This is a genomic window from Microbacterium sp. GW821-FHT01D02, from assembly GCF_059422585.1.
In genome coordinates this window covers 166783-224041 of the sequence record NZ_JBWKXB010000002.1, presented here as the reverse complement: position 1 = coordinate 224041, position 57259 = coordinate 166783, and the positions used below count along the sequence as shown (strand labels likewise).

At 70.5% G+C, this 57259-nt stretch carries 49 protein-coding genes and 1 riboswitch (2 of these 50 running past the window's edge); of the genes, 27 read left to right on the top strand and 22 right to left on the bottom strand.

Annotation, left to right across the window (positions count from 1 at the left end; translation table 11 throughout):
• Positions 1–828, bottom strand: the 5' portion of a protein-coding gene (locus AC07VM_RS09830) for an acyl-CoA dehydrogenase family protein (RefSeq protein ID WP_494910959.1). It extends 408 nt beyond the left edge of the window; 828 of the gene's 1236 nt are visible here — the first part of the coding sequence; the start codon lies at positions 826–828; the stop codon falls past the left edge of the window.
• A 63-nt stretch (positions 829–891) separates the two neighbouring features.
• Positions 892–1551 (bottom strand): TetR/AcrR family transcriptional regulator, encoded by a 660-nt coding sequence (locus AC07VM_RS09825; protein ID WP_494910957.1) that lies wholly within the window; start codon positions 1549–1551, stop codon positions 892–894.
• Between the two features lie 59 nt (positions 1552–1610).
• On the opposite strand from AC07VM_RS09825, the gene AC07VM_RS09820 reads away from it, so the two are divergent.
• From AC07VM_RS09820 to sucD, 3 genes are all read left to right on the top strand, one after another.
• Positions 1611–1964, top strand: a complete 354-nt coding sequence (locus AC07VM_RS09820; protein WP_494910955.1) for a DUF2510 domain-containing protein — start codon at positions 1611–1613, stop codon at positions 1962–1964.
• A 114-nt stretch (positions 1965–2078) separates the two neighbouring features.
• On the top strand, positions 2079–3245 hold the full coding sequence (gene sucC, locus AC07VM_RS09815; RefSeq protein WP_267417620.1) for an ADP-forming succinate--CoA ligase subunit beta: 1167 nt from the start codon (positions 2079–2081) through the stop codon (positions 3243–3245).
• An 18-nt stretch (positions 3246–3263) separates the two neighbouring features.
• The gene (gene sucD / locus AC07VM_RS09810) at positions 3264–4166 is read left to right on the top strand and encodes a succinate--CoA ligase subunit alpha (RefSeq protein WP_021198863.1); all 903 of its coding nucleotides are present in this window, start codon (positions 3264–3266) and stop codon (positions 4164–4166) included.
• 74 nt (positions 4167–4240) lie between these two features.
• Here sucD and AC07VM_RS09805 read toward each other — a convergent pair whose 3' ends face one another.
• Entirely contained in the window at positions 4241–4819 is a 579-nt protein-coding gene (locus AC07VM_RS09805; RefSeq protein ID WP_494910953.1) for a TetR family transcriptional regulator, read from the bottom strand.
• A gap of 74 nt (positions 4820–4893) precedes the next feature.
• Between AC07VM_RS09805 and AC07VM_RS09800 the strand changes: the two genes are divergently transcribed.
• Positions 4894–5295, top strand: coding sequence for a VOC family protein (locus tag AC07VM_RS09800; RefSeq protein WP_494910951.1), 402 nt, complete (start codon positions 4894–4896; stop codon positions 5293–5295).
• Between the two features lie 57 nt (positions 5296–5352).
• Here the strand turns inward: AC07VM_RS09800 and AC07VM_RS09795 are convergent, their stop codons facing one another.
• Positions 5353–6828 (bottom strand): NCS2 family permease, encoded by a 1476-nt coding sequence (locus tag AC07VM_RS09795; protein ID WP_267417624.1) that lies wholly within the window; start codon positions 6826–6828, stop codon positions 5353–5355.
• Between the two features lie 90 nt (positions 6829–6918).
• Between AC07VM_RS09795 and AC07VM_RS09790 the strand changes: the two genes are divergently transcribed.
• From AC07VM_RS09790 to AC07VM_RS09755, 8 genes are all read left to right on the top strand, one after another.
• Positions 6919–8304, top strand: coding sequence for a cell division protein PerM (locus tag AC07VM_RS09790; protein ID WP_494910949.1), 1386 nt, complete (start codon positions 6919–6921; stop codon positions 8302–8304).
• A 64-nt stretch (positions 8305–8368) separates the two neighbouring features.
• Entirely contained in the window at positions 8369–8956 is a 588-nt protein-coding gene (gene purN, locus AC07VM_RS09785) for a phosphoribosylglycinamide formyltransferase (protein ID WP_267417626.1), read from the top strand.
• Positions 8957–8993: 37 nt separating this feature from the next.
• The gene (gene purH / locus AC07VM_RS09780; RefSeq protein ID WP_267417627.1) at positions 8994–10601 is read left to right on the top strand and encodes a bifunctional phosphoribosylaminoimidazolecarboxamide formyltransferase/IMP cyclohydrolase; all 1608 of its coding nucleotides are present in this window, start codon (positions 8994–8996) and stop codon (positions 10599–10601) included.
• Between the two features lie 158 nt (positions 10602–10759).
• On the top strand, positions 10760–12280 hold the full coding sequence (locus tag AC07VM_RS09775) for a DNA-3-methyladenine glycosylase 2 family protein (protein WP_494910946.1): 1521 nt from the start codon (positions 10760–10762) through the stop codon (positions 12278–12280).
• A complete protein-coding gene (locus tag AC07VM_RS09770) occupies positions 12277–12774 on the top strand; it encodes a methylated-DNA--[protein]-cysteine S-methyltransferase (protein WP_494910944.1) in 498 nt (165 codons plus the stop codon). The genes AC07VM_RS09775 and AC07VM_RS09770 overlap by 4 nt, the downstream gene beginning before the upstream one ends.
• Positions 12775–13141: 367 nt before the next feature.
• Positions 13142–15073 (top strand): ABC transporter ATP-binding protein, encoded by a 1932-nt coding sequence (locus AC07VM_RS09765; protein WP_494910943.1) that lies wholly within the window; start codon positions 13142–13144, stop codon positions 15071–15073.
• Positions 15070–16884, top strand: coding sequence for an ABC transporter ATP-binding protein (locus AC07VM_RS09760; protein ID WP_494910941.1), 1815 nt, complete (start codon positions 15070–15072; stop codon positions 16882–16884). Before AC07VM_RS09765 ends, AC07VM_RS09760 begins: the two co-directional genes overlap by 4 nt.
• 130 nt (positions 16885–17014) lie before the next feature.
• Entirely contained in the window at positions 17015–17833 is an 819-nt protein-coding gene (locus AC07VM_RS09755; protein WP_494910939.1) for a hypothetical protein, read from the top strand.
• Between the two features lie 3 nt (positions 17834–17836).
• Here the strand turns inward: AC07VM_RS09755 and AC07VM_RS09750 are convergent, their stop codons facing one another.
• The 7 genes from AC07VM_RS09750 to AC07VM_RS09720 form a co-directional block, all read right to left on the bottom strand.
• Positions 17837–19327, bottom strand: a complete 1491-nt coding sequence (locus tag AC07VM_RS09750) for a GH1 family beta-glucosidase (protein ID WP_494910938.1) — start codon at positions 19325–19327, stop codon at positions 17837–17839.
• Complete coding sequence (gene yicI / locus AC07VM_RS09745; RefSeq protein WP_494910936.1) at positions 19324–21558, bottom strand: alpha-xylosidase; 2235 nt, start codon at positions 21556–21558, stop codon at positions 19324–19326. The genes AC07VM_RS09750 and yicI overlap by 4 nt, the downstream gene beginning before the upstream one ends.
• On the bottom strand, positions 21558–22445 hold the full coding sequence (locus AC07VM_RS09740) for a carbohydrate ABC transporter permease (RefSeq protein ID WP_267417635.1): 888 nt from the start codon (positions 22443–22445) through the stop codon (positions 21558–21560). Before AC07VM_RS09740 ends, yicI begins: the two co-directional genes overlap by 1 nt.
• Positions 22445–23410 carry a carbohydrate ABC transporter permease gene (locus AC07VM_RS09735; RefSeq protein WP_494911699.1) on the bottom strand — a complete coding sequence of 322 codons (966 nt, stop codon included), beginning with the start codon at positions 23408–23410 and terminating at the stop codon, positions 22445–22447. Before AC07VM_RS09735 ends, AC07VM_RS09740 begins: the two co-directional genes overlap by 1 nt.
• A 56-nt stretch (positions 23411–23466) precedes the next feature.
• On the bottom strand, positions 23467–24774 hold the full coding sequence (locus AC07VM_RS09730) for an ABC transporter substrate-binding protein (protein WP_494910935.1): 1308 nt from the start codon (positions 24772–24774) through the stop codon (positions 23467–23469).
• A 124-nt stretch (positions 24775–24898) separates the two neighbouring features.
• On the bottom strand, positions 24899–25909 hold the full coding sequence (locus tag AC07VM_RS09725; protein ID WP_494910934.1) for a LacI family DNA-binding transcriptional regulator: 1011 nt from the start codon (positions 25907–25909) through the stop codon (positions 24899–24901).
• 202 nt (positions 25910–26111) lie between these two features.
• Positions 26112–26570, bottom strand: coding sequence for a GNAT family N-acetyltransferase (locus AC07VM_RS09720; protein WP_267417638.1), 459 nt, complete (start codon positions 26568–26570; stop codon positions 26112–26114).
• 174 nt (positions 26571–26744) lie between these two features.
• Between AC07VM_RS09720 and AC07VM_RS09715 the strand changes: the two genes are divergently transcribed.
• Entirely contained in the window at positions 26745–28964 is a 2220-nt protein-coding gene (locus AC07VM_RS09715; RefSeq protein ID WP_494910933.1) for an NADP-dependent isocitrate dehydrogenase, read from the top strand.
• A gap of 206 nt (positions 28965–29170) precedes the next feature.
• Here the strand turns inward: AC07VM_RS09715 and AC07VM_RS09710 are convergent, their stop codons facing one another.
• Together AC07VM_RS09710 and AC07VM_RS09705 are read right to left on the bottom strand one after the other, a co-directional pair.
• Positions 29171–30661, bottom strand: a complete 1491-nt coding sequence (locus AC07VM_RS09710; RefSeq protein ID WP_494910931.1) for a L,D-transpeptidase family protein — start codon at positions 30659–30661, stop codon at positions 29171–29173.
• A 106-nt stretch (positions 30662–30767) separates the two neighbouring features.
• A complete protein-coding gene (locus tag AC07VM_RS09705; RefSeq protein WP_494910930.1) occupies positions 30768–31172 on the bottom strand; it encodes a RidA family protein in 405 nt (134 codons plus the stop codon).
• A gap of 25 nt (positions 31173–31197) precedes the next feature.
• Here AC07VM_RS09705 and AC07VM_RS09700 point away from each other — a divergent pair, with 25 nt between their 5' ends.
• The 5 genes from AC07VM_RS09700 (at position 31198) to nagB (ending at position 38795) form a co-directional block, all read left to right on the top strand.
• Entirely contained in the window at positions 31198–32427 is a 1230-nt protein-coding gene (locus AC07VM_RS09700) for an alanine racemase (RefSeq protein WP_494910929.1), read from the top strand.
• Positions 32418–35744 carry a family 20 glycosylhydrolase gene (locus AC07VM_RS09695; protein ID WP_494910928.1) on the top strand — a complete coding sequence of 1109 codons (3327 nt, stop codon included), beginning with the start codon at positions 32418–32420 and terminating at the stop codon, positions 35742–35744. Before AC07VM_RS09700 ends, AC07VM_RS09695 begins: the two co-directional genes overlap by 10 nt.
• Positions 35745–35823: 79 nt before the next feature.
• Positions 35824–37011, top strand: coding sequence for an ROK family transcriptional regulator (locus tag AC07VM_RS09690; RefSeq protein WP_494910926.1), 1188 nt, complete (start codon positions 35824–35826; stop codon positions 37009–37011).
• Positions 37012–37057: 46 nt separating this feature from the next.
• The gene (locus AC07VM_RS09685) at positions 37058–38023 is read left to right on the top strand and encodes an ROK family protein (protein ID WP_267417645.1); all 966 of its coding nucleotides are present in this window, start codon (positions 37058–37060) and stop codon (positions 38021–38023) included.
• Positions 38016–38795: a glucosamine-6-phosphate deaminase gene (gene nagB / locus AC07VM_RS09680; RefSeq protein WP_494910925.1), complete on the top strand. Its 780-nt coding sequence runs from the start codon at positions 38016–38018 to the stop codon at positions 38793–38795. Before AC07VM_RS09685 ends, nagB begins: the two co-directional genes overlap by 8 nt.
• Positions 38796–38811: 16 nt before the next feature.
• Here the strand turns inward: nagB and AC07VM_RS09675 are convergent, their stop codons facing one another.
• The 6 genes from AC07VM_RS09675 to AC07VM_RS09650 form a co-directional block, all read right to left on the bottom strand.
• Positions 38812–39219, bottom strand: a complete 408-nt coding sequence (locus tag AC07VM_RS09675) for an NUDIX hydrolase (RefSeq protein ID WP_494910924.1) — start codon at positions 39217–39219, stop codon at positions 38812–38814.
• Entirely contained in the window at positions 39212–40576 is a 1365-nt protein-coding gene (locus tag AC07VM_RS09670) for an FAD-binding oxidoreductase (protein WP_494910922.1), read from the bottom strand. Before AC07VM_RS09670 ends, AC07VM_RS09675 begins: the two co-directional genes overlap by 8 nt.
• 38 nt (positions 40577–40614) lie before the next feature.
• Complete coding sequence (locus AC07VM_RS09665; protein WP_494910921.1) at positions 40615–40986, bottom strand: YrdB family protein; 372 nt, start codon at positions 40984–40986, stop codon at positions 40615–40617.
• Between the two features lie 9 nt (positions 40987–40995).
• Entirely contained in the window at positions 40996–43047 is a 2052-nt protein-coding gene (locus AC07VM_RS09660; RefSeq protein WP_494910919.1) for a sigma-70 family RNA polymerase sigma factor, read from the bottom strand.
• A gap of 703 nt (positions 43048–43750) precedes the next feature.
• Positions 43751–44923 carry an N-acetylglucosamine-6-phosphate deacetylase gene (locus tag AC07VM_RS09655; RefSeq protein WP_494910918.1) on the bottom strand — a complete coding sequence of 391 codons (1173 nt, stop codon included), beginning with the start codon at positions 44921–44923 and terminating at the stop codon, positions 43751–43753.
• Positions 44920–46431, bottom strand: a complete 1512-nt coding sequence (locus AC07VM_RS09650; RefSeq protein ID WP_494910917.1) for a beta-N-acetylhexosaminidase — start codon at positions 46429–46431, stop codon at positions 44920–44922. The genes AC07VM_RS09655 and AC07VM_RS09650 overlap by 4 nt, the downstream gene beginning before the upstream one ends.
• 169 nt (positions 46432–46600) lie before the next feature.
• Between AC07VM_RS09650 and AC07VM_RS09645 the strand changes: the two genes are divergently transcribed.
• The 3 genes from AC07VM_RS09645 to AC07VM_RS09635 all read left to right on the top strand — a co-directional run bounded on the left by AC07VM_RS09645 (position 46601) and on the right by AC07VM_RS09635 (position 49762).
• Complete coding sequence (locus tag AC07VM_RS09645; protein WP_494910915.1) at positions 46601–47245, top strand: hypothetical protein; 645 nt, start codon at positions 46601–46603, stop codon at positions 47243–47245.
• Positions 47246–47281: 36 nt separating this feature from the next.
• A riboswitch (ZMP/ZTP riboswitch) is annotated at positions 47282–47366 on the top strand.
• Positions 47367–47405: 39 nt separating this feature from the next.
• The gene (glyA, locus tag AC07VM_RS09640) at positions 47406–48680 is read left to right on the top strand and encodes a serine hydroxymethyltransferase (RefSeq protein ID WP_494910914.1); all 1275 of its coding nucleotides are present in this window, start codon (positions 47406–47408) and stop codon (positions 48678–48680) included.
• Between the two features lie 203 nt (positions 48681–48883).
• A complete protein-coding gene (locus tag AC07VM_RS09635; protein WP_494910913.1) occupies positions 48884–49762 on the top strand; it encodes a bifunctional methylenetetrahydrofolate dehydrogenase/methenyltetrahydrofolate cyclohydrolase in 879 nt (292 codons plus the stop codon).
• Between the two features lie 137 nt (positions 49763–49899).
• Here AC07VM_RS09635 and AC07VM_RS09630 read toward each other — a convergent pair whose 3' ends face one another.
• Positions 49900–50457 (bottom strand): hypothetical protein, encoded by a 558-nt coding sequence (locus tag AC07VM_RS09630; RefSeq protein ID WP_267417656.1) that lies wholly within the window; start codon positions 50455–50457, stop codon positions 49900–49902.
• Between the two features lie 130 nt (positions 50458–50587).
• On the opposite strand from AC07VM_RS09630, the gene AC07VM_RS09625 reads away from it, so the two are divergent.
• The 6 genes from AC07VM_RS09625 to AC07VM_RS09600 all read left to right on the top strand — a co-directional run bounded on the left by AC07VM_RS09625 (position 50588) and on the right by AC07VM_RS09600 (position 56091).
• A complete protein-coding gene (locus AC07VM_RS09625; protein WP_494910911.1) occupies positions 50588–51352 on the top strand; it encodes a helix-turn-helix domain-containing protein in 765 nt (254 codons plus the stop codon).
• Positions 51353–51436: 84 nt separating this feature from the next.
• Positions 51437–52426 (top strand): ABC transporter substrate-binding protein, encoded by a 990-nt coding sequence (locus AC07VM_RS09620; RefSeq protein ID WP_494910909.1) that lies wholly within the window; start codon positions 51437–51439, stop codon positions 52424–52426.
• Positions 52423–53463, top strand: a complete 1041-nt coding sequence (locus tag AC07VM_RS09615) for a FecCD family ABC transporter permease (protein WP_494910907.1) — start codon at positions 52423–52425, stop codon at positions 53461–53463. Before AC07VM_RS09620 ends, AC07VM_RS09615 begins: the two co-directional genes overlap by 4 nt.
• Positions 53460–54485, top strand: coding sequence for a FecCD family ABC transporter permease (locus AC07VM_RS09610; protein WP_494910906.1), 1026 nt, complete (start codon positions 53460–53462; stop codon positions 54483–54485). Before AC07VM_RS09615 ends, AC07VM_RS09610 begins: the two co-directional genes overlap by 4 nt.
• Positions 54485–55306, top strand: a complete 822-nt coding sequence (locus AC07VM_RS09605) for a siderophore-interacting protein (protein WP_494910905.1) — start codon at positions 54485–54487, stop codon at positions 55304–55306. The genes AC07VM_RS09610 and AC07VM_RS09605 overlap by 1 nt, the downstream gene beginning before the upstream one ends.
• On the top strand, positions 55303–56091 hold the full coding sequence (locus AC07VM_RS09600; RefSeq protein ID WP_494910903.1) for an ABC transporter ATP-binding protein: 789 nt from the start codon (positions 55303–55305) through the stop codon (positions 56089–56091). The genes AC07VM_RS09605 and AC07VM_RS09600 overlap by 4 nt, the downstream gene beginning before the upstream one ends.
• Positions 56092–56108: 17 nt before the next feature.
• On the opposite strand, the gene AC07VM_RS09595 is transcribed toward AC07VM_RS09600, so the two are convergent.
• Both AC07VM_RS09595 and AC07VM_RS09590 read right to left on the bottom strand, forming a co-directional pair.
• Positions 56109–57197 (bottom strand): N-formylglutamate amidohydrolase, encoded by a 1089-nt coding sequence (locus AC07VM_RS09595; RefSeq protein WP_494910902.1) that lies wholly within the window; start codon positions 57195–57197, stop codon positions 56109–56111.
• Positions 57198–57229: 32 nt separating this feature from the next.
• On the bottom strand, positions 57230–57259 hold the end of the coding sequence (locus AC07VM_RS09590; RefSeq protein ID WP_267417665.1) for a DUF6882 domain-containing protein. 693 nt of this gene lie beyond the right edge of the window; 30 of the gene's 723 nt are visible here — the last part of the coding sequence; its start codon lies beyond the right edge, outside the window; it ends in the stop codon at positions 57230–57232.

The following is a 57259-nucleotide window of genomic DNA, read 5'->3' as shown; positions in this document are numbered from 1 at the left end:
CGACCATGCGACTCCCGAGCGGGTCGCGTAGAGCACCGTCGAGGCGTCCTTGAAGCTCTTGGCACCCGGAAGCACCGCGTCGAGGGGCACGCGCACGTCGTCGAGGACGATGTGCGCCTGGTGGATCGCCCGCAGCGACGCCTTGCCGCGGATCACGCTGCCGGTGTAACCGGGGGTGTCCTGCTCGACGAGGAAGCACCGCACGGCGCCGTGCTCGTCCGCCCCCTCGTCGTCGACGCGCGCCCAGACGAACGTGATGCCGCCGGACGCGCCGTTGCCGATCCACTTCTTCGCTCCACGGAGCACCCACTCGTCACCGTCGCGGCGGGCCACGGTCTCCAGCGACACCGAATCGGAGCCGTGGTCAGGCTCGGTCAGCGCGAACGACCCGAGCACGGACGCGTCGGCGAGCGCCGTGAGCCACCGCTCCTGCTGGGCGGGCGAGCCGAACAGGGCGAGGGTGCGCAGCGCGAGTCCGCCCTGGACCGCGAGGATGGTGCCCAGCGAGCCGTCGCCGCGCGAGATCTCCATGTTGACCAGGCCGGCGGCCAGGGGGGACATGCTCGTGAGAGACGGATGCGGGATGCCGTCGACGACGAGGTCCATCTCGCCCATCCGGCGTGCGGCCTCGAGCGGGTACTCCGCCCGGTCCCAGGCCTCCGCCATCTGCGGCGCGACCTCGTCGACGTAGGACTTCGCGCGATCCCATGCCGCGCGGTCGGCCGTGGGGATGTCGGAGAAGACGGCGTAGTAGTCGCTGTCCTGACGTCCGGTGATGTCGTACGACGAGACACGCTCGCCGGGGAACGGGGTGGCTGCAGTGCTCATGGGGCTCCTTCGTGGACCTGAGTATCGTACTCCTCGATACTCGGTTCCACGACCCCGAGACGGCTAGTCGAGCTCGGACTGCAGACGGCGCGTGACCTCGGCGATCGGCATGGACCGCGGGAAGACCGCGACGACCATGTCGTCGGGGGCCTCGGCGGCCGCATCCGTGACTCCGTACCGGCGACGGACGTCGGCGAGGGCGGTCTGCAGCGTCGACAGCGGGACCTTCTTGCGGCCGCGCAGCAGCTGGCGCAGCACGTGGTTGTGCACGGCGGTCACGAGTGCGGCGAATCCGACGGCGTCCAGCGGGTCGACGCCGGGGAGGGCTCCGCGCAGGTACTCGTCGAACAGCCGCTCGTAGCGGAACACCGTGATGATCTCGCGCTCGCGCAGCACCGGCACCTGACGGACGATCTGGTAGCGGCGACGGGCGAGCTCGGGGTCGTGCGCGAAGTGGGCGAACACCGACTCGGATGCCGCGCACACCGCGCCCCACGGGTCGTCGTGTCCCTCGTCGAGGAACTCCCGGAGCTGCTCCAGGAGCACCTCGTGATCCGCGAACACGACGTCCTCCTTGCCGCCGAACTGACGGAAGAAGGTCGATCGGGAGACGCCGGCGGCCTTGGCGATCTGCTCCACCGACGTCTGATCGAACCCCTGGTCGCTGAAGAGCTCGAGCGCGGCGGCCACGACGCCGGTGCGCAGTTCTGCGGATTCGTGCATGGCGAAAGCCTAGACCTCGGCAGGCGGAGACGCCGAGGCGAGACCGTCATACTGAGAGCGTGAGTGAGCGCGGGATTGCGGCCGGATGGTACGAGACACGCCGCCGAGGCACCCTGCGGTGGTGGGACGGTGCGCGGTGGACCGAGCGCATCGCGGTGCGCGGTCGCGAGACGACGCTGGCGGACGACAGCGCCTCCACGCGCCGGCAGCTCCTCGTGTGCGAGGTCGTACTCGCCGTCGTCCTGGTCGCCTCGATCCTCTTCGCGCTGTGGGGCTCGCTGCCGGTGGTCGTGATCCGGCCCGTGATCGTCGCGACCGGTGCCGCCCTCGTCTTCACCCCGTTCGTGATCTCTCGACAGCTCCGTCTCGTCGCGCTGCCGGCGAGGCGCTGGGGCGTGCCGACGCTGCGCTGATCCGGACGGCGCTGCGGCCGCAGGAGCGCCCAGGCCGAGGTAGTAGGCTGGGGGACTGGTCGATGTCTCGACATCGAGAGAATTACCAGACAGCAGCCCAGTGAAGGAACCACAGTGGATCTGTACGAGTACCAGGCACGAGACGTTTTCGAGAAGTACGGAGTGCCGGTCCTCGCCGGCATCGTCGCGGACACTCCTGAAGAGGTGAGGGCGGCTGCCGAGAAGATCGGCGGAGTGGTCGTCGTCAAGGCTCAGGTGAAGACCGGCGGCCGTGGAAAGGCGGGCGGCGTCAAGGTCGCCAAGACCCCCGACGAGGCGTACGAGGCGGCGAAGGCCATCCTCGGCCTCGACATCAAGGGCCACGTCGTCAAGCGCGTCATGGTCGCGCAGGGTGCGCGCATCGCCGAGGAGTTCTACTTCTCCGTGCTGCTCGACCGTGCCAACCGCTCCTACCTGAGCCTCTGCTCGGTCGAGGGCGGCATGGAGATCGAGGAGCTCGCGGTCGAGCGTCCCGAGGCGCTCGCGCGCGTCGAGGTCAACCCGCTCACGGGCATCGACAAGGCGAAGGCCGTCGAGATCGCCCGCGCGGCGAACTTCCCCGAAGACCTCGTCGAGAAGGTCTCCGACGTGTTCGTGAAGCTCTTCGACGTCTACAAGGGCGAGGACGCGACGCTCGTCGAGGTCAACCCGCTGGTCCGCACCGAAGAGGGCGACATCATCGCGCTCGACGGCAAGGTCACGCTCGATGACAACGCCTCCGAGATCCGTCACCCCGAGCACGAGGCGCTCGAGGACAAGGACGCCGCAGACCCGCTCGAGGCCAAGGCCAAGGAGTCGGGCCTCAACTACGTGAAGCTCGACGGCGAGGTCGGCATCATCGGCAACGGCGCAGGACTCGTCATGTCGACGCTCGACGTCGTCGCCTATGCGGGCGAGAACCACAACGGCGTCAAGCCGGCCAACTTCCTCGACATCGGTGGCGGAGCCTCGGCTGAGGTCATGGCCGCCGGCCTCGACGTCATCCTCGGCGACCCGCAGGTGAAGAGCGTCTTCGTCAACGTGTTCGGTGGCATCACGGCGTGCGACGCCGTCGCCAACGGCATCAAGGGCGCGCTCGAGACGCTGGGCGCCGCGGCCTCCAAGCCGCTCGTCGTGCGCCTGGACGGCAACCGCGTCGACGAGGGTCGCGCGATCCTCGCCGAGTACGCGCACCCGCTTGTGACCCTGGCCGCCACCATGGACGAGGGCGCCGACAAGGCCGCCGAGCTCGCCAACGCCTGAGACTGAAGGACGAGAAGAATGTCGATCTACCTCAACAAGGACTCCAAGGTCATCGTCCAGGGCATCACCGGCGGTGAGGGCACCAAGCACACCGCACTGATGCTCAAGGCCGGCACCCAGGTCGTCGGTGGCGTCAACGCCCGCAAGGCCGGCACCACGGTCTCGCACACGGACAAGGACGGCAACGCCGTCGAGCTGCCCGTCTTCGCCTCGGTCGCCGAGGCCATGAAGGAGACCGGCGCCGACGTGTCGATCGCCTTCGTCCCCGGCGCCTTCACGAAGGACGCGATGATCGAGGCCATCGACGCCGAGATCCCGCTGCTCGTCGTCATCACCGAGGGTGTCCCCGTGGGCGACTCGGCCGAGGCCTGGGCCTACGCGCAGAGCAAGGGCAACAAGACCCGCATCATCGGGCCGAACTGCCCCGGCATCATCACGCCGGGCGAGGCGCTCGTGGGCATCACGCCCGCGAACATCACGGGCAAGGGACCGATCGGCCTCGTGTCGAAGTCGGGCACCCTGACCTACCAGATGATGTTCGAGCTGCGCGACCTGGGCTTCTCCACCGCCATCGGCATCGGCGGCGACCCGGTCATCGGCACCACGCACATCGACGCGCTCGCCGCGTTCGAGGCCGACCCCGAGACCAAGGCGATCGTCATGATCGGCGAGATCGGCGGCGACGCCGAGGAGCGTGCGGCCGACTACATCAAGGCGAACGTCACGAAGCCGGTCGTCGGCTACGTCGCGGGCTTCACCGCTCCCGAGGGCAAGACGATGGGCCACGCCGGCGCCATCGTCTCGGGTTCGGCCGGTACCGCTCAGGCGAAGAAGGAGGCCCTCGAGGCCGCCGGCGTCAAGGTCGGCAAGACGCCGTCCGAGACGGCTGACCTGATGCGCGCGATCATCGAAGCGCTCTGATCTGAGCTACGCTTGATCTGAAGGCCCCGGACTCCACTCCGGGGCCTTCTTTCATGCCCGGGTGCCGCGTCGCTTCAGCGGCGGCCCGCCACCGCGTCCAGCACGCCGTCCAGCGCGGCGTGGGCCCGCATCCGCGCCTCGGTGTCGTCCGGGTGCGCGGCGAGCCACAGGGCGAGTTCGTTCATGGCTCCGGAGAGCGCGGCCGTGAGCGGCGCGAGGAGTGCGGGGGAGACCCCTGCTTCGCTCAGACCCGTGCGCAGCTCCTGCTCCGGGCCCTCGGCGTCGAGGCGACGCCACTCCTCCCCGCCGAGCACGGCCGGGCCGTCGACGAGCAGCACGCGCGAGGCCGCTCCGCGCGTGATCGCGTCCAGGAACGCATGACTGCCGTCGCGGAGAGCGGCATCCGGAGCACTGTCTTCCGTGGCGTCGCGGATCGCGTCGGCCACGGACTGCTGCTGGGCAGCCGCGATGTCGCGGAACAGCAGCGGCTTCGACGTGTAGTGGTGGTAGACCGCTCCTCGTGTGACTCCGGCGAGGCGGGCGATCTCGTCGACGGATGCGGTGGCGTACCCGTGCGCGGCGAACTGCGCCGTGGCGACATCGAGGATGCGGCGTGCGGTCTCGGCGGCGTCGGCCGCGGAAGCTCGGGGCATGGGGTTCCCTTACGTGCGGTGTGTATGTATTGTAGCGAGCAGGATACAAACGCACTGTATGTAAAGGGAGAGGCATGGAGATCACGAGCTTCTACCCGGTGCTGATGGTGAACGACGTCGCTGCCACCGCACGCTTCTATCGCGAGGAGCTCGGCTTCGATGTGTCGTTCGAGGCCGACTGGTACGTGAGCCTGCGCTTCGAGGGTGGCGAGCTCGCGATCCTGGACCGCACGCACGAGACCATCCCCGAGGGCTTCCGCGAGCCCGTGCGGGGGCTGCTACTGAACCTGGAGGTGCCGGATGCCGCCGCCGCGCACGCGCGCCTGGTGGGGGAGCGGGGGCTGCCCGAGCGCCTGTCCCTCCGGGAGGAGGACTTCGGTCAGCGCCACTTCATCGTCGAGGCGCCCGGGGGTGTGCTCATCGACGTGATCGAGCCGATCGAGCCGTCGGCGGAGTTCGCGGCCGCCTACGCCTGATATGCGGAAGAGGGGCGGTTGCCGCAGCATCCGCCCCTCTTCCGTGTGATCTCGGTGTCAGATCCCGACGCCGAAGAGAGCCTCGATGGGCCCTCGGGCGAAGAAGATCAGGAACCCGGCGCCGACGACCCACAGCAGCGGGCTGATCGTCTTGGCCTTGCCGGAGAACGCGTGGATGAGCACCCAGCTCACGAAGCCCGCGCCGATGCCGTTCGCGATCGAGTACGTCAGCGGCATGACCGAGACGGTGAGGAACACCGGCAGCAGCACCCGGAAGTCCGTGAAGTCGATGTAGCGGATCTGCGCCATCATCATGGCACCGACGATGATCAGCGCCGCGGCGGCGATCTCGGTGGGGACGATCGACGTCAGCGGCGTCAGGAACATCGCGATCAGGAACACGACGCCGGTGACGACGTTCGCGAGTCCGGTGCGCGCACCCTCGCCGATGCCGGCCCCCGACTCGATGAAGACCGTGCTCGACGAGGAGGAGGTCGCACCACCGGCGATCGCGCCGACGCCCTCGACGACCAGCGCCGACTTGATGCGCGGGAAGTCGCCGTTGTCGTCGGCGAGGTTCGCCTCCTTGGCGAGGCCGGTCATGGTGCCCATGGCGTCGAAGAAGTTCGTGAAGAGCAGCGTGAAGACGATCATCACAATGGCGACGAGGCTGACCTTGCTCAGGTCGAAGCTGAAGTCGACGGCGCCGATCAGGCTCAGGTCGGGCACGCCGACGGGCGAGCCGTTCAGAGCGGGGACCGTCAGGCCCCAGCCGCCCGGGTTGACCACGTTGCCCTCGTCGTCGAAGCCGCGCGGGCCGATGTGCCAGATCGCCTCGACGATGACCGCGAGCACGGTGCCGCCGATGAGGCCGATCAGCATGCCGCCCTTGATCTTGAGCGCGACGAGGATGCCGGTGAGGAGGAGCGTGATCACGAAGAGCAGGCTCGGCACGGTCGCGACCGAGCCGTTGACGCCGAGGCCGACGGGCGGCGAGGACGCGCCGGTGGCGGTGACGAAGCCCGAGTTCACGAAGCCGATGAAGGCGATGAACAGGCCGATGCCGACCGTGATGGCGATCTTGAGCTGGAACGGCACGGCGTCGAAGATCGCCTTCCGCAGCCCGGTGGCGGCGAGCAGCACGATCACGACGCCGTTGATCATCACGAGGGCCATCGCCTCGGGCCAGGTCACCTGACCGACGACCGAGAAGGCGACGAACGCGTTGATGCCGAGGCCGGCGGCGAAGCCGAACGGCAGACGCGTGACGAGTCCGAACAGGATCGTCATCACGCCGGCGGTCAGCGCGGTCGCGGCGCCGACGGCGTTGAAGTCGAGCATGTTCCCGGCGACGTCGGGCTTGCCGGAGAGGATGATCGGGTTGAGGATCACGATGTAGGCCATCGTGACGAACGTCACCAGACCCCCTCGGATCTCGGTGCCGATCGTGGATCCGCGCTTGCTGATCTCGAAGAAGCGGTCCAGGGAATTCTTGGGCTCGGTGGATGCCGGGGCGGGCGGGGCAGTTGTCATCGGGAAACCTCCGGAGAAACGCTATCGTGTCGCCGCCCCCACGCGCGCCCCCAGGGCTTCGTCGGCAACTCGTCGTAGTCTCGAATCGCTATGCAACGCCTCCTCGTCGCGCTCCTCGCCGCCTTCGACGCCGCCATCGCCGCAGCGGTCGGCCTCGTCGTGCTGCTCGCGCCGCTGACGCTGCTGTGGACCGTCGCCTTCGGCATCACCGCCGACTGGGGAGCGCTCTGGCCCCTCACCGGGACCCTCTGGCAGTTCGGGCACGGCGTCCCGCTCGACGTCACGATCCCGAGCGAGCTCCTGGTCGCCCTCGCGATCCCGCCCCAGGCCGCGAACTTCGCGGTGTCGATCACACCGCTGGCGTTCCTGATCTTCACGCTGCTGTTCGCGGCGCGGTCCGGCAAGCGGGCGGCCGATGCCGGAGCGTGGCTGCTGGGCGTGGTGTCGGGGGCCGGTGTGTTCGCGCTCATCGCCGTCGGGGTCTCGCTGTCGACCCGGCTGGAGGCGGTGCAGACGCCCGCTCCGCTGACGATCATCCTCCCCGCAGCGGTCTACCTCGCCGGCGCGCTCTGCGGCGCGGTCCGCGTGGCCTGGGAAGAGGGGGACGGCGGCCTCCTCGATCGTCTCCACGACCGGATCGACGCCCGGGAGGACTGGGCTCCGGTCCCGGCCGCGATCGTCCGCGGCACGGCTTTCACGCTCGTCGCCGTGGTCGGGGCGTCCGCCCTCGCCCTCGCCGTCACGACCCTGTTCCGCGGCGGCGAGGTGGTCGCGCTGTTCCAGACCGCCCGCGTCGACGCCCTCGGCGCGACCGTCATGACGCTCGCGCAGCTCGCCTACCTCCCGACGATGATCGTGTGGGCGGCCTCGTGGCTCGCCGGCCCCGGCTTCGCGGTCGGAGCGGGCACCGCGGTGTCGCCCGCGGGCACCCAGCTGGGCGTCGTTCCCGGCATCCCCCTGTTCGGGCTGCTGCCCGAGAACAGCTCGTTCTGGATGCTCATCGTCGTGCTCGTCCCGGTCGCGGCCGGAGCGTTCGCCGGCTGGGCCGTGCGTTCCCGCCTGGTCTGGGAGGGAACCCCGCTCGGCATGCTGCAGCGCACCGTGATCGCCGTGGGCATCGCCGCCATCAGCGCGGGGATCGCCGGACTCGCCGCCGCTCTCGCGAACGGGTCCATGGGCCCGGGCCGGTTGGCGGTGGTCGGGCCCGCGGTGGTGCCGTTCGCGCTCGCGCTCGGCGCCGAGGTGCTCATCGGCGCGGCGATCCTGCTGCTCGCGCCGCGGAACCGCGATGAGCTGGCCGAGGAGCGCACGGACCGCTGGATCGCCGAGATGACCGAATTCGACCCGGCCGCGGGGTCGGCGGGCGCGGCGGGAGTCCCCGCGGTCGTGCCCTCCGCGTTCGACGACACCGCGCCGCTCGACGATGACCTCCGCCGGTTCGAGCCGCCGGGGAGCGAGCCCGATCGGCGCGACTGACCGCCGCCTCGGCTCCCGTCGTCACCGGGCGGGGGCGGTCCGCGGGCCCCGGTAGACTGAGCGCGTGCTCACGGTCGCCGTTCTCATCTCGGGCGCCGGCTCGAACCTTCGTGCCCTCCTCGAGGCTGCTCGTCATCCCGATTTCCCCGCCAGGGTGATCGTCGTCGGCGCGGATCGCGATGCCGACGGCCTCGCCCACGCCGAGGAGTTCGGCATCCCCAGCTTCACCGTGCCCTGGCACGAGCATGAGAGCCGCGAGGCCTGGGGGGAGGAGCTCGCCCGACAGCTCGCGGTCTGGAAGCCCGACCTGGTGGTCCTCAGCGGGCTCATGCGCCTGCTGCCGCCCTCGGTCGTCGCCGCGTACTCGCCGCGTCTCATCAACACGCACCCGGCCTTCCTGCCGGAGTTCCCCGGTGCGCACGGCGTGCGCGACGCGCTCGCCGCCGGCGTCGACCAGACCGGCGCCAGCGTGATCGTCGTCGACGACGGTGTCGACAGCGGACCGATCCTCGCCCAGGAGCGCGTGCCCGTGCTCCCGGACGACACCGAGCACAGCCTGCACGAGCGCATCAAGCCCGTCGAGCGTCGACTGCTCATCGACGTCGTCCGCGGGATCGCCACCGGCGACCTCGCCCTCACTCCTGCACCCTGACCCCCACCCCGACGCACCCCGCACGAAGGAGCCCATCATGGCCGGCCCCCGCCACGACCCCACGCTCTACCGCGATCGCGACACCGTGCCGATCCGGCGCGCGCTCGTCTCGGTGAGCGACAAGACCGACCTGCTCGTGCTGGCCGCGGCACTCGCGGAAGCCGGCGTGGAGATCGTCTCGACCGGGTCGACCGCTGCGACCATCCGCGAGGCGGGCTTCGCCGTGACCGACGTCGCCGCCGTCACGGGCGTCGCCGAGATGCTCGACGGCCGCGTGAAGACGCTGCACCCCAAGGTCCACGGCGGTCTGCTGGCCGACCTGCGCCTCGAGGAGCACGAGCGGCAGCTCGAGGAGCTCGACATCGCGCCGTTCGAGCTCGTCGTCGTGAACCTGTACCCGTTCGTCGAGACCGTCGCGTCGGGTGCCGTCGGCGATGACGTCGTCGAGCAGATCGACATCGGCGGTCCCGCGATGGTGCGCGCCGCGGCGAAGAACCACGCCAACGTCGCGATCGTCGTGTCGCCGCAGTCCTACCCCGCGATCGTCTCCGCGATCGCCGCCGGGGGCACCTCGGTCGCCCAGCGCCGCGAGCTCGCCGCACGGGCCTTCGCGCACACCGCCGCATACGACACCGCCGTCGCGCAGTGGTTCGCCGAGGGCACGCTCACCGAGCCGGGCGACCTGCCCGCGCACCTGACGATCCAGGCCGAGCGCCTCGCGACCCTCCGCTACGGCGAGAACTCGCACCAGCGCGGAGCGATCTACACCCGCGCCGGCGGCCACGGCATCGCCCAGGCGACCCAGCTGCAGGGCAAGGAGATGTCGTACAACAACTACGTCGACGCGGATGCCGCCCTGCGCGCCGCCTACGACATGGTCAAGCCGGCCGTCGCGATCATCAAGCACGCCAACCCGTGCGGCATCGCGACCACGGCGCCCAACGCCCTGGACCCGATCGCCAGCGCCCACCTGCGCGCCCACGAGTGCGACCCGGTCTCCGCCTACGGCGGGGTCATCGCTGCGAACGGCACCGTCACCCTCAAGATGGCCGAGAACCTCAAGGACATCTTCACCGAGGTGATCGTCGCGCCGTCGTTCGAGCCGGCCGCCCTCGAGGTGTTCAAGGCGAAGAAGAACCTGCGTCTGCTGCAGCTGCCGAAGGACTGGCAGCAGGAGCGCATGGACGTGCGCCTCGTCTCCGGCGGTCTGCTGCTGCAGGACGCCGACCGCTTCCCGGACGACATCGTCTCCGTCGCGAAGAACTGGGAGCTCGTCTCCGGTGAGCGCCCGAGCGACGAGGAGATGGAGAACCTCATCTTCGCGTGGAAGGCCTGCCGCGCCGTGAAGTCGAACGCCATCGTGCTGGCGAAGGACAACGCCACGGTCGGCGTCGGCATGGGCCAGGTCAACCGCGTCGACTCGTGCCGCCTCGCGGTCGAGCGCGCCGGCGACCGCGCTGCCGGATCGGTCGCGTCCTCCGACGCGTTCTTCCCCTTCGCGGACGGCGCCCAGGTGCTGATCGACGCCGGCGTCACCGCCATCGTGCAGCCCGGCGGCTCGGTCCGCGACGGTGAGGTCGTCGACGCCGCGCGCAAGGCCGGCGTGACGATGTTCTTCACCGGGGAGCGTCACTTCTTCCACTGAGCGCTCGCGGATCGCGAGACCCCGCTCCACGCCGAGACCCCGGCCTGCCGATGTTCGCAGGCCGGGGTCTCGGCGCGTGCGGAGGGACTCGGCGACGGCGCCACCGCCGTGTCCGATTTCCGCCAGTCGATGTCCCCGGGGCGTGACAGCATGGAGGCATGAGCTTCCCCGTGATCGATTTCGACGAGCGCTACCGGGCGATCAGCGCGCGCGACACCCGCTTCGACGGGCAGTTCGTCACGGCCGTCCGCTCGACCGGGATCTACTGCCGTCCGAGTTGCCCCGCGCGCACGCCGAAGCCGCAGAACGTGACGTTCTATCCCACGAGCGCTGCGGCGCACGAGGCCGGCTACCGCGCGTGCAAGCGGTGCCTGCCCGAGGCCGCGCCCGGCTCCCCGGCCTGGGACATCCGCGGCGACACCGCGGCGCGGGCCATGCGCCTGATCTCCGACGGCGTCGTGGAGCGCGAGGGCGTGCCGGGCCTGGCCGCCCGTCTCGGCTACTCCAGCCGTCACCTCACGCGCCTGCTGACCACCGAGCTCGGCGCCGGCCCCCTCGCCCTGGCGCGTGCACACCGCGCACACACCGCGCGCATGCTGCTGGTCGGGACAGACATGCCCATCTCCGACGTGGCGTTCTCCGCCGGCTTCGCGAGCATCCGCCAGTGCAACGACACGATCCGCGAGGTGTTCGGCCTCACGCCCGGTGAGCTCCGGGCCCGGCGACGGATGCCCGCCTCGGCGGTCCCCGGGGCGATCGATCTCGTGCTGCCGTATCGCGGCCCGCTCGACGCGAGCGGCATCTTCTCCTGGATGGCGGCGCGCGCGGTCCCCGGGGTCGAGGAGACCACGGCCTCCTCGTTCTCGCGGCACCTGCGGATGCCCGGCGGTCCCGCCTGGTTCGAGGTGCGTCAGGACGAGGCGGAGCGCCTCCACCTGCGAGCCCGGGTCGCGCGGTTGGGCGACCTGGCGCCGCTGGTCTCGACCGTCCGCCGCATCTTCGATCTCGACGCCGACCCGCTGGCCATCGACGAGGCGCTCTCCGCCCACCCCGAACTGGCGCCCCTCGTGGCCCGCACTCCCGGCATCCGCGTGCCCGGGTCGGCCGATCCGCACGAGATGCTCATCCGGGCCATGGTCGGGCAGCAGATCACCGTGGTCGCCGCCCGCACCGCGCTCACCGCCCTCACGGAGGCGCTGGGGGAGCGCACCGAGAGCGGCCTGCTCTTTCCCACGATGGCCGCCATCGCCGAGCACGGCGCCGAGGTCCTCCGCGGACCCGCCGCCCGCATCCGCGCGATCACCGGTGCCGCCGCCGCGCTCGCGGACGGGTCGCTCGCGCTCACGGTGGGCGACGACGGTGGGGAGCAGCGCGAGCGGCTCCTGGCGATGCCCGGCATCGGACCCTGGACCGCCGACTATGTGCGCATGCGCGTGCTCGGCGACCCCGACATCCTGCTGCCGGGCGACGTGGCGCTGCGCGCCGGTGCCGCGGCCTCCGGACTTCCCGGCGAGGCACGACCCCTCACCCTCTGGGCGGAGCGCACCGCCCCCTGGCGCAGCTACCTCAGCGCCCACCTCTGGCGCGCCGCCCCGGTGCGTCCGGCGGGCTCTCGGCGCAGCACCTCCCTGCCACGCGCCGCCCGCACCGAAGACACGACCTCGAAGGAGACCTCATGACCGCCCTGATCCAGACCATCGACACCCCCGACGGCGCGTTCACGATCCTCGCCGACGACCGCCAGCGCGTGCTGTCCTCCGGCTGGACGTCCGACGTCGAGGCGATCCTCGGACGCCTCCCCGCCGCGATCCGTCCCGAGGCCCTCCGCGAGAGTGAGACGGATGCCGCCGCCGCAGCCCTGGCGTACTACGCGGGCGACGTCACGGCCATCGACGCCGTCGCCGTGAAGCAGTCCGGCACCGCGCTGCAGCTCGCCGGCTGGTCGGCCCTGCGCGGCATCGAGCCCGGCGACCCGCTCACCTACACGCGCTTCGCCGCGCGACTGGGCAATCCGAACGCGGTGCGCGCGGCGGCCTCCATCTGCGCCCGCAACGCGCCCGCGCTGTTCGTGCCGTGCCACCGCGTGCTGCGCACCGACGGCAGTCTCGGCGGCTTCGCCTGGGGGCTCGGCGTCAAGGAGAGCCTCCTCGCTCGGGAGGCCGTGACCGGTTGAGGCGGGGTCGTGACCAGGTGACGGGGTCGTGACCAGCTGACGGGGTCGTGACCAGCTGACGGGGATCACGACGAGGGCGCGGGAAGGCGGCTCTCGACGGATCGGGAATGATTCTTGCGTTCAGCTGGTTCACAGCAATAGGCTGGTGGGCTGTCGCGCCAACCGGACGACATCGCCGAGCCCCTGAGGAGGACACCATGACCACGATCGCCACCGCGCGGATCGCAGCTCTCGGCTCGACCCCGGCGCGTCCGCTCTCCTAGAGCCACCCCGCCCCTTCTTCGTCGGATGCCGGACTCTGTGAGTCCGCTCTCGCATCCGTCCCCGCTTCCGCAACCGCTGTCCATACGAAACTCGTCTGAGAGACATGTCCTCCTCGCCTTCCGCGCAGAATCCCTCGCCTTCCTCCACCCTCTCCACTCCGGCCGCACTGTGGCGCCTGAAGCCCTTCGTGAAGCCGGTCATCTGGCGACTCGCCGGCGGTGCCGCCAGCGCGCTCATCGCCGCCATCATCGCCCTGATGATCCCGATCGTGCTCGAGCAGATCATCAGCGGACCGGTCCGCTCCGGTGAGATCAGCGCGATCGTCTGGGGCGCCCTGGCCGTCTTCGCCCTCGCCCTCGGCGAGGCTCTGATGGTCTGGCTGCGCCGCCAGTTCGTGCTCAACCCCTCCACCGAGGTGGAGTACAAGATGCGCACCGAGCTGTACTCGCGTCTGCAGACCCTCCCGGTGTCGTTCCACGACCGGTGGGGCTCCGGCCAGCTGCTCAGCCGCATGATGCAGGACATCGGTCTCATCCGCCGCTGGCTCGCGTTCGGCCTGGTGCTGCTCGTCGTCAACATCCTCACGATCATCATCGGATCCGTGCTGCTGTTCCGCTGGCACTGGCTGCTGGGCACGATCTTCCTCGTGACGGCCATCCCGCTGTGGATCCGCGGCTACCTGTTCGAGAAGCGCTACGGCGCGCTCACCCGCCGCAGCCAGGACCAGGCCGGCGACCTCGCCACCAGCGTCGAGGAGAGCGTGCACGGCATCCGCGTGCTGAAGGCGTTCGGTCGCGGCAAGCACGCGCTCAGCCGCTTCAGCCGCCAGGCGGAGACGCTGCGCGAGACCGAGATGAGCAAGGCCGGCGCGATCGCGTCGATCTGGTTCTGGCTCGACCTCATGCCGCAGATCGCCTTCGGCCTGAGCCTCATCTCCGGCATCTGGCTGATCTCGGTCGGACAGATCGACGAGGCGCAGCTGTTCGCGTTCTTCGCGATGGCCGTCGTGCTCCGCTGGCCCATCGAGTCGATCGGGTTCCTGTTCTCGTTCATGCTCGACGCCCGCACGGCGACCGACCGCGTGTTCGACATCTTCTCCGAGATCAACACGATCACGGACCCGGAGAACCCGGTGCACATCGAGAACCCGCGCGGAGAGCTCGCGTTCGAGAACGCGCACTTCCGCTACCAGGACGCGGGTACGCACGAGCGCGACCTGCTCGACGGCATCGACCTGGTGCTGCGTCCCGGCGAGACCATGGCGCTGGTGGGGCTCACCGGCAGCGGCAAGACCACGCTCACCACGCTCCCGACGCGTCTGTACGACGTGACGGGCGGCAAGGTGACCCTCGACGGCGTCGACGTGCGCGATCTCCCGCTCTCCGAGCTCCGACAGCACATCGCCATGGCGTTCGAGGACGCGACGCTGTTCTCGGCGACCGTGCGCGAGAACGTGCTGCTCGGCCGTGCCGATCTCGACGTGCACAGCGACGAGGGGGAGCGCGTGCTCCGCGAGGCTCTCGACGTCGCCCAGGCGTCGTTCGTGGACTCGCTGCCCGACGGCGTGGAGACGGTCATCGGCGAAGAGGGGCTCAGCCTCTCCGGTGGTCAGCGTCAGCGACTCGCCCTCGCCCGCGCGGTGGCGGCGAAGCCGAAGGTGCTCGTGCTCGACGACCCGCTGTCCGCGCTCGACGTCGACACCGAGGCCCTCGTGGAGGAAGCCCTCCGCCACGTGCTGGCCGACACCACGGCCATGATCGTGGCGCACCGTCCGTCGACGGTCGCGCTCGCCGACCGCGTCGCCCTGCTCGAGGCCGGTCGGGTGACGGCCGTCGGCACCCACTCCGACCTGCTGAAGACGAGCCGGCACTACCGTCACGTCATCTCCAGCCTGGAAGCAGAGGAGGCGGCGCGCACCGGCGCGATCCCCGTGATCCGCGATGAACAGGCCCGGATCGACGAAGAGGTCCGCGAGGGCCTCGGGATGCAGGCCGCCGACGAAGACCCGATCACCGAGAAGGAGGTGCAGCGATGAGCTCCGCCATCACCGGAACCCAGGACGAAGACCGTTCCGAGTACACCCGCGAGGAGAGCAAGGCGATCCGTCGTCGGTCCCTCCGACTGCTCGGATCCCTGGTCAGCCCGCTGAAGCCGCAGATCGTGCTGGCCGCCGTGGTGCTGGTCATCTCGACGGCGCTCCAGGTCGCGGGACCGATCCTCATCAGCATCGGTCTCGACCGGGCGCTGCCCGCCGTCCTGAAGGATGCGGACTGGATGCCGACCTTCGTGGTCGGCGGCATCTACCTGGTCGCCGGCGCCCTCGCCGCCGTCCTGATCGCCTGGTACGTCATCATCGCCGCCAAGCTCACGCAGGCGGTGCTGCTCGATCTGCGCAAGCGGATCTTCCTGCACACCCAGCGCCTGAGCCTGGAGTTCCACGAGTCGTACACGTCCGGCCGCATCATCTCGCGCCAGACCAGTGACCTCGACTCGATCAAGGAGCTTCTCGACGGCGGTCTGAACGAGCTCGTCTCCGGCGTGCTGTTCGGACTCTTCACCTTCATCGCGCTGTGCATCTGGGACTGGCAGTCCGGTCTCATCCTCGCGCTCGGCGGCGTGCCGCTGTTCTTCCTGATGAAGTGGTTCTACTCCCGGTCGCAGCTCGTGTACCGCGAGTCCCGCGTGATCAGCGCGAAGGTGATCGTGCAGTTCGTCGAGACGATGACCGGCATCCGCGCGGTGAAGGCGTTCCGCAAGGAGCCGCGCAACGACAAGGCGTTCCAGGAGATCGCGGGCGAGTACCGCGACGTCAACCGCCGGTCGATGCTGCTGTTCGGGACGTTCGAGCCGGGCCTCATGGGCGTCGCGGCACTGGTGCTCGGCATCGTCGTGCTCTGGGGCGGCATCCGCGTGTCCGAGGGCGTGCTCACCGTCGGTGTGCTGCTGTCGGCCGTGCTGTACGTGCGCAACTTCTTCGCGCCGATGCAGGAGATCGCGATGTTCCTGAACTCCTACCAGTCGGCCACGGCCGCGCTGGAGAAGGTGTCGGGCGTGCTCGAGGAGGTGCCGACGGTTCCGGACCCCGAGAAGCCGGTCGACCTCTGGGAGTCCCGCGGTCACATCGAGTTCGACGAGGTGACGTTCGGATACAACGGCGAGAAGACGATCCTCCCGAACTTCTCGCTCGACATCCCCGCCGGTCAGACCATCGCGCTGGTGGGCACGACCGGTGCGGGCAAGTCCACGCTGGCGAAGCTCATCTCGCGCTTCTACGACCCCTCCCGGGGCCGCGTCACCCTCGACGGGGTCGACCTGCGTTCGCTGCACCCGAAGGACCTCCGCCGGGCGATCGTCATGGTCACCCAGGAGGCCTACCTGTTCAGCGGGACCGTCGCCGACAACATCGCGCTGGGCAAGCCCGACGCGACGCTCGACGAGATCAGGGCGGCGGCACGGGCGGTCGGTGCGGACGAGTTCATCTCTTCGCTGCCCGACGGGTACGGCACCGACGTGAACAAGCGCGGTGGACGGGTCTCGGCCGGTCAGCGCCAGCTCATCTCGTTCGCCCGGGCCTTCCTCGCCGACCCGGCGGTGCTGATCCTCGACGAGGCGACGGCATCGCTGGACATCCCGTCCGAGCGCCTGATCCAGGACGCACTGCAGACCCTGCTCAAGGACCGCACCGCGATCATCATCGCGCACCGTCTCTCGACGGTCGCGATCGCCGACCGGGTGCTGGTGATGGAGCACGGGCGGATCATCGAGGATGACAGCCCGGATGCCCTCATCGGCGGAACGGGCAAGTTCGCGCAGCTGCACGCGGCCTGGCAGGAGACGCTGGTCTGAGCATGCCTGTGACGGCGGCGGCCACGCACGACCTCACCGACTCGGTGGGGCGGGCGTGGCCGCGGTCGTCCCGGCGGGTCTCGGTCGTTGCGGGAGAGCGCGGAGACCGACGCGTGGGTAGCATCGAGGTATGGACCCGTTGCTGCTCGCTGCCGAGTGGTGGTGGATCGCGCCGACCGCGGTCGCCGCGGGAACGGTCGGGGTGATGGGTCTTCGTCGACGCAGCAGCACCGTGAGCGGACGTCGTCTCGCCGTCGACGCCGCGCGCCACGACCTCAGGGAAGCGCAGCTGGTCGCGGGCGAGCGGCGCACCGCGCTGAAGATCGCCCGAGCCGATCTCGCTCGCGTCTCCGCCGAGCGGGCGGCGCAGCGAGCGACCGCCGAGCAGGTCGCCGGAGCCCGCCGGATGCTCCGCGAGAGGGAGCGCGACGCGAAGGCCGCCTCCGCCGATGTGCGCGCGCGTCAGGTCCGGCTCAACGCCGCGAGGGCCGCCGTGCCCTCGGCGTCGGAGCCGCGCCCCCTGGAGCGACTGCACGCCGCGCATGACGCGGTGACGACGCGGTGGATGCGCTACGAGACCGACCCCGCCCTGCAGATCGCCTATCCGGCCATGACCGACGTCAAGAATCCCGCCACGGCCGCGTACTTCCGTGCCGCCGGACACGCCGTCGACAGGCGACGCGAGGCGGCGGGCAAGGTCACCCCCGCGGAGTTCGCTGCGTACCGTGACGCGGTCGCCGAGCTGGAGCGGGCGTTCGAGGCGGCCGAGCACGCTGCGAAGGTGCAGGCGGGCGAGGCACCGTCGAACGCGGCCTGGCAGGATGCCGCGCAGGACATGCTCAGTCGCTCGGCCGAGGCCATCGACCGCGCCGCCGGTGCCGCTGCCGCCGCACTCTCGTCCTGGACGAGCCGCGGGCGCAAGGGCCCGCCGCCCGACCAGCAGCGCTGACCGTCACCCGACCGGCCTCCGGCCGCCTCCCTCGGTCGTCTCGGCGAGAGCCGAGGACGCCCCCACGGTCCTCGTCCGCACGAGCTCGCGGTACCAGTGCCCCGAGTCCTTGACCGTGCGCTCCAGGGAGTCGAAGTCGACCCGCACGATGCCGAAGCGCTTGGCGTAGCCGTAGCCCCACTCGAAGTTGTCGAGCAGCGACCAGACGAAGTAGCCGCGCAGGTCCACGCCGCGCTCGAGCGCCCGGTGCGCCGCGGTGAAATGACGGCGGAGGTAGTCGATGCGCTCGGGGTCGGGCACGGAGCCGTCCTCCGCGACCTCGTCGTCGAACGCCGCACCGTTCTCGGTCACCATCAGGGCCTGCTCCGGGAACTGCTGCGAGAGCGACACCAGCAGCTCCTCCAGGCCCTCCGGGGCGATGTTCCACCCCATCGCGGTGTACGGCCCCGGCTGCTCGGCGAACTCGACCAGCTCGTCGCTCCCCGGCCACGCCGTGCCGCCCTCCGCGCCCTTGTGGCCGTCGTTCTGCTGCTTGGGAGAGAGCCCGTCCCAGAGGCGGACCGTCGCGGTGGAGTAGTAGTTCACCCCGAGCACGTCGATCGGCTGGTGGATGGTGTCGAGGTCGCCCTCGCGCACGAAGTCCCAGTCGGTGACCGACGCGGTGTCCTCGAGCAGATCGGCCGGGTACTCGCCGCGCAGCATCGGACCGGTGAACGCCCGGTTCGCGAGCGCGTCGATCCGGCGCATCGCCTCGGACGCTCCGTCGCCCTGCCCCCGCAGGACGTGGAAGTTCAGCGTGACCGAGTAGTCGGGGTCGCCGGTCGAGGTGGCCCGCAGCGCCTGCACGGCCCGCCCGTGCGCGAGGTTGAGATGGTGCACGGCCGACAGCGCGGAGGCCGGCTCGTGCCGACCCGGTGCGTGCCCGCCCTGCCCGTAGCCGAGGTACGCGGAGCACCACGGCTCGTTGAGCGTCGTCCAGGTGTGCACGCGATCCCCCAGAGCCGTGCCCATGATCTCGGCGTAGCGCTCGAAGGCATCGGTCGTCGTGCGGGAGGTCCAGCCGCCCGCATCCTCCAGGTACTGCGGAAGGTCCCAGTGGTACAGCGTGGCCACCGGACGGATGCCGCGTTCGAGCAGGCCGTCCACGAGGCGCGAGTAGAAGTCCACGCCCGCCCGGTTGACCTCGCCCGAGGCGGCCGGCACGATGCGCGGCCAGGCGATCGAGAACCGGTAGGCCTGCAGCCCGAGGTCGCTCATCAGGTCGAGATCCTCGTCGACGCGGTGGTAGTGGTCGCACGCCACGTCACCGGTGTCGCCGTTCCACACGCGCCCCGGTGTCCTGCTGAAGGTGTCCCAGATCGACGGCGTGCGACCGTCCTCGGCCGCCGCGCCCTCGATCTGGTACGACGCGGTGGCGGAGCCGAACGTGAAGCCCTCGGGGAAGACGAGGCCGGAGCCGCGATAGTCGTCCCGGGGCGTGAGGGGGAGGGTCATGCGGTGATCTCCTCGAGGTCGGCGGTGTAGGTCTCGGCGCGTCCGTCGGGGTTCGTCACGGTGACGGCGACGCTGCCGGTGCCGCCCGGGAAGACCCGGAGCCGCAGACCGTCATGGTAGTCGTAGTCCGGCCGGTCCACCCGGGCGCCCCAGGGGAGCGCGGTCCCGGGCCGCACGTACAGCGGCAGGGAGTCGAAGCCGTGCCGCTCCCGGCGCCAGCCCCCGCCCGTGACGGTCTCACCCGTGAGCAGCGAGGTCCAATCCCCGGCCGGCAGGTAGAACTCGACCTCGCCGTCCGCCGTGAAGACCGGGGCGACGAGAAGGTCGGGGCCGAGCATGTACTGCCGGTCGAGGTACGCCGTCGCCGGGTCGTCGGGGAACTCCAGCACCATCGGGCGCATCAGCGGGACACCCGTCGCCGCCGCCTCCAGGCCGTGCTGGTACAGGTACGGCATCAGCCGCATCTTGAGGTGGGTGAACTGCCTCGTCACCTCGACGGCCTCCTCGTCGAACGCCCACGGCACCCGGTACGAGCTGGAGCCGTGGAAGCGCGAGTGCGAGCCGAGCAGTCCGAAGGCGGTCCAGCGCTTGTACACGCCGGCGTCCGGCATGCCCTCGAAGCCCCCGATGTCGTGGCTCCAGAACGCGAAGCCGGAGAGCGCGAGCGAGAGGCCGCCGCGGAGCGTCTCGGCCATCGAGGTGTACGTCGACGTCGAGTCGCCGCCCCAGTGCACGGGCATGCTCTGCCCGCCCGCCGTCGCCGACCGCGCGAACAGCACCGCGTCGCCCTCTCCGCGCGTCTCCGTGAGCACATCGTGCACCGCCCGGTTGTAGAGGTCGGTGTAGAGGTTGTGCATGCGCTCGGGATCGGCGCCGTCGGCCCACACCACGTCGGTCGGGATGCGCTCGCCGAAGTCGGTCTTGAAGCAGTCGACACCCTGCGCCACGAGGGCGCGCAGCTTCGCCTGGTACCAGGCCGTCGCGTCGGGGTTCGTGAAGTCGACCAGCCCCATGCCGGCCTGCCACAGGTCCCACTGCCACACGGTGCCGTCGGCCCGCTTCACGAGGAAGCCCTGGTCGGCGGCCTCGCGGAAGAGCGGCGATCGCTGGGCGATGTAGGGGTTGATCCACACGCACACCCGGAGGTCGCGCTCGTGCAGACGGCCGAGCATGCCCTCGGGGTCGGGGAACACCCGGGGGTCCCACTCGAAGTCGCACCAGTTGAACTCGCGCATCCAGAAGCAGTCGAAGTGGAACACCGACACGGGCAGCTCGCGGGCGGCCATCTCGTCGAGGAACGAGTTCACGGTCTGCTCGTCGTAGTCGGTCGTGAAACTGGTCGACAGCCACAGCCCGTACGACCAGGCGGGCACGATCGGCGGACGCCCGGTGAGCGCCGTGTAGCGACCGAGCACGTCCTTGGGCGTGGGGCCCGCGATCACGAAGTACTCCAGCACCTCCCCGGAGACGGAGAACTGCACCCGCTCGACGGCTTCGGAGCCGATCTCGTAGGAGACATGCCCCGGATCGTTCACGAGCACGCCGTACCCGCGGCTGGAGAGGTGGAACGGCACGTTCTTGTACGCCTGTTCGCTGGAGGTGCCGCCATCGGCGTTCCACACGTCGACGGTCTGCCCGTTCTTCACGAGGGGGCCGAAGCGCTCGCCGAGTCCGTAGATCTGCTCGCCGACGCCGAGGTCGAGCTGCTCGTGCACGAAGGTCGAGGCCGCGGGTGCCCCGCCGCCCTGGCGCGCGTTGCCCACGATGCCGGGATCGACCTGCGCGTCGTCGGCGAGGCGGATGTAGCCCTGCGCCTTGTGCCCGCTGCCGGTCACCCGTCGACCGTCGACCGCGAAGGAGAGGTTCCACGCCGCACCGGTCGCGATCGTCGCGACGAGGGAGCCGGCGTCGACCACGCCCGCGGTGTCGGTCACCGAGACGGAGGGCTCGGCCGTGCCTGCACCGGGAAGGGCGAAGCCGTGGGGCGGACGACCTCCGGTGTGGTGGGCGATCCGCACCCGGATCACCCCCTCCGCGGGGGAGGAGAGCGTCGTGGTGAGCACGGGGCGGTTGAGGGTGTCGCCGCGTCCCGCGATCACCTTGGTGGGAGCGGTGATGACGATCCCGGGACCGTCGGGGGTGTCCGAGGTCTCGGCGACGTCGTACGCCTCCTGCGCGTGGAGCGCGGTGACGCCGGGACGCAGCTGCCAGAACCCGTCGGTGAACTTCATTACTTGACTGCTCCTGCCGTGATGCCCCGCGTGAGGGTGCGCTGGAAGATGAGGAAGAAGATGAGCGTGGGGATGATGCCCAGCAGGGCGGAGGCGCTCGTGGTGGTGACGTCCATGAGCCGGTCGCCCTGCAGCACGCTGATCGCGACGGGCACGGTCTGGTTCGCGTTCGAGGCGAGGAACGTCAGGGGGATGAGGAACTCGTTCCACGTCCAGATGAAGAAGAAGATGAGCAGCACCGACAGCGTCGGGCGGCTGATCGGGAACACGACGCGCCAGAGGATCTGCCAGCGCGTGGCGCCGTCGAGCGACGCCGCCTCGAGCACCTCCTTGGGGAAGGTGCCGTACACCGACGAGAGCAGATACGTGCCGAACGCCGCCTGGATGACGGTGAACACGATGATGACCGACCACACGTTGTCGTACAGGCCGACGGATTTGAACATGTAGTACAGCGGGTAGAGCAGCGCCTCCTGCGGCAGCAGGTTCGCGAGCAGGAAGAGCAGCACGATCCAGGAACGGCCGCGGACGCGTCCGATGCCGATCGCGAACGCGTTGAGCATCGAGATCACCACGGCGAGGACCGCGACGATGCCGGAGATGAAGATCGAGTTCCAGACCTTCTCGGGGAAGTTCACACGTTCCCAGAATTTGATGATCCCGCCGAAGTCGAGCGTCTCGGGGAGCGCGAGCGGACCGGAGGTCGCATAGTCGACCGGGGACTTGAACGAGTTCACCAGCACGAGGTAGAACGGCGCGATGACCAGCAGGGCACCGATGACGACGAGCGCCAGCAGCAGCCAGTCGACCGGGCGCTTCTTGGTCATGCCGCCGCGGGGACGGCTCTTGGCGGGCTTGCCGGTGACGATGGCGGTGGTGGCGTGCATCACAGACCCGCCCTTTCCTTGCGCTCGAGCGAGTTCTGGACGCGGATGAAGATGATCGACACGATCACCACGACGATGGTGAGGACGGTGGCGATCGTGGCGCCGTAGCCGACGTTCCGCTTCGTGAAGAACTCCTGGTAGGCGTAGTACGCGGGCACGAGGGTCGCGCCGGCCGGTCCGCCGCGCGTGATGATGTACACCGGGCCGAAGACCTTCAGCGCGGCGATCGTGCAGGTGAGGGTGACGACGAAGATCTCGGGCCGGATGATGCTCATCGTGATCGCCGTGAAGCGCTGGAGCCAGTTCGCCCCGTCGAGCTCCGCGGCCTCGTAGAGCTCGGGGTCCACGCGCTGCAGCGCCGCCATGAACACCACGACGGGGTAGCCGAGCTGCACCCACACCATGACGACCATCAGCACGATGAGGGCGGAGGGCATCTGCCCGAGCCAGTCGTAGGCGGGGACGCCGAACCATCCGAGGATCTGGTTGAGGGCGCCGTCACCGCCGGGGCGCACGATCCAGCCGATCACGATGCCGGCGACGGCGATCGGGAGGATCTGCGGGAGGTAGTAGGTGGCCCGCAGGAAGCTGCCGACCTTGCCGCCGAACTTGCGTCCGACGACGTCGAACAGCAGGGCGGCGACGATGAGACCGACGATCGTCGGCACGACGACCATGGCGATGATCATCCACACCGAGTTCGTGAACGAGGTCCAGAAGTCGCTGTCGGTGAGGATCTTCTGCCAGTTCTCGAGACCGATGAACTCCGGCGTGCGCACACCCTTCCACTTCGTGAAGGTCAGGTAGACGTTCCAGATCAGCGGGACGATCACGACGATCAGCAGCAGCACGAAGCCGGGCAGCAGGTACATCCAGTAGGCCCCGGTCCCACCGCTGCGCTGCGGGATCGACGGCTGCTCGGGCGGCAGTTTGGTGCGGCCCTCGCGTCGGGTGGCGAGTGACATGTTCATCTCCAGACGATGCGGGGGGCGGCCGTCGGACGACCGCCCCCGCGGGTGGATCAACGGAATTCCGCGGTGCCCTCGTCGTACTGCTCGCCGAGGTTCTCGTTGGTGGTCTCGACGTCCTGCACGCCGGTGACGAGGCCCTGCAGCTCCTGCACGATCACGTCGTAGAAGCCGGGTGCGGGCCAGTCCGGGTAGAAGGAGAGGCCGTCGGCGTCGAGCACGCCGTTGAACGTCTCGATGAGCGCCGCGCTCTTCTCGTCGGTGATGTCGGCGGTGTCGGCCGCGACCGGGAGTCCGCCGTTGTTGCCGATGATCGCCTGGATCTCGGGGCGCATCGTGATGTCGATGAACTCGTAGGCGAGCTCCTTGTTCGCGGCGTTCTCCGGCACGACCCACAGGTTGCCCGAGGAGCCGAGCGAGAGGTCGGCACCCGGGAAGGCGCTCATCGACCAGTCGAAGCCGGTGGCCTCGGCGACGAAACGTCCGAACCACCAGGAGCCCGACACGAAGATCGGCGAGGTGCCGTTGATGAAGGAGACGCCGGCGTCCTCGGCCTTGACCGAGGAGACGTCGGAGGCGATGTAGCCCTTGTCGACGTACTCCTTCAGCGTCTCGGTCGCGGACGTGACCTCCGGTCCCTGCCAATCGACCGGGTTCTTGTACAGCTGGTAGTCGTCGACGAAGCCGCGGTCGCCCTCGAGCAGCGCGAGCTGGTACCAGAGCTGACCGAGGGGATACTCGGCTCCGGCCTCGGCGAGCGGGGTGACGCCCTGGGCGACGAACGCGTCGAGCACGTCGACGAACTCGTCGTAGGTGGTCGGGATCTCCAGGCCGGCCTTCGCGAACGCGTCCTCGTTGTAGTAGACGCCGACGAACTCGCCGTAGTTCGGAACGCCGAACCAGGTGTCGCCGCCCATCACGCCGTCCTCGGTGTACTTCGCCGTGGTCTGCAGCGACGGGGCGAGCTTGTCGTCCCATCCGTGCTCCTCGACGGCATCCGAGATGTCGGCGATCAGACCGGTGGAGGCGAGGAAGCCCGCCGTGGCGTTGCCCTTGTTGAACTCCATGAGGTCGGGCGCGGCATCGGTGTCGAGCACCTGGCTCGCGGTCTTCTGGATCTGCTCGAAGGACTTCTCCTCGAACTCGACCTTCGCTCCGGTCTCCTTCTCGAAGACCGTGATGGCCTCGGCCCAGGCCTTGCCCATCGCGCTGTCGGCGCCCTCGTAGTGCCAGAGCTTGAGGGTCTTGCCGTCGCCGCCGTCGTCGCCGGAGCCGGCGGTGCAGCCGCTCAGTGCGATCCCGGTCGCGGTGAGCGCGGCCAGAACGGCCAGCGCCTTCGTCCTGCGGGTGGTGCGTGCCATCGTCGGCACTCCTTTCTCTGCGGCCGCTCGGGCCGACACTTCATCGGGTCAGGTGTTCAGTTGTGGAAGAGCATCGTCGAAGCGTTTCGACATAGAGCATGCTCAGAGGAGATCTGGTCGCCGCTCAGTCCCCGGCGGGGGAGACGGAGCCGACGGCGCGGTACTCGGGCGGGATGAGGTGGATCCGGGGCGCCGCCTCGCCGTCGAGGCTGCGGACGGCGAGGTCGACCGCGAGCTCGCAGGACTGCTGCGGGACGAGCGGGATCGTGTCGATCGGCACCGAGAGCATCGCGGTGTCGAAGGAAGCGGCGGCGGAGATGACGGCGACGTCCGCTCCGACGGTCAGGCCGTGCTCGTCGAGGACGGACAGCAGGATCTCGTGCACGTCGTCGACCGCGTGCACGATGAAGGCGCGATCACCGCGGGCGAGTGCCTCCTCCGCGGCGGCGCGGACGACGGCCGGCTCGGTGGACGCCGCGCCGGTCACCGACCAGGTGAGCGCGATGCCGCGTGCCGCGATCCGCTCCTGCACGCCGTGCAGCAGGCGGCGCGGGAAGTTCGACCGGCGGTACGACACCTCGGTCTGGCCGAGCAGCGTGATGCGCTCGTGCCCGGCGTCCGCGAGACGGTCGACGGCGAGATGGCCGACGGCCTCGAAGTCGAGGTCGACGCAGGTGAGCCCCTCGCTGTCGTCGGGAAGGCCGATGAAGACGGTGGGCGTGCGGACGGTCCGGGCGATCGCCACCCGCTCGTCATCGGGGGCGACGTCGAGCACCAGGATCGCGTCGACCAGGTTGCTGGCGGCGACGCGGTTCATGCCCTCGGACGTCTGCTCATCGGTCAGCAGGAGGATGTCGTAGCCCTGCCGCCGCGCGGCGACGGCGGTCGCGAGGACGAACGCCATGTGCGTCGGGGCATGGGTGTCGGCGCGCAGCGGCTCCGTCAGCGCGAAGATGTGGGTGCGACGGCCGGCCAGCATGCGGGCTCCGGCGTCCGGTTCATAGCCCAGCGTGTGCACCGCGTCCTCGATGCGCTTGCGCGTCTTCTCGGAGACCGGGCGCTTGCCACTGAGCGCGTAGGAGACGGTGCTGATCGATACCCCGGCGGCGTGCGCCACCTCGTGGATCGTCGTCATGCGGACTCCATCGTCATCGGGGCGACCGCATCGTCGAAGCGCTTCGCCTGTTCCTTCTCAGCGATGATAGACAGCCGATGTCGGGGAGCGCAAGCTTTTTGTGGTTGCGCGCAACAAATTCGTCCCACGGTGCATGGGAGCGGTCCCGCCGGAGGGCGACGAGGTCTCGATGGGGGAGGGGATTCGAGACCCCGCCGCCGGTCTAGGTCGTGACGCGGATCTCGGCGATGACCTCGCCGTAGGCGGTCTCGCCGACGGGGGTGAACCCGACGCGGTGGAAGAACGTCTCCGGTCCTCCCTCACCCGCCTCGTAGATCACGTCGACGTGGTCGACGCCGCGTGCGCGGGCCTCGTCGACCAGTGCCTCGACGGCGTAGCGGCCGACACCGCGACCCTGGTCGTCGGCGTCGACGTTGATGCGCCACAGCACGGAGCGGAAGTGCTCCTCCGGCGCCTCGGGGTCGAAGTTCGCGCTGACGAAGCCGACGACCTCGTTGCGGTCGAGGATCACCCGCTGCCAGGACGTCTGCGGGTTGATGACGGTGGCCGCGATCCCGTACGAGACCGGAGCGAGGAACTGCTCCTGTCCGGGCTTGAGCGACAGGTTGTTCACGGCGACGATCGTCGCAGCGGAGAGTTCGACCATGCGCAGTTCGGACATGTCCCCAGGCTAACCCCTCGCGCGCGGCGGTACACGTTTCGGGCGAACATTTCACCTCGGCGTCGTCGACCCGCGCCGTGGAGAGCGTGCGCGTCACCGCCCCGAATACGCGATCCAGGCCACTCAGGTATCTTGGTATCGAGACAAATAGCCCCGTGAACGGAGAACCTCCCGGTGACCGACGACGCCATCATCTACACGTACACAGACGAGGCACCGGCGCTCGCCACCGCCTCGTTCCTTCCGATCATCCAGGCATACACCGGCCAGGCCGGCATCGAGGTCGAGACGCGAGACATCTCTCTGGCGGGCCGCATCCTCGCCGCGTTCCCGCAGAAGCTCACCCCCGAGCAGCAGGTCGGCGACGCGCTCGCCGAGCTGGGCGGCCTCGCCACGCTCCCCGAGGCGAACATCATCAAGCTGCCGAACATCTCGGCCTCCATCCCGCAGCTCAAGGGCGCCATCGCGGAGCTGCAGAAGCAGGGCTACGACATCCCGGACTTCCCGGACGAGCCGTCCTCCCTCGAGGAGAAGGACGTGCGCGCCCGCTACGACCGCATCAAGGGCTCCGCCGTGAACCCCGTGCTGCGCGAGGGCAACAGCGACCGCCGCGCCCCGCTCGCGGTGAAGAACTACGCCAAGAAGCACCCCCACCGCAACAAGCCGTTCGCGGACGGATCGAAGACCCGCGTCGCGACCCTCGGCCACGACGACTTCAAGCACAACGAGCGCTCCTGGGTCGCCGCCCACGACGACGTCCTGAGCTTCCGTCACACGGCGGAGGACGGCACCGTCACCGTGCTCAAGGAGGGCCTCAAGGTCCTTCCGCGCGAGATCATCGACGCCACGTTCCTCTCCGCCACGGAGCTGGACGCGTTCCTCGCCGAGACGCTGAAGACGGCCAAGGCCGACGACGTGCTCTACTCGGTGCACCTCAAGGCGACCATGATGAAGGTCAGCGACCCGATCATCTTCGGTCACGTCGTGAAGGCGTTTTTCGCCGACGTGTTCGCCCAGTACGGCGACAAGCTCGCCGCCGCCGGGCTCAGCGCCAACGACGGACTCGGGTCGATCCTCTCGGGCCTGGCGAACGTCGCGGACGGCGCGGAGATCGCCGCCGCCTTCGACAAGGCCATCGCCGAGGGCCCGCGCCTGTCGTACGTGAACTCCGACAAGGGCATCACGAACCTGCACGTGCCGAGCGACGTGATCGTCGACGCGTCGATGCCCGCGCTGGTGCGCAACGGCGGCAAGCTGTGGGGCAAGGACGGGGAAGAGGCGGACACGCTCGCCGTCATCCCGGACTCCTCGTACGCGAGCGTCTACCAGGCCGTGATCGACGACGTGATCGCGAACGGCCCGCTCGACCCGGCCACCATCGGCACCGTCCCGAACGTGGGGCTGATGGCGCAGGCCGCCGAGGAGTACGGCAGCCACGACAAGACCTTCGAGATCGCGGCGGACGGCATCGTCCAGGTGCTCGACAGCGAGGGCACGGTGCTCATCGAGCACGCGGTCGGCAAGGGCGACATCTGGCGCGCGACGCAGACCAAGCACATCCCGGTGATGGACTGGGTCAAGCTCGCGGTGACCCGCGCGCGGGCGACCGGCGACCCCGCCGTGTTCTGGCTCGACGCGAACCGCTCGCACGACGCGCAGATCATCGCCAAGGTGCACCAGGGCCTCGCGACCCTCGACACCAAGGGCCTCACGATCACGATCCTCGCGCCCGAGGAGGCCACGCGCTACACGCTCGCGCGCATGCGTCACGGCCTCGACACCATCTCGGTCACCGGCAACGTGCTGCGCGACTACCTGACCGACCTGTTCCCGATCCTCGAGGTCGGCACCAGCGCCAAGATGCTCTCGATCGTCCCGCTGCTCGCGGGCGGCGGACTGTTCGAGACCGGTGCCGGTGGTTCCGCGCCGAAGCACGTGCAGCAGCTCGTCGAGCAGAACTACCTGCGCTGGGACTCGCTGGGCGAGTTCTTCGCGCTGGCCGCGTCCCTCGAGCACTTCGCCGACCGCACGGGCAACGAGAAGGCGCGCGTGCTGGCCGAGACGCTGGACGCCGCGACCGGGACGTTCCTCGAGGAGGACCGCTCGCCGGGCCGCGCTCTGGGCACGATCGACAACCGCGGCAGCCACTACTACCTGAGCCTGTACTGGGCCCAGGAGCTGGCGAAGCAGACCAAGGACGCGGATCTCGCGGCCGCCTTCGCCCCGATCGCCGAGACCCTCGCGAAGAACGAGGAGACCATCGTCTCCGAGCTCAACGCGGTGCAGGGCACGCCGGTCGAGATCGGCGGCTACTACCGTCCGGACGACGCGCTCGTCACCGCCGTCATGCGTCCGTCCGCGACGCTGAACGGCATCGTCGACGCGCTGCGCTGACACACGGAAGAAGGGGGCGGATGCTGCGGCATCCGCCCCCTTCTTCGTACCCGCCGTGGCCCGGTCGCCGGCAGGCGCACGGCCGAAACCCAGACGAGAGCGTCACGCCACGGCGCGTCCGGCGCGGACACGCGGGTGCGCCGACATCCGCTCTCCGCTCTGGATCAGCTTTGTCCGCGGGCGCGCCGGTCAGCGACCGGTGCGGGTCAGTTGTAGACGGAGACCTCGAGGCCCTCGGGGGACCAGTCGTAGACGTACTTGGCGAGGTCGATCGGCAGGTTGACGCAGCCGTGGCTCATCCGGTTGCCGAAGTTGTTGTGCCAGTAGGTGCCGTGGAAGCCGATGTTCGGCGCGAACCAGGTGATCCAGGGCACGTCCTCGGTGCAGTAGGGGGCGCCTTCGTAGCAGCCCATGTCCTGCATCGCGGTGTGCGCGAACACCTTGAAGTTGCCGGTCGGCGTCGGTGTGCCCGGCAGGCCGGTGGAGACCGCCCAGGACTTCACGACCTCGTTGTTCTGGAAGAGGTACGCACGCTGCTGGCTGAGGTTGATCTCGATGCGGCGGGCCAGGTTCACGGTCTTGAACGGGGTCTCGCTCACGGTGAGTGCGAACACGCCGTCGCCCGCGGCGAGCTGCTGGGCGAACTGGTCGGCGACGCCCGAGGTGTCTCCGACCGCGCGCCCCGTGGCACCCGTCTGCTCCGCGCGCAGCACGTTGCCGGCGGAGTCGACGATGTTGGTGGCGTTGACCGGGGCGCGGTCGACGAGCTTGGGGAGGGTGTCGACGGTCGCCTGGATGGCCTGCGCGTCGGCCTCGATGCGCAGCTGTCCGTCGTCGTCGACGACCTTCAGCCAGGTCGCGGCCACCGCGGGCTTGACCGGCACGGTGCGCTCGTCGCCGACGTAGAAGCCGATCTTCCCGAGCATCGTGTTCAGCTCGGCGGCCGTGGCGGTCGCATCGTCGTCGGACACGGCGGGCAGCGCCTCGGCGGGGCCGCCGGGGTAGTCGAACGACGCGCTGCCGGCGGCGACCGCGTCGACGAAGGCGGCGTTGAGATCGGCGACGTCGATGCCGGTACCGGCCTCGGACGGCGTGATGACGTACTTCCCGGTGGCGGCGTCGAAGGCGACACCCGCGTCCACGGGGTCGACGAAGCTGGCCGGGACGGCGTCGCGCAGGGCCGCGGTCGCCTTGTCGGCGTCGAGGACGATCTCGGCGGGAACCGGGTCGCCCATCCAGGAGCCGAGGTTCCACATCGGACGCTCGGCGAACGCGGTGTCGGCCAGGGCGGTCGCATCGACGGTCGCGCCCAGGTCGGCGCCGGAGAGGACGGTGTCGTCTCCGTCTCCGGTGAGCGTGACCTCGGTCTCGGCGAGGTGGGAGTTGATGGCCTCGGCGGCGGCGCCCGGGGTCATCCACCCGACGGGGATGCCGGCGACCGTGGTGCCGGGGGCGATGAGGATCATGGAGGCGGCGCCCGCGCCCAGCACGACGGCGCCGACGCCCAGGCCGATCCAGAGGCCGAGGCGTCGCTTCTTGGGGGACGGCTCGACAGGGGCCCAGGCCAGGGGCTGCTCGCCCGTGTTCGGCGGCACGACCTCGGTGGAGGCCTCGCCCGGCGTGAGTACGGCGGTGGGTGCGGAATCGTCACCGTGCGCCTCGGCTGCTGCGCCCGGCGCAGAAATCAGATCGGTCACGAACTTCACCCCCCGGCTCTCAAACGTGTCCTGACGTCCAATGGTACGGGATGGGAGGTAACGGGGAGGCAACGGAAGTGATATCGTGCGCCTCCCCGCCCGGGAATCAGTCGACGATCGCGATGCCGTCGATCTCGACGAGCATCTCCTCACGCGGCAGGCCCGTGAAGACGGTGGTGCGCGAGGGCAGCACGTCGCCCGTCGTGTGGGCGCTGACGAAGGCGCCGTAGGCGTCGTTCATGATGGGGAAGTCCTCGCGCTTGGTGAGGTAGACGCGCAGCATCACGACGTCGTCGAACGTCGCGCCGGAGGCCTCGACGATCGCCTTGACGTTCTCGAGTGTGCGGGTGGTCTGCGCGGCGACGTCTCCCGGGAAGAGGTACTCGTTGGTCGTCGGGTCGACGGGGCCCTGGCCGGAGACCTGGACGAACGGGCCCTTGCGCACTCCCTGCGAGAAGGTGTGTGCGGGGGCGGGGGCGGCGTCGGTGGAAACTCGGATCTTCGCGGTCATGCCGCCAGCCTAGTAGCCTTGTTAGATGCCTCTACAAATTCCGGATCCCGTTCTCGGCGCCTGGACGAAGGGGTTCCCGGCGCAGGCCGCGGGACTCCGTCTCTCGGAGGTCGCCGCAGCCGGCCTGCACCTCTCGGACCTGGTCACGCCGGTCCTCACGGTGCATGAGGATGCGCTCACGCACAACGAGGAGACCGTCTTCGCCTGGGCCGAGGGCCGCGGAGTGCTGCTCGCGCCGCACGGCAAGACCACGATGGCGCCGGCGCTGTGGCAGCGGCTGCTCGATGCGGGCGCGTGGGGGATCTCGGTGGCGACGCCGTGGCAGGCCGAGGTGGCCGTGGATGCGGGCGTCGCGACCGTGCTGATCGCCAACGCCGTCACCGACCCCGCCGCCGTGCGCCGCCTGGGCGCGTTGCTCGCCGCGGACGAGGGGCTGCGCGTGCTGTGCTGGGCGGACTCGCTCGTCGGCGTCGAGATCCTGGCCGCGGGGATGCGCGACGCCGCGCGACCGCTGGACGTGCTGGTCGAGCTCGGCGGTGCGCACGGACGCACGGGCGCCCGCACGCTCGACGAGGGGGAGCAGATCGCCCGGGCGATCGCCGAGGCCCCGGGGCTGCGGCTCGCGGGTGTCGCGGGATACGAAGGGCCCTTCGGCCCGGACCGCAGCGCGGCGTCCGTCGCCGCGGTCGACGCCTACCTGCGCACGCTCATCGAGCTGCACGAGCGACTGACGTACGACGACGACGTGCGGCCGGTGCTCACGGCCGGCGGCAGCTCGTTCCCCGACCGCGCCGCGGAGGTGCTGGCGCCGCAGAACGGCACGGCCGACATCGTGCTGCGCTCCGGGGCGTTCCAGATCCACGACGACGGGTTCTACTCGCGGATGTCGCCGTTCGGGCCCCTGACCGGCACCGCGCCGCTGCGCTCCGCGATGCACGCCTGGTCGCGCGTCGTGTCCCACCCCGAGGACGGCCTCGCTCTGCTCGACGCAGGGCGGCGGGATGTGCCGTTCGACCTCGACCTGCCGGTTCCGCAGTCGGTCGCGGGGGAGATCACCGCGCTGAACGATCAGCACGCTTTCCTCCGACTCGCCGCCGACGACGGTGACGCCGCGGGTGCCGAGGTCGGCGATGTCGTGCGCCTCGGACTCTCGCACCCGTGCACCGCCTTCGACAAGTGGCGGGTGGTCGCGGTGATCGACGATCCGGACGCCGCCGATCCCCGCGTGATCGGAGCGGTCGCGACATGCTTCTGAGCGCGGAGAAGGCCGCTGACGGCCTGGTACGGATCTACCGCGGAGCGACCGTCGTCGACGGCACCGGATCGCCGCGCCAGGTGGCGGACGTCGCCGTCGAGGGTGCCAGGATCGTCGCGGTGCTGCCCGGGGGAGCGGACTCCGACCCCCTCGAGCTTCCCGAGGGAGCGGTCGAGGTGGACGCGACCGGCCTCGTCCTCGCCCCCGGCTTCATCGACATGCACGCGCACAGCGACCTGGCCGTCCTGACCGGAGCCGCCCACGACGCCAAGATCCGGCAGGGCGTCACGACCGAGGTGCTCGGGCAGGACGGTCTCGGCTATGCGCCGCTCGACGACGCCACGGCCGCCGTCATCCCCGCCCAGATCGCCGGCTGGAACGGGCTGCCGCCCGTCGCACCGTGGCGGACCATGGACGACCTGCTCGCGGCGATCGACGAGGCTGCGGTCGCGAACGCCGCCGTCCTGGTCCCGCAGGGGAACCTCCGGATGATCGTCGTCGGACACGAGAACCGTCCCGCGACGTCGGACGAGATCGCCGCGATGGCCGAGCTGCTCGGGGCCGCGCTGGACGCGGGCGCCTTCGGGATGTCGAGCGGCCTCACCTACACGCCGGGGATGTATGCCGACGTCGCCGAGCTGGAGGCCCTGTGCCGCGTCGTCGCCGAGCGCGGCGGCTACTGGGCTCCGCACACCCGCAGCTACGGCGGGGGAGCGCTCGACGCCTACCGGGAGGCGCTGGACATCGGCCGCCGCACCGGCTGCCCCGTGCACCTCACCCACGCGACCATGAACTTCACGCCGAACCGGGGGCGCGCGGATGAGCTCCTCGCGCTGATCGACGAGGCGATCGCCGACGGCGTCGACGTCACGCTGGACACCTACCCGTATCTGCCGGGTGCGACCACGCTCGCCGCCCTGCTCCCGAGCCGGCTGGCCGCGACGGGCGACCTGCTGCGGACGCTCTCCGCGCTCGACGCCGACGGCCGCGAGGCCGTGCGCGTGGAGCTCGAGGAGATCGGCTGCGACGGCTTCCACGGGGAGAAGGCCGACTGGACCCAGATCCAGATCTCCGGCACCGCGAATCCCGCCCTCGCGGACCTCGTCGGCCGCACGGTCGCGGAGATCGCCGCGGACACGGGTCGCCGGGCCGTCGACGTCGTGCTCGACACGGTGATCGCGGACGGCGGGGCCACCGGCATCCTCATGCACATCGGCGACGAGGACAACGTGCGCGCCATCATGCGCCACCCCCAGCATGCGGGCGGAAGCGACGGGATCCTGATCGGCGCCCGTCCGCACCCGCGGGGTCGCGGCACGTTCCCGCGCTACCTCGGTCACTACGTGCGCGAACTCGGCATCCTCACCCTGGAGGAGGCCGTGCGCCATCTGGCCGGCACGCCCGCGCGGCGTCTGGGACTCGACCGTGGTGACGCGCCGCGCGGCATCATCCGTGCGGGAGCCGTCGCCGACCTGGTGCTGTTCGACCCGGATCTGATCGCCGCCGGAGCGACGTTCGACGATCCTCTCGCCACTCCGCAGGGCATCGTCGAGGTGCTGGTGAGCGGTGTCGCCGTGCTCACCGACGGCGAGCCGACCGGCGCCACGCCCGGGCGGGCTCTGCGGATGCCGCCCCCGGCGCACCGGGCGACCGTGCCGCGCATCGAGGCGCGCATCGACCCTCTGGTACCCGGGTTCCGCTGGTCGGGAGCGACTCCGGTCCTCGTCTCCTCCGAAACCGCCGCCTCCGAAAACATCGCCTCCGAAACCGCCGCCTTCGAAATCGCCGCCGACGCGCTCGCCGCCTCCGTGGCACGGCTCAGCGGGGAAGCGTACGACGACGCACTGCCGCCCATCCGCCTGCTGATCGACGAGGGGCTCGGAGCGGACGCCGCATCGGCGGGGCGCATCGGAGCCGAGGCCTTCCGGGTGAGCGTCACCGAGGCCGGCGTCGAGATCAGAGGGGCGAGCCCCGCGGGCGTCTACCGCGGAGCCACCACGCTGCGACAGCTCCGCGATCCGGATGCGGCCACGGCGCTGATCCCCGCCGGAGTCTGGGAGGGAGCGCCTGCGTACGCCTGGCGGGGGACGATGCTCGACGTCGCCCGGCACTTCCGACCCGTCGACGAGGTCCGACGCCTCATCGACCTGCTCGCCGATCATCACCTCAACGTCCTGCACCTGCACCTCACGGACGATCAGGGGTGGCGCTTCGAGGTGCCCGGGTACCCGCGTCTCACCGAGGTCGGCGCCCGTCGCGCGTCGACGCAGCTCGGACACGGCCCGCTCGCGACCGTCGAGCCCGGCGTGCATGAGGGGTTCTACTCCACGGCGGATCTGCGGGAGCTCGTGGCCTATGCCGCCGAGCGCTTCGTGACACTCGTCCCGGAGGTCGAGCTGCCCGGCCACGTGCAGGCGGCGCTGGCGGCGTATCCCGAGCTCGGGAACGTCGACGTCGGCGAACCGGTCGCCTCGGCGTGGGAGCGCTTCGGCGTCAACCGTCGCACGCTCGCGCCGACCGAGGCCTCGCTGGCCTTCGGGCGCGCCGCGATCGATGCCCTGTGCGACGTGTTCGACGCGGAGTGGATCGGCATCGGCGGTGACGAGGTGCCCGTGACGGAATGGGCGGAGAGCGCCGCGGCGGCCGAGCGGATGCGCGAGCTGGGTCTCGCCTACGCGCACGACGTGCAGCCCTGGTTCACGGCGCACTTCGTGGCCCACGTCCGTGCCAGGGGCAGGACCGCCCTGGCCTGGGACGAGGTGCTCGAGGGCGACGTGCCGGAGGGGGTGCGGATCCTCGCCTGGCGGGGACCCGTGGCGATGCGCGATGCCCTGCGCCGCGGCATCCCGGTGGTCGCATGCCCCGACCTCGAGGTGTACCTCGACTACCCGCAGTCGGCGTCCGCGGAGGAGCCGATCCGGGTGGGGCCGCCGCTGACGATCGAGCGTGCCTACACGCTGCGGGTCGAGGACGGCGCGGTCGGCGGCCAGGCGAACATCTGGAGCGAGCATCTGCCCACCCGCGATCGCATCGACTTCGCCGTGTTCCCGCGCCTCGCGGCGATCGCGGAACGGCTCTGGGAGGGCGGGGAACCGGCCCCCTACGCCGACTTCGGGCGGCGCCTGCCGACCCATCTGCGCCGTCTCCGCGCTGCGGGGGTGCGGTATCGTCCCCTGGACGGCCCCACCCCGGATCAGCGTCGCCCCGGTGTGCCGGGCAAACCGCTCACGATCGAGGCGCGGGAGGACATCGTCGCGGGGCTGGTCGCCCGCCTCGTGGAGCGCTCGCAGACCGCCCCCGCCGAGTATCGAAAGTAATGTAACGTTTCGGTAACCCTCCCCGCGCGTCCGCGGGGAGAGGTTGCGTAAATTTTGTTCGTAAGGTCTACTAACAAACATGTCCGTTTCGGATGAACAGCGTCCAGCGCCGCCGTCAGAGTACGCCGGCGCGAGCACGCATGCCTTCGGCCCCGGGCGCCACCTGCGCTCGCGCACGAAAGTGCTCCCCGAGCACGCGCGCGGGCACAACCGCGCCCTGGTCCTGCAGACGCTGTACCACGCCGGCGCGATGAGCCGTGCCGACCTCTCCCGCGAGACGGGACTGACCAGGGTCACCATCTCCGACCTGGTCGCGGAGTTCATCGCCGACGGCATCGTCATCGAGATGGGCGTCCGCGAGGCCGTGGGGCCGGGCAAGCCGCCGATCCTCATCGACATCGACCGCTTCGGCCACCAGATCCTCGGGCTCGACCTCTCCGGACCGAACGCGTTCGCCGGCGCCGTGCTCAGCCTCGACGGGGACGTGATCGAGCGGCGCGAGGTCGCGCGTCCGGACTCGGCCGACGGCGAGGCCGCCTACTCCGCCCTCCGCGACCTCGCGCAGACGCTCGTCGCCGCCTCCACCCAGCCGCTCCTCGGTGTCGGCATCGGTACTCCCGGTGTCGTGCGCCCGGACGGCGTCGTGCTCAGCTCGCCGAACCTCGGCTGGACGAACTTCCCACTCGAGGCGAAGCTCGGCGTCGACCTCGATCTGCCCGTCCTCGCCCGCAACGACGCCAACGCGGCCGTGCTCGCCGAGTACACCTTCGGCGACGCGAAGGCCGACTTCATGCTGATCAAGATCGGCAAGGGCGTCGGAGCCGGTCTCATCACCGGCAGCCAGCCGCTGCTGGGCAGCCGCTTCGCGGCAGGGGAGATCGGACACGTCGTCGTCGGCACCGACGGCGGCCCTCGCTGCGCCTGCGGCAAGGACGGCTGCCTCGAAGCCTGGCTCAGCGTCACCCGTCTTCGCGCGGCGCTCGCCGCCGACCCCGACGCGCGCGACGAGATCCTCCGCGATGCGGGCACGCGCATGGCGATCGCCATCGCCCCGATCGTCGCGGCACTCGACCTCTCGGAGGTCGTCCTCTCCGGACCCGCCGACCTGCTCGACGGCATCCTGATCGATGCCGCCATCGAGACCCTGCACGCGCGGACGCTCGAGGGCGTCTTCGAAGACGTCACCGTGCGCCTGACGCACCAGGACGACATCGTCCTGCGCGGAGCCGCGGTGATGGTGCTCTCCGGGCAGCTGGGAGTGTCGTGATCTCCTCCTTCACGGCCGCCGGCACCATCGCTCGGAGCGGCATCCGATGAGCGGCGTGCGCACGGCCGACCCGACGGGTCGGCAGATTCGAGTGGGCCTGGACGTCGGCGGCACCAAGATCGACGCGGTCGCCGTCGACCCCTCGGGGGAGATCATCGGCCGCCTTCGCCGTCCCACCGGCTGGGGCGAGGACGCGGTCGTCGAGAGCATCGTCACGTCGGTCACCGCCCTCGCCGACGAGGTCGGCTTCCGGATCTCCGACATCGGCTCCGTCGGCATCGGCATCCCCGGACTCGTCGACGCCGACTCCGGGCGCGTGGATCACGCGGTCAACCTCGGCGTGGAGTCCCTGGACCTCGCCGGTCGGGCGGAGCAGGCCCTCGGCGTGCCGTTCCGCGTCGAGAACGACGTCAAGGCCGCGGCGCTCGGCGCCGCCGTGCTGAGCGGCGTCGCCGGATCGATGGCGTATCTCAACCTCGGCACCGGCGTCGCCGCCGGCATCGTGATCGACGGACGCATCTGGCGTGGCTCCCGCGGCACCGCGGGCGAGGTCGGGCATCTCTCCGTCGACCCGCGCGGCCGCCTGTGCGGCTGCGGGCAGCACGGCTGCGTCGAGACCTTCTGCGGCGGCGGCGCCCTCGCGAAGGCCTGGGGACGCCCCGGCGCGCTGCCCATCCGGGACATCTTCGACGCCGCCGAGGCGGACGACCCGCTGGGGGTCGCGCTCCGCGACGATCTGTTCCACGGCGCGGCCGCCGCGGTGCGCGTGCTCGTGCTGTCGGCCGACGTCGAGACCGTCGTCATCGGGGGAGGGCTCACGGCCCTCGGCGACCGCCTCGAGAACGGCATCCGGGCGGCCCTGCACGCCGGTGCGGAGGCGTCGCCGTTCATGCGCTCGCTGCGCCTGGATGAGAGAATCGAACTGTTGCCCGCGGGGTCCCCCGCTGCGGCTTTCGGCGCCGCACTGGTCGGCGCATCCATCACCGAGAAGGAGATCGTTCCGCATGGCTGAGGTCGTCATCGTCGAGAATGCCGAGGCCGCCGGTGCGCTGGTCGCCACCGAGATCGTCGAGCTGATCGAACGTCGCGCGGACGCGGTCCTCGGCCTCGCCACCGGATCGACTCCGCTTCCCGTGTACCAGGCGCTCCGCTCGCAGCTCGCCGGTCGGGATGTGTCGCAGGTGCGCGGCTTCGCCCTGGACGAGTACGTCGGCATCGACCCGACGCACCCGGAGAGCTACCGCTCCGTCATCACGCGCGAGGTCGTCGAGCCGCTCGGACTCGACCCGCGCCGCATCCACGTCCCCAACGGCGCCCAGGCCACGATACAGCACGCCGGCGACGACTACGAGGCGGCCATCGATGCCGCCGGCGGCGTCGACCTGCAGATCCTCGGCATCGGCACCGACGGGCACATCGGCTTCAACGAGCCCGGTTCCTCCTTCGCCTCACGGACGCGCGTGAAGACGCTCACGGAGCAGACCCGCGAGGACAACGCCCGCTTCTTCGACTCCATCGACGACGTGCCGATGCACTGCATCACGCAGGGGCTCGGCACGATCCTCAAGGCGCGCCACCTCGTGCTGCTCGCGTTCGGCGAGGGCAAGGCGGCGGCGGTCGCCGGGGCCGTCGAGGGGCCGCTCACCGCGCTCCTGCCGGGTTCCGCGATCCAGCTGCACCCGCATGCGACGATCGTCGTCGACGAGGCCGCGGCATCGCGTCTCGCTCTCGCCGACTACTACCGCTACACGTTCGCCAACAAGCCCTCCTGGCAGGGCATCTGACGCACCCGCGGCGGGCTCAGCCCGCCGACGTCGGCCAGGCGAGGGGGAGCAGGTGCTCCACGCTCAGCGGGGCGAGGGGGAGCGTCGCCAGGTCGGCGGGGGTGATCCACCGCAGCTCTGCGAGCTCGGCCTGAACGGTGACGGACCCCGGATCGACGGAGGTCGCGAAGGCCTCGGCGACGACCCGGTGCCCCGGCTCGTTGGCGGCCGCGGAGATGAACGTCCCGAGCGGACGGAGGTCGGCCTCGTCGAGCAGCAGTCCGAGCTCCTCGTGCAGCTCGCGGATCAGGGTCTCGGCAGCCGACTCGCCGGCTTCGGGCTTGCCGCCCGGCTGCATGAACCGGGTCGTGCCCTGCTTGCGCACGACCAGGACCCGTCCTTCGTCGTCGACGATCACGGCCGCGCTCACATGGATGTCAGGCATCGGGGCTGAACACCTTTCCGGGGTTGAGGATGCCGAGGGGATCGAACACCGCGGCGATCTGACGCTGGAGCTGCCACTGGTCGTCGCCCAGCTCGTCGGCGAGCCAGCGGCGCTTCAGGACGCCGATGCCGTGCTCCCCGGTCAGCGTGCCGCCGAGACGGATCGCGGCGCGGAAGAGGTCGTCGGCCGCCGCCCAGACGTGCGGCGGCGTCTCCGTCCCCTCGAACACGAAGTTCGGGTGCAGATTGCCGTCACCGGCATGCGCCACGGTGGGGATCGGGATTCCGTACTCGCGCTCGATCCGGGCGATCTCGTCGAACATCGCCGGCATCGCGCTGCGCGGCACGGAGACGTCCTCGATCAGCGTCGTGCCCAACGAGGCCATGGCGGGGTGCATCGAGCGCCGGATGGCGAGCAGACGCTCACCCTCCTCGCGGTCGTGGGAGACCACGGTCACGCCGTCGTGGGCCTGCAGGATCGCGGCGATCGCGTCGGCCTCGGACCGGGCCGCGGGGCCGTCGGTCTGAATGGTCAGCTGCGCGGCGCCGGGTGTCGGCGCGGGAAGGTCGAGCAGGGCGTGCACGGCCGCGAGGCTCGCGGCATCCATGAGTTCCATGATCGCGGGCTGCACCCCGGCAGCGGTCACCGCGGCGGACGCGGCGGCGGCGGCGCGGACTCCGGGGAACGTCGCGGTCACCGTGCAGGTCTCGCCCGGCACGAGTCTGCGCAGTTTGAGAGTCGCGCCGACCACGACGCCGAGCGTGCCCTCCGAGCCGACCACGAGCGCGGTCAGGTCGAGGCCCGTGACGCCCTTGACGCTGCGGTGTCCGAGGTGGAGGAGTCGGCCGTCGGCGAGCACGAGGTCGACGCCGAGCACCGCGTCGCGCACGACACCGTACTTCGCGCAGAGCAGGCCGCCCGCTCCGGTCGCGATGTTGCCGCCCACCGTGGAGATGTCGCGGCTGGCCGGGTCGGGCGGCCACCACAGGCCGTGGTCGGCGAGCTCCGTGTTGAGGTCGGCGTTCAGGATGCCGGGCTCGACGACCGCGAGAAGGTCATCCGGGCGGATCTCGTGGATCGCGGTCATGCGTCGCAGGGACAGCACGATCTCCCCGGTGCCCGCGTTGGCCGCACCCGCGAGGCCCGTGCCGGCGCCGCGGACCACCACGGGCGTGCGTGTGGCCGTCGCGATCCGCATCACCTGCTGGACGTGCTCGACCCGCTCGGCGTGCACGACGGCGAGCGGACGACCCGTGGCGGCGTGGCCGGAGCGGTCGGCTCTCGCCTCTTTGAGCGACGCCGCGTCGGTGTCGACGAGAGCACCGAGCGACTCCCGGAGGAGGGACAGGACGCTCACGACGGGCGGCTCATGGCAGGCGGCTCACGCGCGAGGTCTCAGGACAGGGCGCGTCGGCCGCTGAGGACGCCCGTGACGACCGCGACGAGGGCGAAGGCCGTGCCGATGAGGGCCTGCCCCATCGACCACCAGGCGATCGTGACGCCGACATAGATCAGCAGCTCCACGGCGGCCCCGAGGAACGGGTGCACGCGCAGCACCGGGCGCGGGGACAGGAACAGCGCCCAGATCAGCAGCACGAGGACGGGGGCGCCGATCCCGATGATGATGTTCCACGGAAGGTCCCAGCTGGCGAAGCCCCACAGCGCGAGAGACGCCACCGCGACGATCAGGACGATGACGCGGACGATGTCGAGCGCGGTGATGACCGGGCGGTCGACGCCGGGGACGGGTGCGGGATCCGAGGACATGGATCCAGTCTATTCGGCGGCCGGAGCGTCCTCGTCCGAGACGGCGGCGTCGGCGGGCGCTGCGGCAGCCTCGGCGGCGGGCTCAGCCTCCGCCGGAGCGGGTGCAGGGGCGGCCGGCGCGGGCTCGGCGGGAGCGGGTGCTTCCGGTGCCGGTGCGTCGGGAGCGGGCACGACGGCTTCGACCGGTGCCGCGGGTGCGGCCTCGGGCTCCGGCGTCGACGTGACTGTGGCGTCGGCGTCGGCTTCGGGTGCCGGGGCGTCGGCCGGAGCATCTCCGAGAAGCGGACGGTCGGGTCCGAGGGCCAGCAGCGACGTGCTGGTCGACGGACCGGCTTCGCCGTTCAGCAGGTAGCGGAACGTGACCGTCGTCCAGCGTGCGAGGACGTACTGCGTGAGGTTCGGACGGAGGTCGATCGTCCCTGCTCCGGTCGCGTCGAGGACGATGCGGTCTCCGCCGCCTCCGCGGCCGTCGAGCAGCGCCTCCACCGTCGTCCCCGGAGCGCCGGTGATCGGAACGCTGTAGTGGACGGCCAGTTCGTCGTCGAAGGCGATCGTCGCGAGCGACCACGCCGGGCCCTCCGTCGGGTTCGCCGGGTCGACGGGGTCGACGGGGTCCACCGGGTCGACGGGGTCCACCGGGTCGACGGGGTCCACGGGGTCCACGGGATCGACCGGGTCCACGGGATCCACCGGGTCCACCGGATCGACGGGGTCGACCGGGTCGACCGGGTCCACCGGGTCGACGGGAATCACGGGAGTGGTGGGAGCCTTCGGCGGCGCGACGACCGGCCCGGTCTGCTCGACGGGCGGCTCCGTGGTCGTGTCCTCCACCGGGACGACGGGTGCCTCATCGGGCTCGGTGATCGGCACCTCGACGGCGTCGGACTCGTCGAGCTTCATCGACTCGTCCGGCTCGACGTCTGCGGCGATCGAGGACGCATCCTTGTCGCCGGCGCTGGGAAGGGAAGTCGCGGGATCGGCTCCCGCGAGTCCGGGGATGATGGCGGCGGCGGCGACGACACCGGCCACGACGAGTGCGGCCGAGCCTGCACCGACGAGCGCACCGAGACCGGTGAACACTCCTCCGGTCGAACCTGCTCCGGCGCCGCCGGTGGTCCCTCCGGCCGCGCCTCCTCCGCTTCCGGATCCCGCTCCGCCGCCGGACGCGGCGATCCCGGTGGTGGCGTGGCCGGCGACGTCACCGCCGAACACGGCTCCGGGGATGCTCGAGGGCATGGCGGCCAGGGCGACGATCGGCGTTCCCGCGCCCTGCAGCGTCGCGAGGTAGCCGGACGCGCCGGTGACGCCGAGCACGAGCGGCAGCAGCACGAGGGCGAGGCGCTTGGAGACGTCCTTCGCTTCGGCGGCGACGATCATGCAGCGGGCGCAGTCGTCGAGGTGCAGCTCGAGGCGCTTGTGGTCGCGGGTGCTGAGGTTGCCGCGTGAGTAGGCGCCGAGGTGCTCGATCGTCCACTGGCACTCGGAGCCTTCGGCCGCGCTGCGGAGGTGTGCCTGGATCCATGCCTCGCGAAGACCCTCGCGAGCGCGGAAGGCCAGCTGGGACACGGCGCCGGACTTCATGCCGAGGAGGTGGCCGACCTCCTGAGGCTTCATCTGCTCGATCTCGGTGTACCAGAGCACCTCCTGCCAGCGGGAGGGGAGGCTGCGGAACGCCTGGGCGGTCAGGCTGCGGTCGAGCGCTTCGTTGGCCGCCTGATCGGTGGTCTCGGGGTCGGGGACCGTGTCGAGCTCGTCGATCGCGGTCTCCCGGCGCGCGCGTCCCCAGCCGGCTGCGGTGTTGCGGATGCTGGTGAAGAGATAGGCGCGGAAGGAGCCGTTCGGGCCGCCGCCCTTGATGATCGCCTGGTAGATGCGCGTGTACGCCTCCTGCACCAGGTCGTCCGGATCGATGGACGAGGTGATGGACCGCGCGACGGCGATGCCGGAGGGGTAGTGACGTCGCCAGAGTTCGCCGAACGCTCCCGTGTCGCCCGAGCGGGCACGCAGGATCAGGTCGGCATCACCGATCGGTTCGTCGTGGGTCGTGTTCTCTTCGTGCACAATCATCCATCTGTCGCGGGGCGCTGGTGCGTCTCTACGAGGTGAGACGCGCGAGAGCGCCTCTCATCACGCGACTTCTCCATTCTCTCGCGAATCTCCCAGGGAAGCCACCCTTCCTGCGAACTCCGAGGCGATGCCGAGGTGATGCACGGCGGGCGCACGGCCCCGACCGGCGGAGCCCCGCAGAAGTTTTCGCGGAAGTCGCGTAATGAATCGACCGGGGTGCCGTCTCATCCCATAGAGACAGCCGTACGGATCCCTCCGGGGGCGGGATCCAGGTGCCGACGCGAGGGGTATTCGCGCCGGTCGGGCGGGTCGGGAGCCTCGGGGGAGGAGTGCCCGGCCGCCCGTCTCAGGAGGGGGGAAGGGGGCCGTCGCTCTGGGGAACGGCGGCCTCCCCCGCACCTGCGGATCGGGGGTGCGGAAATCTCTCCGAAGAATTTCTGAGAAGTCGCGTAATGAATCGGTGAGTGCTTCGTCTCATCCATAGAGACAGCCGTACGAACTCCTCCGGGGGGGCGGAGTTCAGGCGCTGGTGCGGGGGCAATCGCACCGGTGGGGCGGGTCGGGAACCTCGGGGGAGGAGTGCCCGACCGCCCCTCTCACGAGGGGGACGAGGCCGCCGATCTGGGGAACGGCGGCCTCCCGCCCCGACACGAAGGACCGGAGAGCGCAGAGCTGCGCGTCGCGCGGTGCGCTGTTCCTAAGCGAGCAGCCGGGGCCCTGACCACACTCGCGCGACGTGCAGTTCCGCATCCAGGAGCACCGCATCGCCGAGCATGCCGGGCTGCAAGGCGCCCAGCGCCTCGTCACGTCCGATCGCCCGCGCCGGCGTCTCGGTGAGCGCGCGGACAGCCTCCGCGAGCACGACTCCCGCCGCGACCGCGCGCTGCAGCGCCACGTCCTGCGTGAGCGTCGATCCGGCGATCGAGCCGGTGTCATCGGCTCGGGCGATGCCGTTCTCGACCGTCACGCTCACGGCGCCGAGGTCGTAGTGGCCGTCCGCGCTTCCGGCGGCGGCCATCGCATCCGTGATCAGCGCCACCCGGCCCGGGGCGGAGTCGAACACGAGCTTCACGACGTGCGGGTCCAGGTGCACGTCGTCGGCGATCGCCTCCAGCACGACCCGGTGGTCGGCCGCAGCCGCGAGCACGGGGCCGGGAGCACGGTGGTGGATGCCGGGCATCGCGTTGAACGCATGGGTCAGGATCGAGGCACCCGCTTCGAATGCGGCGACTGCCATCGAGGCATCGGCGTCGGTGTGACCCACCGCGGCCGCCGACCCCGCGGCGACGATCTGCCGGATCGCGTCGAGCCCGCCGGGGAGCTCGGGGGCGATCGTCACCTGGCGGATCGTGCCGCGCCCGGCCTCCAGCAGTGCCGCGACATCGGCGGCCACCGGGTGACGCAGCAGCGACGGCTCGTGCGCGCCGTGGTGCCCGGGGTCGAGGAACGGCCCCTCGAGGTGCGAGCCGAGGATGTCGGCATCCGTCTCCGTCAGATCGGCGATCGTCGCGACGCTGAGCGCGAGTGCGTCCAACGGCGCGGTCACGAGCGACACCACGGCGCGGGTCGTCCCGTGCGCGCGGTGCAGATCGCGAGCGGTGCGGATCGCCTCCACGCCGTCGTCGAACGAGGCTCCGGCGCCGCCGTGGCCGTGGATGTCGACGAAACCCGGTGTGAGCAGAGCGCCGGGGCCGGCGACCGACGCGGCATCGACGACGTCGTCGGCGGGCGTCCAGTCGGAGCCCGTGCCGCGGCCGACGACGAGGCCGTCCTCGATGCGGATCCAGCCGTCCTCGGTGATCTCGCCGCGATCGACGACCCGGGCGGAGTGGATGACCAGTGAACCGGTCGCGGAGGAGTGGGTGCTCAACGTTCGCTCCAGGGGATCTCGTCTGCGGGGTGGAAGTCGACCCCCTCAGCCTTCCACAGCGGCGCGAGCGAGCCGACGCGCACGCGGAACGACTCCCAGACTCGCTCCGGGCCCTCCTGCGGCGACCAGGCCACCTCGGCCTGAGCGGCAGCGCGCGGGAAGACCAGCTGCTCGACGTCGTCGAGGGTCCGGGTCGTCTCGGACCACAGCGGTGCCTCGACACCGAGGATCGCCGCATCCGGCACGTCGAGGACAGCGGTCGGCTCCCACTCGTAGGCGGAGCGCACGTCGATGATGGCGGCCCAGGTCAGCCCGAGGGGGAAGTCCTCCGTGTACTTCATGTCGAGGTACGTGACGTTCGCGGCGGACATGATCAGCGCGCCTCCGCGCTCGACGAAGTGGGCGGCTTCCTCGGCGTGCGTGCCCTCGGGGGTGGTCTTGCCCCAGTACTGCCCGACCGTGCCCTCGGCGATGCCCGCGGCGGATCCCATCTCGTGCCACGCCACCGGCGTCTTGCCCGCCTCGACGACGATCGCGGTCGCACGCTCGGCGAACAGGTCGAAGTCGGCCTGCGGAGTGCCGAGCGACTCGTCGCCGCCGATGTGGATGTACGGGCCGGGGGTCATCTCGGCCAGCTCCCGCACGACGTCGCGCACGAAGTCGTAGGTGCGCTCCTCGTGGATGCGGACGCTGGAGTGCCCCACGCCCCAGCCCAGGTAGGTTTCGCCGGCGACGGGCAGCGACTGCCCCAACCGGGTGGAGTCCGCGATGAGGTTGTCGTTGAGGACCGGGGCCTCGACCAGCTCGGGGTAGGCGACGCCGATGGCGTGGGTGTGGCCGGGCAGATCGATCTCGGGGATCACGATCATGTGCCGCGAGGCCGCGTAGGAGACGATCTCCCGGTAGTCGTCCTTCGTGTAGAAGCCGCCGGGGTCGCCGTTCGCCGAGGTGGCCGCCGCGCGCTCCGTCAGCAGCGGCCAGGAGTCGATGTGCACGCGCCACCCCTGGTCGTCGCTCAGGTGCAGATGCAGGTGGTTGAGCTTGAGCGCGCTCGTGCTGTCGATGAACTTCTTCACGTCGTCGACACCGAAGAAGTGCCGCGCCACGTCGAGCATGACGCCGCGCCGCGGGAAGCGCGGGGAGTCCGCGACATCGGCGCCGAGCAGGCCCCAGCCGGAGTCGTCCTGCCGCAGCAGCTGCAGCAGCGTCTGCACGCCGTAGAACAGCCCAGCCTCGTCCGCGCCGACGACGACCGCGCGGTCGCCGATCTCGAGCGTGTAGCCCTCCGACGCCGAGGACTCCGGGTCGACCAGCAGCTCGATTTCCGCTGGTGCGACATCGACGCGGGTGAGGCGGAGTCCGGTGCGGCGCTCGACGGCGTCGATCAGCTGAGCGGTGGCGGGCGAGGAGCCGAGCACGCGCGTCGTCGCGGTGACCGGCATCCGTCCTTCTCGTGCGACGGCGGACACGGGCGCGGGGACGAGGGGAAGAGGATGAGGAAGGACCATGAACAAAACCTACCGGTCGGCGTCGCCCAGCGGAATGGCCGATGTCGAATCGATTCTGCGATTCGCGGACGGGTCGCCAGGCGTAACGGTCGGGTCCCGATTTCCTTCCGCCACGATCCGCGACGGATAGCGTGATCACCGCCATGCGGTCGAGCCGGGAGGAGCGGTCATGGAGACACCCGGGGGAGCGGTCGGGGCGACAGCGGAGACGCCTGAGGAGCGGTGCGAGCGTGTCTCCGAGGAACGAGACGTCTGGCGCCGTCGTGCCCGCATCGGCTTCGTCTTCCTCGGCATCTGCGCGATCCTCGGGACCTTCATGGGCTGCCGTGTGGCCACCCTGCCCGGGAACCGGAGCGTGGCGGTGGCCACGCCGCTGGAGTGTCGCGTCAGCGCGGACGGCACGCAGCTGTTCGCGACCATCCGGCTCGCGGCGCTGCAGCCCTCGTACGTGAACAAGGTCATCGTGGACGACGATGTGGACCGTGAGCTGGCGGGCCAGGAGGTGGGGTCGGCGCTGATCCTGGGCGATCTCCGAGATCTCGACGAGCTCGCGGACACGGATGTGCGGGAGCTCCTGGCCGGCGGCGAGCAGGCAGACCCGGCGCCGTTCGCGTTCGGAGACCCCGGGGAGGAAGACGGTGTGCTCGTCGTCGCGATCGATCTGCCCGACGGTGCCTCCCAGGGGCGGGCCGAGGGGATCAGGTTGCGCGGGAGCTCTGGAGCGCTCGCGAGTGAACAGCAGATCCCCCTCGGGATCCGCTTCGGGCCCACGCAGTGCGAGCTGGCGGTCTCCCGGCCGTTCGAAGGGTATTGAGAAGTCGGCGTACGCCCCCACTCGCATCCGCTATGCTCATACCGTCGCGACTGGCGTCTGGGTGGACTACCACCGGGGAGCGACTGACCACGGAATTCGACCGCGCGCCTGGGCCGATAGGAACACCCCTTCGAATCCGTCGTCAAAGGAGCACGTCATCATGACCGACCGTTACTTCAACGCCCCGCTCTCCGAGGTCGACCCGGAGATCGCCCAGGTCCTCGATCGCGAGCTGAAGCGTCAGCAGACGTTCCTCGAGATGATCGCCTCGGAGAACTTCGTGCCGGTCTCGGTGCTGCAGTCGCAGGGTTCCGTGCTCACCAACAAGTACGCCGAGGGCTACCCCGGCCGCCGCTACTACGGCGGCTGCGAAGAGGTCGACGTCGCGGAATCCCTCGCGATCGAGCGGGCGAAGAGCCTCTTCGGCGCCGAATTCGCGAACGTGCAGCCGCACTCCGGCGCCTCGGCGAACGCGGCGGTCCTGCACGCGATCGCGCGCCCCGGTGACACGCTCCTCGGCCTCTCCCTCGACCAGGGCGGCCACCTCACGCACGGCATGAAGATCAACTTCTCCGGCCGCCTGTACGACATCGTCGCCTACGGCGTCGACCCGGAGACCTCGACGATCGACATGGCCGAGGTCCGTCGCCTCGCGATCGAGCACAAGCCGAAGGTCATCATCGCCGGCTGGTCGGCCTACCCGCGCACGATGGACTTCGCGGCGTTCCGCGAGATCGCCGACGAGGTCGGCGCGCTGCTCTGGGTCGACATGGCGCACTTCGCCGGTCTGGTCGCCGCGGGTCTGCACCCGAACCCGGTGCCCCACGCGCACGTCGTCTCCTCGACCGTGCACAAGACGATCGGCGGCCCGCGCTCGGGCTTCATCCTCACCAACGACGCCGAGCTCGCCAAGAAGATCAACACCGCGGTCTTCCCGGGGCAGCAGGGTGGCCCGCTCATGCACGTGATCGCCGCGAAGGCGACCGCGTTCAAGCTCGCCGGCACGCCGGAGTTCAAGGAGCGTCAGGAGCGTGTGCTGCGTGGCGCGAAGCTCATCGCCGAGCGTCTCTCGCAGCAGGACGTGAAGGATGCCGGCATCGCCGTGCGCTCGGGAGGCACCGACGTGCACCTGGTGCTGGTCGACCTGCGCGACGCCGAGATCGACGGCAAGCAGGCGGAGGACCTCCTCCACGACATCCACATCACCGTGAACCGCAACGCCGTCCCGAACGACCCGCGTCCGCCGATGGTGACCTCGGGTCTGCGCATCGGCACGCCCGCACTCGCGACCCGTGGCTTCGGCGACGTCGAGTTCACCGAGGTGGCCGACATCATCGCGCTCGCGCTGCTCCCGGGTGCGGACGTGGAGGCACTGCGCGCCCGTGTCGACGCGCTCGCCGCCGCGTTCCCGCTCTACCCCGACCTGCAGCAGTAACCGTCTCTGCGTTTCGTCTCGCTTCGCTCGCTCAACGACCGACGTCGCCATGCTCGCTCAACGACCGGCGTCGTCATTGTCGCTCGACGACCGGTTCCGATTCGCTCGCTCGACGACCGGTGTGGTCCGGTCGTCGAGCGAGGAACGCAGCGACGAGACGAAACGCCTCCCCTCCCCGCCTCCTGCCGAGAAAGGCTCCTGACATGACCGCGAAGATCCTGGATGGGAAGGCGGCCTCCGCCGCCATCCGCGCCGAACTGACCGAGCGCGTCGCCGCGCTGAAGGCGAAGGGGATCACCCCGGGTATCGCGACGGTGCTGGTGGGTGCGGATCCGGCCTCGCAGCTCTATGTCGGGATGAAGCACCGTCAATCCGAGGCGATCGGGATGAACTCGATCCAGCGCGAGCTGCCGGCCGACGCGACCCAGGCCGACGTGGAAGCGCTGATCGACGAGCTCAACGCCGACCCCGCATGCCACGGCTACATCGTGCAGCTGCCGCTGCCGAAGCACCTGGACACGGATGCGATCCTCGAGCGGATCGACCCGGCGAAGGACGCCGACGGACTGCACCCGACCAACCTCGGGCGGCTCGTGCTCAACGTGAACAGCCCGATCCACACGCCGCTGCCGTGCACGCCGCGCGGCGTGATCGAGCTGCTGCTGCGCAACGACTACGACCTCAAGGGCAAGCACGTCGTGGTGGTCGGGCGCGGGGTCACGATCGGCCGTTCGATCGGACTGCTGCTCACGCGTCGCGATTTGAACGCCACGGTCACGCTCACGCACACGGGCACCGTCGACATGCCGCGGTACCTGCGCGAGGCCGATGTGATCGTCGCCGCTGCCGGCGTCAAGCACCTGATCCGTGCGGAGGACGTCAAGCCCGGTGCGGCCGTGCTCGACGTGGGCGTCACGCGCGAGAGCGACCCGGAGACCGGCAAGAACCTGGTGTTCGGCGACGTCGCGCCCGATGTCGCGGACGTCGCGGGCTACATCTCCCCGAACCCCGGTGGCGTCGGCCCGATGACGGTCGCTCTGCTCATGACGAACGTGGTCGAGGCGGCCGAGAGGTCGGTCTGATCGTCCGCACGTGCTCTGCACGGAAAAGGCGCCCATCCGTGGAGGAGGGGCGCCTTTTCCGGTTCTCGGAGGCTCCAGTTCTCGGAGGCTCCGGCGTCGCGGATCAGAGGGCGTCGCGGATCAGAGCTCGCCGCGGATCAGAGCTCGTCGAGCATCCGGCGCTGCTCGGGCGTCAGGCCGTCGCTGAGCTCATCGCGGGCCGCGCTGGTCTCGGGGGATTCCGGTGCCGCGGCGGGGGGAGTCGCGGCGGTCTTCGTGCCGCCGCCCTTCACGCGCGCCTGCACGGAGTCGTAGATCTCGCCGGCCTTGGCGCGGAGCCGGTCGTCGATCTGGTCGTAGATCATCCAGCCGAACAGCAGCGCCAGCGGCGGCAGCACGAACGCCCAGAAGCCCGAGGCGCGCACGCCGCTCAGCCAGACGGTCAGCACCCAGATGATGAGCTCGACGAGATACACGAGCACGTACTGCACGACCTTCTCGCCGGTCTTGGTGCGATCGGCGGCGGACTTCGCGGCAGACCTGCGGAACGCGCCGGCGAGCAGCGGCTTCACGAAGAGAGCGGCGAGGGTCAGGATGACCGACGCCCACAGCGCGTTCCACCCGACGGAGACACCGGGCAGCAGCAGGCCGATCAGGAGCAGCACGGCGACGTTGAACACGTAGAGCGCGGCGAACCGGACGATTCCGTTCTTCATGCGAACAGAATCCCACATCGTCGCGCGGAGGGCACCCCTCGGGTCGCACCGGCCACGGACGGGCGGGGTGTGCGGTCGTACACTGATCTCCGGCACCTGTTCCTTCCCCCCCTCCGCGTCTGGAGCCGTCATGACGATCGACCCGGATCCGCTGCTGGACTCGATCGACATCCTGACCACGGCCGACGGGGCGCAGTGGCCGGCGCATGTGCACGACGATCACGAACTGCTCTCCGCGATCACCCACTCCGTGACCGTGGTCACTCCGGATGCCGTGTACATCGCGCCACGGGGGACCAGTATCTGGATTCCGGCCGGTGTGGTGCACGAGGTGACCGCGGTGCCCGGCAACAGCATGCGGTGCACCTGGTTCGAGCCGGATGCCGGCGCCATGCTCACGAGCCGTGTGGTGGTGACCACGGTGCCTCCGCTGCTCGATCGGGTGCTCGCCGAGCTGGTGCGCTACACCGATCCTCCCCGCCGGGCGCGGGCGGAGGCGTTCGCCCTCGACCTGCTCGCGGACGCGCGGGAGACGGATGTCGGGCTGCCCACCCCGGCGAGCCACTGGCTGCGTGCGGTGACGGATGCGCTCATCGCCGACCCGGCTGATCGTCGCACGGTCGACGCCTGGGCGGCCCAGGCGTCGGTGAGCGTGCGCACCTTCATGCGTCAGTTCGCGGCGGAGACCGGGATGACGTTCTCGCGCTGGCGGGCGGAGCTGCGGCTGCAACTGGCGATGTCGATGCTCGCGAACGGGGCCGAGGTGGGACGCACGGCGCGGACGGTCGGCTTCGAATCGCTCGCCGCGTTCTCGGCCGCGTTCCGACGACGTGCGGGGGTCTCGCCACGGACGTTCGCCCGGACCCACGGCTCGATGACCGATTCCCACGCATAGTCGACCGATCGGCGCAACTCTCTCCATGAACCGGGCAAGCGGGCGCGCCATAATTAGGTAACCCTTGCCTTAATTGGAGATCCCGTGCGCCCATCACCGCGCCTGCGAGCCGCGCTCGCAGCAGCCGTCATCGTTCCCCTCTTCGCCGTCACCGCCTGCGCCTCCGCCGCAGGGCCCTCCGGAAGCGACTCCGCGGCCGGAGACACCGTCGTCGTCGACACCGTCTACGGCGAGGTGACGGTTCCCGCAGAGCCCGAACGCGTCGCCGCGATCTCGTACGACACGCCCTGGCAGGTCATGTCGTTCGACGTTCCCGTCGTCGCGACCATCGACTACACCCAGTGGATCGACAGCTACACCGAGGAGCAGCAGGACTACGTCGCCGACGCCGCGAAGGTCGGCAGCTACGGCGAGATCAACTTCGAGGCGCTCGCCGGTGCCGCCCCCGACATCATCGTCGGCGACGCCTACGAGGTGGACGAGGCGACCTTCACGCGACTGAGCGAGATCGCGCCGACGGTCATCGTCGGCGGCGACGAGCGCGGTGACTGGCAGTCGCTCACGGAGGACCTCGCGACCGCCCTCGGCGTGCACGGCACCTGGGCGAAGGCGAAGGAGTCCTACGTGGCCCGACGCGACGAGGTGAAGGAGCAGTACGCCGACGTCATCTCCGCCAACACCTGGGCGAACTTCTCGCTCGGCGACGAGGCCGGACAGTTCTCCATCCAGTTGCCGACCGGCTCGACCGGCAACCTGATCGTCAACGAGATGGGCCTCACCTATGGCGAGGGCGTCCCCCTGGAGGACGAGGGCGGTTTCGGCTACGCCTCGTTCTCGCTGGAGCAGATCGGCACCATCCTGGACGGCGTGACCGTCGGTCTCACGTTCGAGAACCCGGACGGCACCATGATGCCCGCTATCCAGGACGTCATCGACAGCAGCCTCTTCCAGCAGCTGGAGATCGCGAAGACCGGTCAGGTGTACGGCCTGTCGACGAGCGTCACCGATTACCGCAGCGCCGAGGCCTGGATCGACGAGCTCACCACCAAGGTGCTCGAACCGCTGTCGAAGTGACGGCTCTCGCCACGGACGGACGGCGGCGCGCCCGTTGTCCGTCCGACGCGATCGTGCTGCCGATCGTGCTGCTGCTCCTGATCATCGCGATCGGGGTCAGCATCGCGGTCGGCCCGCGCACCCTGTCCTTCGACGAGCTCCTGGCCGCACTCACCGCGCCGACCGGCACGGAGGCGGACCTCATCGTGCGCGACGTGCGGCTGCCGCGCACGTTCATCGGGATCGCCGCCGGCAGCGCGCTCGCGGTCGCCGGCGTGATCATGCAGACCCTCACCCGCAACCCGCTCGCCGAGCCGGGGCTGCTCGGCGTCAACGCCGGCGCCTCCCTGGCGGTCGCCGTCGCGATCGTCGTCCTCGGGGTCGGGGACTTCGGATCCACGATGTGGTTCGCGTTCGCCGGTGCCGCGATCGCCAGCGCCCTGGTGGCGCTCATCGGAGGAGTCGGTCGCGGTGCCTCGATCGGCCGCCTCGCGCTCACCGGTGTCGCGGTCGCCGCCGTACTGTCCGCCGCGACGTCGGCGCTCAGCCTGATCGATCCCGCGTCGTATCAGCAGATGCGGCTGTGGGGAGCGGGTGCGCTCGGCGGCCGATCGCTCGAGGCCGCCGTCCTCACGCTCGCGGTGGTCGGCATCGGACTCCTCCTCGTCGTCGTCATCGCCCCGGGCATCGGACTCCTCGCGCTGGGGGAGGACACCGCGCGTGCCCTCGGCGGTCGGGTCGGCGCCGTGCGGACGGGCGGCTTCATCGCGATCGCCGTGCTCTGCGGCGCGGCGACCGCGGCGGCAGGGCCGATCGCTTTCGTGGGGCTGCTCGTACCGCACGCACTGCGGGCGGTCTTCGGGCCGGACACCCGTCGTCTGCTGATCTACAGCGTGCTCGCAGGTCCTCTCCTGCTGCTGTTCGCCGATGCGCTGGGAGGCGTCCTGATCGCCCCGCGCTCGATCCCGGTGGGCGTGATGACGGCGTTCCTCGGCGCACCGGTGCTGGTCGCCCTCGTGCTCTCGCGGCGTGTGCAGGCCGAGGGAGCACCCTCATGATCGCTGCCGCCTCGGTCGTCGCCGCGCCGGCGGCCACGCGTCGCCGCCGCACGATCATCTGGGTGTGCTCCGCCGTCGTCCTGCTGGCGCTGGGGGTGGCGGGGCTCACGCTCGGCGACGCCCCCGTGTCGGTGTCGGACGCCGTCAGCGCTCTGCTCGGCGGAGGGGAGAGCGGCACGCGATTGATCGTGGTCGGCTGGCGGCTCCCGCGGGTCGCACTGGGAGCGGTGATCGGCGCGATGCTCGCCCTTTCCGGAGCACTGTTCCAGGTGGTCACGCGCAACCCGCTCGGCAGCCCCGACATCCTCGGATTCTCGGCTGGCGCCTACACCGGCGCGCTGATCGTGATCGTCGGCGGTTCGGTGAGCACCGTCGCCCTCACGGTCGGCGCGATCGGCGGCGGCATCCTCTCCGCAGCTCTCGTCTTCGCCCTCGTGGCCTGGCGCGGCGCGAGCGGCACGCGCCTCATCATCGTGGGCATCGCGCTCACCGCCATGCTCGGCGCCGTGAACACGATGATCGAGCTCGCCGCCGACGACGTGGTCTCGCGCAGCGCCGCCATCTGGGGCGCCGGGTCGCTGAACGGCATCGATGGAAGATGGATGCCGGTGATGATCGTCACCCTTCTGCTCGGAGCGTTCGCGATCGCGGGGCTCCGGCCGGCGCTCGCGCTGTACGAGCTGGGCGAGGATCGTGCCGCGTCCCTCGGCGTCCGGCCCGTGCGCCTGCGCCTGTCGGCGATGATCGCGGGCGTGGTGCTGCTCGCCGTCACGATCGCGGCCGCAGGGCCCCTCGCCTTCATCGCGCTCGCCGCCCCGCAGATCGCCCGGCGGCTGTGGCGCAGCGGCCCCATGCCGTTCGCGGCATCCGCCATGACCGGAGCGGTGCTCCTCGTCTCGAGCGACCTGATCGCGATGCGGCTGTTCGCCCCCACCATGCTCCCCACCGGCCTCGTCACGATCGGGGTCGGCGGACTCTATCTCGCCTGGATGCTGTCCGGCGCGAATCGAAGGAGGCGCTGATGCGCACCGATGTCCCCCTGTTCCGCGCCGAGGTGGCCGCCCGCACCGTCGTCACCCCGAACATGCTGCGGATCACGCTGCGCGGCGCCCGCACGGACCGCGGGGAGCGGTTCGCGTCGAGCGGACGGCCGGACGAGTTCTTCGGGCTGTGGCTCACCGCCGCCGACGGTCAGGAGGCCAAGCGCTACTACTCCGTACGAGCGTGGCGGCCCGAGTCCGACGAGCTCGACATCGACTTCGTCGTGCATGCACACGGGCCGGCGACGCAGTGGGCGCGGCGGGCCCTTCCCGGGGATCGCGTGGCCTTCGATGCTCCGCGCGGGCATTTCCAGCCGCCGCAGGGGACCGACCGCGTGCTCCTCGTCGGCGACGCCACGGCCCTGCCGGCCATCGGCCGCATCCTCGAGGAGCGGAGCCCTGCCGATCCTCCCGTCTGCGTGATCGTGTCGGTCGATGACCTCGGAGACCGGCAGGACCTCCCGATCGGGGAGGACGACACGCTGCACTGGGTGGACGGCGACGAGATGCTCGCTCGGACGGTGTCCGAGACGGCGACCGGAGCGGACGCGACCTATCTCTGGTTCTCGGGGGAGGCGACGGTCATGCGCGACGTCCGCCGGCACCTGCGTCACACGCTCGGCTGGCCGACCTCGCGGTACATGACGATGGGGTACTGGCGCCGCGATGAAGAGCGCTGGGCCGCCGAGTTCACCCGCCACCCCGATCTCGATGAGCAGATCGCCGCCATCTGGGAGAACGGCGAGGACGATGAGACCCAGCGCGATCGGATCGACGAACTGCTGACGAGGAACGGACTGTGACCGACACCACCTTCGACATCCGCGGACTCACCGCCGGATACCCGCACGGGCGGCCGATCTCGGTCGATCTCGACCTGACGATCGACCGGGGGTCCTTCGTCGCGATCATCGGACCGAACGCCTGCGGCAAGTCGACCCTGCTGCGCACGATCGCCCGACTGCTCCCGGTGCTCGCCGGATCGGTGCTCCTCGACGGCCGTGACATCCGTGCCCGCGGAGCGAAGGAGCTGGCGCGGGAGCTCGGCCTGCTCAGCCAGTCCGCCGAGGCTCCGGATGGCATGCGGGTGGCCGACCTCATCGCCCGCGGACGCTACCCGCACCGTCGGGCCTTCTCGAGCTGGAGCGCGGCGGATGAGCAGGCCGTGGCCACGGCGATGGAGCGCACCGCCGTGCAGGAGCTGTCGGAGCGGCCTGTCGACGAGCTTTCCGGGGGACAGCGCCAGCGCGTCTGGCTGGCGATGGCGCTCGCGCAGGAGACCGACGTGTTGCTGCTGGACGAGCCGACGACCTTCCTCGACATCACGCACCAGCTCGACATGCTCGACCTGTTCCGCGCGATCAACCGGGACCACGGGACGACCGTCGTCGCCGTGCTGCACGACCTCAACCAGGCGGCCCGGTACGCCGATCGCATCGTCGCGATGCGCGACGGCGCGATCGTCCGCACGGGACCGCCGGAGGACGTGCTCACGCCCGAGGTGATGATGCGGGTGTTCGATCTGGACAGCACGGTGATCCCCGACCCGGAGACGGGGACCCCGATGGTCGTGCCTCGGCGTCGCTGAGCAGCCGAGCAGCGGGCTCAGAGCGCCCGGTACAGATCCCAGGAACGCTGACACGCCTCGGCGACCGCGCGCACGTGCGCCGGGTCTTCGTGGATCCAGTCCGTTCCCGGCCGGTGCAGCTCGTCGACGGCCGCCGGGCCGAGCAGGTATTCGCGCAGGAACTCCGCCTGCACGGCGTCGAGCTCGAGGGCGGCGTCGGCCGCCCGATCGGCCAGCTCGCGGAAGTGCGCCCCGGCGGCACGGATCTCCTGGCTGCCCAGATAAGGGGTGTTCAGGGCGACGTCGTCGGGCTGCTCGACGCGGAACCCGGCACGGTGGGCCTCCGCGAGTGCGCGCAGGCGCTCCGGATCCATCGTGGGCGGATCTTCGGGGGTGCGCTCGTCGCCGCGGGGGTCGCCGCGGTTGGAGAGGGCGACGACCGCCGGCAGTCGATCCTGCGGGGCGCGGGCGACGTCCACCGCCCCGTCGCGCGTCGTCGTCGTGTTCATGGTGTCGTGGAAGGACAGCCGCGTGAAGCGTCCGCCCGTGCGGAGCTTGTCGGCGAGGAAGCGCTCGGTCAGCTCGTCCCTGGTGCGTTCGTAGACCCCGAGCCCGCGCTCGCCGACCTCCACGAAGGTGCTCACGAGGCGCGCGAGCTCGGCGTCGTCCTGCGGAACCTCGAGGATCGGGAAGAACGAGAACGTCACGGGACGGATCGCGTCGACGCCGGAGAGATCGACCTTCTGCCAGGGCCCGGCGGCGCGGGTGCGCTGGATCGCCGTCGTCAGGTCGGCGGCGATGTCGGCCGGACGTGCGCGGTTCGGATCGCGCACCAGACGCGGATGCGGATTGATCACCGCGACGATGCGACGGTCGTGTCGCGCCCATTCCCGCACGATCGCGGCGGTGGCGACGTCGGTGAAGTCGTACTGCAACCGCCGTGTCAGCGCGGGGGAGAGGAACGGCACGAGCTCCTCCGGGATGCGCGCGCCGGCGTGCGGGCAGCTCACCAGCACGTCGGCTTCCGCGATCGCCTCGTCGAGCGTCCGGTGCTCGCTGTCGGCGAAGGCGATGATCTCCTGCGGGGTGAACGTGTGTCCGGCGGGGATGAGGTCGAGGTCGCTCATGCGCTCATGCTAACGACCACCCCTCGACGTGGTCAGCCCTGTGCGTGCAACGAGCTCTCGAT

What these genes read in the sequence shown, in the direction of transcription:
- AC07VM_RS09825 (WP_494910957.1), bottom strand. Translation starts at nt 1,551, where the DNA reads ATGCACGAATCCGCAGAACTGCGCACCGGCGTCGTGGCCGCCGCGCTC.
- sucD (WP_021198863.1), top strand. Translation starts at nt 3,264, where the DNA reads ATGTCGATCTACCTCAACAAGGACTCCAAGGTCATCGTCCAGGGCATC.
- AC07VM_RS09805 (WP_494910953.1), bottom strand. Translation starts at nt 4,819, where the DNA reads ATGCCCCGAGCTTCCGCGGCCGACGCCGCCGAGACCGCACGCCGCATC.
- AC07VM_RS09800 (WP_494910951.1), top strand. Translation starts at nt 4,894, where the DNA reads ATGGAGATCACGAGCTTCTACCCGGTGCTGATGGTGAACGACGTCGCT.
- AC07VM_RS09795 (WP_267417624.1), bottom strand. Translation starts at nt 6,828, where the DNA reads ATGACAACTGCCCCGCCCGCCCCGGCATCCACCGAGCCCAAGAATTCC.
- AC07VM_RS09790 (WP_494910949.1), top strand. Translation starts at nt 6,919, where the DNA reads ATGCAACGCCTCCTCGTCGCGCTCCTCGCCGCCTTCGACGCCGCCATC.
- purH (WP_267417627.1), top strand. Translation starts at nt 8,994, where the DNA reads ATGGCCGGCCCCCGCCACGACCCCACGCTCTACCGCGATCGCGACACC.
- AC07VM_RS09775 (WP_494910946.1), top strand. Translation starts at nt 10,760, where the DNA reads ATGAGCTTCCCCGTGATCGATTTCGACGAGCGCTACCGGGCGATCAGC.
- AC07VM_RS09770 (WP_494910944.1), top strand. Translation starts at nt 12,277, where the DNA reads ATGACCGCCCTGATCCAGACCATCGACACCCCCGACGGCGCGTTCACG.
- AC07VM_RS09765 (WP_494910943.1), top strand. Translation starts at nt 13,142, where the DNA reads ATGTCCTCCTCGCCTTCCGCGCAGAATCCCTCGCCTTCCTCCACCCTC.
- AC07VM_RS09760 (WP_494910941.1), top strand. Translation starts at nt 15,070, where the DNA reads ATGAGCTCCGCCATCACCGGAACCCAGGACGAAGACCGTTCCGAGTAC.
- AC07VM_RS09755 (WP_494910939.1), top strand. Translation starts at nt 17,015, where the DNA reads ATGGACCCGTTGCTGCTCGCTGCCGAGTGGTGGTGGATCGCGCCGACC.
- AC07VM_RS09750 (WP_494910938.1), bottom strand. Translation starts at nt 19,327, where the DNA reads ATGACCCTCCCCCTCACGCCCCGGGACGACTATCGCGGCTCCGGCCTC.
- yicI (WP_494910936.1), bottom strand. Translation starts at nt 21,558, where the DNA reads ATGAAGTTCACCGACGGGTTCTGGCAGCTGCGTCCCGGCGTCACCGCG.
- AC07VM_RS09740 (WP_267417635.1), bottom strand. Translation starts at nt 22,445, where the DNA reads ATGCACGCCACCACCGCCATCGTCACCGGCAAGCCCGCCAAGAGCCGT.
- AC07VM_RS09735 (WP_494911699.1), bottom strand. Translation starts at nt 23,410, where the DNA reads ATGTCACTCGCCACCCGACGCGAGGGCCGCACCAAACTGCCGCCCGAG.
- AC07VM_RS09730 (WP_494910935.1), bottom strand. Translation starts at nt 24,774, where the DNA reads ATGGCACGCACCACCCGCAGGACGAAGGCGCTGGCCGTTCTGGCCGCG.
- AC07VM_RS09725 (WP_494910934.1), bottom strand. Translation starts at nt 25,909, where the DNA reads ATGACGACGATCCACGAGGTGGCGCACGCCGCCGGGGTATCGATCAGC.
- AC07VM_RS09720 (WP_267417638.1), bottom strand. Translation starts at nt 26,570, where the DNA reads ATGTCCGAACTGCGCATGGTCGAACTCTCCGCTGCGACGATCGTCGCC.
- AC07VM_RS09705 (WP_494910930.1), bottom strand. Translation starts at nt 31,172, where the DNA reads ATGACCGCGAAGATCCGAGTTTCCACCGACGCCGCCCCCGCCCCCGCA.
- AC07VM_RS09700 (WP_494910929.1), top strand. Translation starts at nt 31,198, where the DNA reads ATGCCTCTACAAATTCCGGATCCCGTTCTCGGCGCCTGGACGAAGGGG.
- AC07VM_RS09695 (WP_494910928.1), top strand. Translation starts at nt 32,418, where the DNA reads ATGCTTCTGAGCGCGGAGAAGGCCGCTGACGGCCTGGTACGGATCTAC.
- AC07VM_RS09690 (WP_494910926.1), top strand. Translation starts at nt 35,824, where the DNA reads ATGTCCGTTTCGGATGAACAGCGTCCAGCGCCGCCGTCAGAGTACGCC.
- AC07VM_RS09685 (WP_267417645.1), top strand. Translation starts at nt 37,058, where the DNA reads ATGAGCGGCGTGCGCACGGCCGACCCGACGGGTCGGCAGATTCGAGTG.
- nagB (WP_494910925.1), top strand. Translation starts at nt 38,016, where the DNA reads ATGGCTGAGGTCGTCATCGTCGAGAATGCCGAGGCCGCCGGTGCGCTG.
- AC07VM_RS09675 (WP_494910924.1), bottom strand. Translation starts at nt 39,219, where the DNA reads ATGCCTGACATCCATGTGAGCGCGGCCGTGATCGTCGACGACGAAGGA.
- AC07VM_RS09665 (WP_494910921.1), bottom strand. Translation starts at nt 40,986, where the DNA reads ATGTCCTCGGATCCCGCACCCGTCCCCGGCGTCGACCGCCCGGTCATC.
- AC07VM_RS09650 (WP_494910917.1), bottom strand. Translation starts at nt 46,431, where the DNA reads ATGGTCCTTCCTCATCCTCTTCCCCTCGTCCCCGCGCCCGTGTCCGCC.
- AC07VM_RS09645 (WP_494910915.1), top strand. Translation starts at nt 46,601, where the DNA reads ATGGAGACACCCGGGGGAGCGGTCGGGGCGACAGCGGAGACGCCTGAG.
- glyA (WP_494910914.1), top strand. Translation starts at nt 47,406, where the DNA reads ATGACCGACCGTTACTTCAACGCCCCGCTCTCCGAGGTCGACCCGGAG.
- AC07VM_RS09635 (WP_494910913.1), top strand. Translation starts at nt 48,884, where the DNA reads ATGACCGCGAAGATCCTGGATGGGAAGGCGGCCTCCGCCGCCATCCGC.
- AC07VM_RS09630 (WP_267417656.1), bottom strand. Translation starts at nt 50,457, where the DNA reads ATGAAGAACGGAATCGTCCGGTTCGCCGCGCTCTACGTGTTCAACGTC.
- AC07VM_RS09625 (WP_494910911.1), top strand. Translation starts at nt 50,588, where the DNA reads ATGACGATCGACCCGGATCCGCTGCTGGACTCGATCGACATCCTGACC.
- AC07VM_RS09610 (WP_494910906.1), top strand. Translation starts at nt 53,460, where the DNA reads ATGATCGCTGCCGCCTCGGTCGTCGCCGCGCCGGCGGCCACGCGTCGC.
- AC07VM_RS09605 (WP_494910905.1), top strand. Translation starts at nt 54,485, where the DNA reads ATGCGCACCGATGTCCCCCTGTTCCGCGCCGAGGTGGCCGCCCGCACC.
- AC07VM_RS09595 (WP_494910902.1), bottom strand. Translation starts at nt 57,197, where the DNA reads ATGAGCGACCTCGACCTCATCCCCGCCGGACACACGTTCACCCCGCAG.